Origin of the sequence: Diaphorobacter sp. MNS-0 (assembly GCF_019602835.1) — a bacterium.
GTDB lineage: Bacteria > Pseudomonadota > Gammaproteobacteria > Burkholderiales > Burkholderiaceae_C > Diaphorobacter > Diaphorobacter nitroreducens.
In genome coordinates this window covers 1,004,591-1,059,712 of the sequence record NZ_CP080761.1, presented here as the reverse complement: position 1 = coordinate 1,059,712, position 55,122 = coordinate 1,004,591, and the positions used below count along the sequence as shown (strand labels likewise).

58 protein-coding genes, 2 tRNA genes and 2 pseudogenes (2 of these 62 only partly in view) are annotated in these 55,122 nt (G+C 64.6%); 21 read left to right on the top strand and 41 right to left on the bottom strand.

The window, feature by feature from the left end; translation table 11 throughout:
• Window positions 1-108, bottom strand: partial view of an Hsp33 family molecular chaperone HslO gene (locus K2L43_RS05115; protein ID WP_088887469.1) — the 5' portion only. The gene continues 879 nt to the left of window position 1, outside the view; 108 of the gene's 987 nt are visible here — the first part of the coding sequence; its start codon is at window positions 106-108; its stop codon lies off the left edge, out of view.
• A gap of 32 nt (window positions 109-140) precedes the next feature.
• The gene (locus tag K2L43_RS05110; RefSeq protein WP_011804433.1) at window positions 141-665 is read right to left on the bottom strand and encodes a gamma carbonic anhydrase family protein; all 525 of its coding nucleotides are present in this window, start codon (window positions 663-665) and stop codon (window positions 141-143) included.
• Window positions 666-714: 49 nt separating this feature from the next.
• On the opposite strand from K2L43_RS05110, the gene K2L43_RS05105 reads away from it, so the two are divergent.
• From K2L43_RS05105 to K2L43_RS05095, 3 genes are all read left to right on the top strand, one after another.
• Window positions 715-1,521, top strand: a complete 807-nt coding sequence (locus tag K2L43_RS05105) for a ferritin-like domain-containing protein (protein WP_220638629.1) — start codon at window positions 715-717, stop codon at window positions 1,519-1,521.
• A 147-nt stretch (window positions 1,522-1,668) separates the two neighbouring features.
• On the top strand, window positions 1,669-2,940 hold the full coding sequence (locus K2L43_RS05100; protein WP_103737327.1) for an EAL and HDOD domain-containing protein: 1,272 nt from the start codon (window positions 1,669-1,671) through the stop codon (window positions 2,938-2,940).
• Window positions 2,941-2,990: 50 nt separating this feature from the next.
• Window positions 2,991-4,286 (top strand): EAL and HDOD domain-containing protein, encoded by a 1,296-nt coding sequence (locus K2L43_RS05095; protein WP_088887471.1) that lies wholly within the window; start codon window positions 2,991-2,993, stop codon window positions 4,284-4,286.
• A gap of 51 nt (window positions 4,287-4,337) precedes the next feature.
• On the opposite strand, the gene K2L43_RS05090 is transcribed toward K2L43_RS05095, so the two are convergent.
• From K2L43_RS05090 to K2L43_RS05080, 3 genes are all read right to left on the bottom strand, one after another.
• The gene (locus K2L43_RS05090) at window positions 4,338-5,315 is read right to left on the bottom strand and encodes a tripartite tricarboxylate transporter substrate binding protein (RefSeq protein WP_220638628.1); all 978 of its coding nucleotides are present in this window, start codon (window positions 5,313-5,315) and stop codon (window positions 4,338-4,340) included.
• Between the two features lie 79 nt (window positions 5,316-5,394).
• The gene (gene xerD, locus K2L43_RS05085; RefSeq protein ID WP_220638627.1) at window positions 5,395-6,294 is read right to left on the bottom strand and encodes a site-specific tyrosine recombinase XerD; all 900 of its coding nucleotides are present in this window, start codon (window positions 6,292-6,294) and stop codon (window positions 5,395-5,397) included.
• Window positions 6,295-6,362: 68 nt separating this feature from the next.
• Entirely contained in the window at window positions 6,363-7,325 is a 963-nt protein-coding gene (locus K2L43_RS05080; protein WP_047349579.1) for a tripartite tricarboxylate transporter substrate binding protein BugE, read from the bottom strand.
• Window positions 7,326-7,477: 152 nt separating this feature from the next.
• Here K2L43_RS05080 and K2L43_RS05075 point away from each other — a divergent pair, with 152 nt between their 5' ends.
• Complete coding sequence (locus K2L43_RS05075) at window positions 7,478-8,395, top strand: AEC family transporter (RefSeq protein WP_103737330.1); 918 nt, start codon at window positions 7,478-7,480, stop codon at window positions 8,393-8,395.
• A gap of 58 nt (window positions 8,396-8,453) precedes the next feature.
• On the opposite strand, the gene queG is transcribed toward K2L43_RS05075, so the two are convergent.
• Complete coding sequence (gene queG / locus K2L43_RS05070; RefSeq protein ID WP_220638972.1) at window positions 8,454-9,506, bottom strand: tRNA epoxyqueuosine(34) reductase QueG; 1,053 nt, start codon at window positions 9,504-9,506, stop codon at window positions 8,454-8,456.
• A gap of 12 nt (window positions 9,507-9,518) precedes the next feature.
• On the opposite strand from queG, the gene tsaE reads away from it, so the two are divergent.
• The 4 genes from tsaE (at window position 9,519) to K2L43_RS05050 (ending at window position 12,190) form a co-directional block, all read left to right on the top strand.
• Window positions 9,519-10,028, top strand: a complete 510-nt coding sequence (gene tsaE, locus K2L43_RS05065) for a tRNA (adenosine(37)-N6)-threonylcarbamoyltransferase complex ATPase subunit type 1 TsaE (protein WP_103737363.1) — start codon at window positions 9,519-9,521, stop codon at window positions 10,026-10,028.
• Complete coding sequence (locus K2L43_RS05060; RefSeq protein ID WP_220638626.1) at window positions 10,025-11,473, top strand: N-acetylmuramoyl-L-alanine amidase; 1,449 nt, start codon at window positions 10,025-10,027, stop codon at window positions 11,471-11,473. The genes tsaE and K2L43_RS05060 overlap by 4 nt, the downstream gene beginning before the upstream one ends.
• Window positions 11,474-11,507: 34 nt before the next feature.
• Window positions 11,508-11,840 (top strand): cupin domain-containing protein, encoded by a 333-nt coding sequence (locus K2L43_RS05055; RefSeq protein ID WP_220638625.1) that lies wholly within the window; start codon window positions 11,508-11,510, stop codon window positions 11,838-11,840.
• A 119-nt stretch (window positions 11,841-11,959) separates the two neighbouring features.
• Entirely contained in the window at window positions 11,960-12,190 is a 231-nt protein-coding gene (locus tag K2L43_RS05050; protein WP_015912630.1) for a glycine zipper domain-containing protein, read from the top strand.
• Window positions 12,191-12,298: 108 nt separating this feature from the next.
• On the opposite strand, the gene K2L43_RS05045 is transcribed toward K2L43_RS05050, so the two are convergent.
• The gene (locus K2L43_RS05045) at window positions 12,299-12,961 is read right to left on the bottom strand and encodes a DedA family protein (RefSeq protein WP_172206436.1); all 663 of its coding nucleotides are present in this window, start codon (window positions 12,959-12,961) and stop codon (window positions 12,299-12,301) included.
• Window positions 12,962-13,174: 213 nt separating this feature from the next.
• On the opposite strand from K2L43_RS05045, the gene K2L43_RS05040 reads away from it, so the two are divergent.
• The 3 genes from K2L43_RS05040 to gdhA all read left to right on the top strand — a co-directional run bounded on the left by K2L43_RS05040 (window position 13,175) and on the right by gdhA (window position 17,114).
• Window positions 13,175-13,426, top strand: coding sequence for a glycine zipper 2TM domain-containing protein (locus K2L43_RS05040; protein WP_011804420.1), 252 nt, complete (start codon window positions 13,175-13,177; stop codon window positions 13,424-13,426).
• Window positions 13,427-13,469: 43 nt separating this feature from the next.
• A complete protein-coding gene (gene mutL, locus K2L43_RS05035; protein WP_220638624.1) occupies window positions 13,470-15,440 on the top strand; it encodes a DNA mismatch repair endonuclease MutL in 1,971 nt (656 codons plus the stop codon).
• Between the two features lie 330 nt (window positions 15,441-15,770).
• The gene (gene gdhA, locus K2L43_RS05030; protein WP_103737333.1) at window positions 15,771-17,114 is read left to right on the top strand and encodes an NADP-specific glutamate dehydrogenase; all 1,344 of its coding nucleotides are present in this window, start codon (window positions 15,771-15,773) and stop codon (window positions 17,112-17,114) included.
• Window positions 17,115-17,178: 64 nt separating this feature from the next.
• On the opposite strand, the gene K2L43_RS05025 is transcribed toward gdhA, so the two are convergent.
• Window positions 17,179-17,808 (bottom strand): LysE family translocator, encoded by a 630-nt coding sequence (locus K2L43_RS05025; RefSeq protein ID WP_220638623.1) that lies wholly within the window; start codon window positions 17,806-17,808, stop codon window positions 17,179-17,181.
• A 43-nt stretch (window positions 17,809-17,851) separates the two neighbouring features.
• A complete protein-coding gene (locus K2L43_RS05020; protein WP_220638622.1) occupies window positions 17,852-18,508 on the bottom strand; it encodes an ABC transporter ATP-binding protein in 657 nt (218 codons plus the stop codon).
• A gap of 48 nt (window positions 18,509-18,556) precedes the next feature.
• Between K2L43_RS05020 and K2L43_RS05015 the strand changes: the two genes are divergently transcribed.
• Together K2L43_RS05015 and K2L43_RS05010 are read left to right on the top strand one after the other, a co-directional pair.
• Entirely contained in the window at window positions 18,557-18,925 is a 369-nt protein-coding gene (locus tag K2L43_RS05015) for a hypothetical protein (protein WP_220638621.1), read from the top strand.
• 30 nt (window positions 18,926-18,955) lie between these two features.
• Window positions 18,956-20,758 carry an ABC transporter transmembrane domain-containing protein gene (locus K2L43_RS05010; RefSeq protein WP_220638620.1) on the top strand — a complete coding sequence of 601 codons (1,803 nt, stop codon included), beginning with the start codon at window positions 18,956-18,958 and terminating at the stop codon, window positions 20,756-20,758.
• Between the two features lie 52 nt (window positions 20,759-20,810).
• Here K2L43_RS05010 and K2L43_RS05005 read toward each other — a convergent pair whose 3' ends face one another.
• The 22 genes from K2L43_RS05005 to rpsO form a co-directional block, all read right to left on the bottom strand.
• Window positions 20,811-21,272, bottom strand: a complete 462-nt coding sequence (locus K2L43_RS05005) for a DUF1178 family protein (RefSeq protein WP_220638619.1) — start codon at window positions 21,270-21,272, stop codon at window positions 20,811-20,813.
• 12 nt (window positions 21,273-21,284) lie between these two features.
• Entirely contained in the window at window positions 21,285-21,608 is a 324-nt protein-coding gene (locus K2L43_RS05000; RefSeq protein WP_015912621.1) for a DUF2818 family protein, read from the bottom strand.
• An 18-nt stretch (window positions 21,609-21,626) separates the two neighbouring features.
• A complete protein-coding gene (gene nuoN, locus K2L43_RS04995; protein ID WP_015912620.1) occupies window positions 21,627-23,120 on the bottom strand; it encodes an NADH-quinone oxidoreductase subunit NuoN in 1,494 nt (497 codons plus the stop codon).
• A 24-nt stretch (window positions 23,121-23,144) separates the two neighbouring features.
• Complete coding sequence (locus K2L43_RS04990; protein WP_220638618.1) at window positions 23,145-24,620, bottom strand: NADH-quinone oxidoreductase subunit M; 1,476 nt, start codon at window positions 24,618-24,620, stop codon at window positions 23,145-23,147.
• A 13-nt stretch (window positions 24,621-24,633) separates the two neighbouring features.
• Window positions 24,634-26,649: an NADH-quinone oxidoreductase subunit L gene (gene nuoL / locus K2L43_RS04985; protein ID WP_015912618.1), complete on the bottom strand. Its 2,016-nt coding sequence runs from the start codon at window positions 26,647-26,649 to the stop codon at window positions 24,634-24,636.
• A gap of 33 nt (window positions 26,650-26,682) precedes the next feature.
• Window positions 26,683-26,991, bottom strand: coding sequence for an NADH-quinone oxidoreductase subunit NuoK (gene nuoK, locus K2L43_RS04980; RefSeq protein ID WP_015912617.1), 309 nt, complete (start codon window positions 26,989-26,991; stop codon window positions 26,683-26,685).
• A complete protein-coding gene (locus tag K2L43_RS04975; protein ID WP_015912616.1) occupies window positions 26,988-27,653 on the bottom strand; it encodes an NADH-quinone oxidoreductase subunit J in 666 nt (221 codons plus the stop codon). The genes nuoK and K2L43_RS04975 overlap by 4 nt, the downstream gene beginning before the upstream one ends.
• A gap of 44 nt (window positions 27,654-27,697) precedes the next feature.
• Window positions 27,698-28,210 carry an NADH-quinone oxidoreductase subunit NuoI gene (nuoI, locus tag K2L43_RS04970; protein WP_015912615.1) on the bottom strand — a complete coding sequence of 171 codons (513 nt, stop codon included), beginning with the start codon at window positions 28,208-28,210 and terminating at the stop codon, window positions 27,698-27,700.
• 12 nt (window positions 28,211-28,222) lie between these two features.
• Entirely contained in the window at window positions 28,223-29,299 is a 1,077-nt protein-coding gene (gene nuoH / locus K2L43_RS04965) for an NADH-quinone oxidoreductase subunit NuoH (RefSeq protein WP_220638617.1), read from the bottom strand.
• A complete protein-coding gene (nuoG, locus tag K2L43_RS04960; RefSeq protein WP_220638616.1) occupies window positions 29,296-31,428 on the bottom strand; it encodes an NADH-quinone oxidoreductase subunit NuoG in 2,133 nt (710 codons plus the stop codon). Before nuoG ends, nuoH begins: the two co-directional genes overlap by 4 nt.
• 15 nt (window positions 31,429-31,443) lie before the next feature.
• On the bottom strand, window positions 31,444-32,805 hold the full coding sequence (nuoF, locus tag K2L43_RS04955) for an NADH-quinone oxidoreductase subunit NuoF (RefSeq protein WP_015912612.1): 1,362 nt from the start codon (window positions 32,803-32,805) through the stop codon (window positions 31,444-31,446).
• Window positions 32,802-33,293, bottom strand: a complete 492-nt coding sequence (gene nuoE, locus K2L43_RS04950; RefSeq protein ID WP_011804402.1) for an NADH-quinone oxidoreductase subunit NuoE — start codon at window positions 33,291-33,293, stop codon at window positions 32,802-32,804. The genes nuoF and nuoE overlap by 4 nt, the downstream gene beginning before the upstream one ends.
• Window positions 33,290-34,543: an NADH-quinone oxidoreductase subunit D gene (locus K2L43_RS04945; RefSeq protein ID WP_011804401.1), complete on the bottom strand. Its 1,254-nt coding sequence runs from the start codon at window positions 34,541-34,543 to the stop codon at window positions 33,290-33,292. Before K2L43_RS04945 ends, nuoE begins: the two co-directional genes overlap by 4 nt.
• 26 nt (window positions 34,544-34,569) lie before the next feature.
• Complete coding sequence (locus K2L43_RS04940) at window positions 34,570-35,178, bottom strand: NADH-quinone oxidoreductase subunit C (protein WP_103737349.1); 609 nt, start codon at window positions 35,176-35,178, stop codon at window positions 34,570-34,572.
• Between the two features lie 10 nt (window positions 35,179-35,188).
• Window positions 35,189-35,668, bottom strand: a complete 480-nt coding sequence (locus K2L43_RS04935) for an NADH-quinone oxidoreductase subunit B family protein (protein ID WP_011804399.1) — start codon at window positions 35,666-35,668, stop codon at window positions 35,189-35,191.
• 24 nt (window positions 35,669-35,692) lie between these two features.
• On the bottom strand, window positions 35,693-36,052 hold the full coding sequence (locus tag K2L43_RS04930) for an NADH-quinone oxidoreductase subunit A (RefSeq protein WP_011804398.1): 360 nt from the start codon (window positions 36,050-36,052) through the stop codon (window positions 35,693-35,695).
• A gap of 76 nt (window positions 36,053-36,128) precedes the next feature.
• Window positions 36,129-36,213 (bottom strand) — tRNA-Leu (locus tag K2L43_RS04925).
• A 128-nt stretch (window positions 36,214-36,341) separates the two neighbouring features.
• Window positions 36,342-36,722, bottom strand: coding sequence for a preprotein translocase subunit SecG (secG, locus tag K2L43_RS04920; RefSeq protein ID WP_015912609.1), 381 nt, complete (start codon window positions 36,720-36,722; stop codon window positions 36,342-36,344).
• Between the two features lie 38 nt (window positions 36,723-36,760).
• A complete protein-coding gene (gene tpiA / locus K2L43_RS04915; RefSeq protein WP_370633100.1) occupies window positions 36,761-37,516 on the bottom strand; it encodes a triose-phosphate isomerase in 756 nt (251 codons plus the stop codon).
• A complete protein-coding gene (locus tag K2L43_RS04910; protein WP_255580533.1) occupies window positions 37,513-38,517 on the bottom strand; it encodes an NAD(P)H-quinone oxidoreductase in 1,005 nt (334 codons plus the stop codon). The genes tpiA and K2L43_RS04910 overlap by 4 nt, the downstream gene beginning before the upstream one ends.
• Before the next feature lie 98 nt (window positions 38,518-38,615).
• The gene (pnp, locus tag K2L43_RS04905) at window positions 38,616-40,799 is read right to left on the bottom strand and encodes a polyribonucleotide nucleotidyltransferase (protein ID WP_220638614.1); all 2,184 of its coding nucleotides are present in this window, start codon (window positions 40,797-40,799) and stop codon (window positions 38,616-38,618) included.
• Window positions 40,800-41,014: 215 nt separating this feature from the next.
• Window positions 41,015-41,281, bottom strand: coding sequence for a 30S ribosomal protein S15 (gene rpsO, locus K2L43_RS04900; RefSeq protein WP_011804393.1), 267 nt, complete (start codon window positions 41,279-41,281; stop codon window positions 41,015-41,017).
• 249 nt (window positions 41,282-41,530) lie between these two features.
• On the opposite strand from rpsO, the gene K2L43_RS04895 reads away from it, so the two are divergent.
• The 3 genes from K2L43_RS04895 to greB all read left to right on the top strand — a co-directional run bounded on the left by K2L43_RS04895 (window position 41,531) and on the right by greB (window position 42,665).
• On the top strand, window positions 41,531-41,803 hold the full coding sequence (locus tag K2L43_RS04895; protein ID WP_015912605.1) for a hypothetical protein: 273 nt from the start codon (window positions 41,531-41,533) through the stop codon (window positions 41,801-41,803).
• Window positions 41,804-41,949: 146 nt separating this feature from the next.
• Window positions 41,950-42,026 (top strand) — tRNA-Arg (locus tag K2L43_RS04890).
• 78 nt (window positions 42,027-42,104) lie between these two features.
• Window positions 42,105-42,665, top strand: a complete 561-nt coding sequence (greB, locus tag K2L43_RS04885; RefSeq protein ID WP_088887491.1) for a transcription elongation factor GreB — start codon at window positions 42,105-42,107, stop codon at window positions 42,663-42,665.
• Window positions 42,666-42,678: 13 nt separating this feature from the next.
• On the opposite strand, the gene K2L43_RS04880 is transcribed toward greB, so the two are convergent.
• The 4 genes from K2L43_RS04880 to K2L43_RS04865 form a co-directional block, all read right to left on the bottom strand.
• Window positions 42,679-44,943, bottom strand: coding sequence for a bifunctional (p)ppGpp synthetase/guanosine-3',5'-bis(diphosphate) 3'-pyrophosphohydrolase (locus tag K2L43_RS04880; RefSeq protein WP_220638613.1), 2,265 nt, complete (start codon window positions 44,941-44,943; stop codon window positions 42,679-42,681).
• 101 nt (window positions 44,944-45,044) lie between these two features.
• Window positions 45,045-45,248 carry a DNA-directed RNA polymerase subunit omega gene (gene rpoZ, locus K2L43_RS04875; protein ID WP_011804389.1) on the bottom strand — a complete coding sequence of 68 codons (204 nt, stop codon included), beginning with the start codon at window positions 45,246-45,248 and terminating at the stop codon, window positions 45,045-45,047.
• Between the two features lie 15 nt (window positions 45,249-45,263).
• Window positions 45,264-45,884 carry a guanylate kinase gene (gmk, locus tag K2L43_RS04870; RefSeq protein WP_011804388.1) on the bottom strand — a complete coding sequence of 207 codons (621 nt, stop codon included), beginning with the start codon at window positions 45,882-45,884 and terminating at the stop codon, window positions 45,264-45,266.
• Between the two features lie 36 nt (window positions 45,885-45,920).
• Window positions 45,921-46,814 (bottom strand): YicC/YloC family endoribonuclease, encoded by an 894-nt coding sequence (locus K2L43_RS04865; protein ID WP_041835906.1) that lies wholly within the window; start codon window positions 46,812-46,814, stop codon window positions 45,921-45,923.
• 96 nt (window positions 46,815-46,910) lie between these two features.
• Here K2L43_RS04865 and K2L43_RS04860 point away from each other — a divergent pair, with 96 nt between their 5' ends.
• From K2L43_RS04860 to hemW, 5 genes are all read left to right on the top strand, one after another.
• Complete coding sequence (locus K2L43_RS04860) at window positions 46,911-47,927, top strand: serine/threonine-protein kinase (RefSeq protein WP_015912601.1); 1,017 nt, start codon at window positions 46,911-46,913, stop codon at window positions 47,925-47,927.
• Window positions 47,924-48,826 (top strand): PP2C family serine/threonine-protein phosphatase, encoded by a 903-nt coding sequence (locus K2L43_RS04855; protein ID WP_011804365.1) that lies wholly within the window; start codon window positions 47,924-47,926, stop codon window positions 48,824-48,826. The genes K2L43_RS04860 and K2L43_RS04855 overlap by 4 nt, the downstream gene beginning before the upstream one ends.
• Before the next feature lie 76 nt (window positions 48,827-48,902).
• Window positions 48,903-49,637, top strand: coding sequence for a ribonuclease PH (rph, locus tag K2L43_RS04850; RefSeq protein WP_123675098.1), 735 nt, complete (start codon window positions 48,903-48,905; stop codon window positions 49,635-49,637).
• A 45-nt stretch (window positions 49,638-49,682) separates the two neighbouring features.
• Complete coding sequence (gene rdgB, locus K2L43_RS04845; RefSeq protein WP_220638612.1) at window positions 49,683-50,300, top strand: RdgB/HAM1 family non-canonical purine NTP pyrophosphatase; 618 nt, start codon at window positions 49,683-49,685, stop codon at window positions 50,298-50,300.
• A 92-nt stretch (window positions 50,301-50,392) separates the two neighbouring features.
• Window positions 50,393-51,637, top strand: coding sequence for a radical SAM family heme chaperone HemW (gene hemW / locus K2L43_RS04840; protein WP_220638611.1), 1,245 nt, complete (start codon window positions 50,393-50,395; stop codon window positions 51,635-51,637).
• An 80-nt stretch (window positions 51,638-51,717) separates the two neighbouring features.
• On the opposite strand, the gene K2L43_RS04835 is transcribed toward hemW, so the two are convergent.
• From K2L43_RS04835 to K2L43_RS04810, 6 genes and pseudogenes are all read right to left on the bottom strand, one after another.
• On the bottom strand, window positions 51,718-52,050 hold the full coding sequence (locus K2L43_RS04835; RefSeq protein WP_011804361.1) for an I78 family peptidase inhibitor: 333 nt from the start codon (window positions 52,048-52,050) through the stop codon (window positions 51,718-51,720).
• Window positions 52,051-52,144: 94 nt separating this feature from the next.
• Entirely contained in the window at window positions 52,145-52,612 is a 468-nt protein-coding gene (locus K2L43_RS04830) for a DUF421 domain-containing protein (protein WP_011804360.1), read from the bottom strand.
• Between the two features lie 18 nt (window positions 52,613-52,630).
• Window positions 52,631-53,215: an isochorismatase family cysteine hydrolase gene (locus K2L43_RS04825; RefSeq protein WP_011804359.1), complete on the bottom strand. Its 585-nt coding sequence runs from the start codon at window positions 53,213-53,215 to the stop codon at window positions 52,631-52,633.
• Between the two features lie 9 nt (window positions 53,216-53,224).
• Window positions 53,225-53,833, bottom strand: a complete 609-nt coding sequence (locus K2L43_RS04820) for a hypothetical protein (RefSeq protein ID WP_135148457.1) — start codon at window positions 53,831-53,833, stop codon at window positions 53,225-53,227.
• A 260-nt stretch (window positions 53,834-54,093) separates the two neighbouring features.
• Window positions 54,094-54,716 (bottom strand): annotated as a pseudogene (locus tag K2L43_RS04815) (YdeI family protein).
• Between the two features lie 129 nt (window positions 54,717-54,845).
• Window positions 54,846-55,122: pseudogene (locus K2L43_RS04810) on the bottom strand (LysR substrate-binding domain-containing protein) (its annotated part continues 401 nt past the right edge of the window); the annotation flags it as partial.

Here is a 55,122-nt window from a genome sequence, read left to right as displayed (position 1 = left end):
GGTGTTGGCCGCGCGGCGGCGCAGCAGCTCTGTCCAGGCGTCGGTCAGGCGCACGATCATGCCGCGCACGGGCAGGCCATCAAACAAAAACTTGTGCAGTTCGGACACGCAGTATTTCCAGTCAATCAATGGCCGGGCTATTACCCCAGCTTGCGCAGACCCGCCTTGAAGCGGCGCGCGTTTTCCATGTAATGCCGCGCACTCTGGCGCAGCCCTTCGATCTGCTCCGGCGTGAGCTGGCGCACCACCTTGGCCGGACTGCCCAGGATCATCGATCCGTCGGGAAACTCCTTGCCCTCGGTGACCAGCGAGCCGGCGCCCACCAGGCAGTTGCGGCCGATCTTCGCGCCGTTGAGCACGATGGCGCCAATGCCGATCAGTGATTCATCCCCGACGGTGCAGCCATGCAGCATGACCTGGTGGCCCACGGTGACGCGCTCACCGATCACCAGCGGCTGGCCGATGTCGGCGTGCAGCACGCTCGCGTCCTGCACGTTGGTGCCCGCGCCGATGGTGATGCGCGCCGTGTCGCCACGCACCACGGTGCCGAACCATACGCTGGCGTCCTCGCCCAGCACCACGTCGCCCATCACCTGGCCACTGTCGGCCACCCAGGCCGATGCGGCCACCTGCGGCGCCACGCCGTCGAGTTCATAGATCGCCATCGCTTGTCTGTCTCCGTTGTTTGTGTAGGGGGAACCTAGAATTGTAGGGATGGAGCTTCGCCAACGTGCCCTGGAGGTCTTGCGCCTCTGCGACCCTGAAGAAAAATCGGCCGCAGCGCTGGATATGTATGCGCAAGCAGCTCGCATTTCAATAGCGACGGAAACGCGTCTCACCGCCCCGCCCGCCGACACCCTGCCCGGCCGCCCCGCGCGGCCGCAGTTGCTGCACCACACCGCCGTGGCACGCCGCTCGCCCGCCACGCCCGAGGGGCGCGCGGTGCTGATCCACGCCATCGCCCATATCGAGTTCAACGCCATCAACCTCGCGCTGGACGCCATCTGGCGCTTTGCGGGCATGCCCGAGACGTTCTACCGCGACTGGCTGCGCGTGGCGGCCGAGGAGGCGAAGCACTTTCGCCTGCTGCGTGACCACCTGCGCCGGCAACTGCACCATGACTATGGCGACTTTCCCGCGCACCAGGGCCTGTGGAGCATGTGCGAGAAGACGGCCGACGACATCGTGGCGCGCATGGCCCTGGTGCCGCGCACCCTGGAGGCGCGCGGACTGGACGCCACGCCGCTGATCCAGCACAAGCTGCGCCAGGTCGGTACACCGGACGCGCTGGCCGCCGTGGCGATCCTGGACACCATCCTGCGCGAGGAAGTGGGCCACGTGGCCATCGGCAACCACTGGTACGGCTGGCTGTGCACGCGCGCCGGACTGGACCCCGTGGCGCACTACGCCGCGCTGGTCCAGCGTTACGAAGCCCCCCGCCCGAAGCCGCCGCTGAACGAGGCGGCACGCCGCGCAGCCGGTTTCAGCGAGGCGGAGATGCGCTGGCTGCAGCACGGCTGAATCGCCTCCAGCCGCACTGCCATCCCCCAGCCATCGGGGGTTCTTCCCTACAATGCCAGCAGCGATACGCCACGCCGCTGCCGCCAGCCCTCGCGCCTGCGGCGGGCATCCGCATCGCCCGGTATCCCGCACACGCCCAGGCATTCCATGACGAACCCCACACCTCCCGCTTCTCCCTCGGCGGCCGGCGCCTCCCAGGCTGGCAGCACCGGCTCGATGATCGCCCGCCAGGCCATCATGAACGGCCAACAGGCGGTCGTCGGCTACGAACTCTTCAACCGCTCGCGCTCCACCGTCGGCCACACGGCCGCCAGCGATGTGATCCTGGTCTTCACCGCGCTGTCGCATGCGGGCACCGAAGAGCTGGTGGGCAAGATGCTGATTTTCGTGAACTGCACCCACGAAAGCCTGACGGGCGGGCACCTGGAACTGGTGAACCCCGACAAGGTGGTGCTGGAGATCCCTCCGCTGGGCCACGTGGCCGCGGCCGAGGTGCATGCGCGGCTTCCCATCCTGCAGGCGCTGCGCAGCCGCGGCTTTCACCTCGCCTTCAACCACACGGTGCTGGAGTCCACCTACGCGCCCTGGCTGCCGCTGGCCGACTACATCAAACTCGACATGTCGGTGCTTGCGCGCGACCAGCTCGCGGTGCTGATCAACTACGCGGGGCGCCATTCCCAGGCCGAACTGATCGCGGAAAAGCTCGAAACCGCGCAACAGTACGACATGGTGTCGTCCATGGGCGTGGAAATGTTCCAGGGCTACTGGTTCTCGCGTCCCACGCTGGTGGAGGCCAAACTGCTCACCCCCGGCCAGGCGAGCATCGTGCAGCTGCTCAACCTGGTGCGCAGCCAGGCCAGTACCGACGAGATCGAAGAGGTCCTCAAAAAGGATGCTGGGCTGGCCTTCAACCTGATGCGCCTGATCAACTCCGCGGGGCTGGGCATGACGCGCGAGATCACCTCCTTTCGCCAGGCGGTGCTGCTGCTGGGACTCAAGAAGCTGTTCCGCTGGGCCGCCCTGCTGCTCACGGCGGTGCGCAGCGGCGGTACGCCCCCGGCCGTGGGACAGACGGCCGTGGTGCGCGGCCGCCTCATGGAACTGCTGGCCCAGGAATTTCTGCCCGCCGAAGAAGCCGACCAGGCGTTCGTGATCGGCATCTTCTCCATGCTGGACCAGATGCTCGGCATGCCGCTGGCCTCCGCCGTGGGGCTGCTCAACCTGCCCGAAGAGCTGTCCACTGCCCTGCTACAACGCAGCAACGTGTACGGCCAGCTGCTGACACTGGCCGAAGCCTGCGAGACCAGCGACGACCACACCTTCGACCAGATCGCCCAATCGCTCCACCTGACGAACCAGCAGATCAACTGGGCCCACTTGCAAGCCCTGGCCTGGGCGGACCAGATGGCGCCCGCCTGAGCCACTGCCGCGCCGACCTCCTAGAATCCAACGAACTTCCCACGCCATCCATGTCGAGCCTTCCAGACACCGCCGCACAGCTCCCCGCCGATTCCGCCCAGCCGTCACCCGAGGCCACCGAGGCGCAGAACCAGGTCGTCATCGCACGACAGGCCATCCTGGACGAACAGCGCACCGTCTTTGGCTACGAACTGTTCGACCGGTCCACCGCCGCGGACGCGCACACCGCCGCCAGCGATGCGGCGCTGCTGTTCAACGCGCTGTCGTATGCGGGCTCCGAGGCGCTGGTGGGCAAGAAAACCGTCTTCATCAATTGCACGCACGACAGCCTGGCCGGCGGACACCTGGAGCTGATCCACCCTGAAAAAGTGGTGCTGGAAGTACCCACACTCGGCGCCCAGGCCACGGCCGAGCAGATCGAGCAGTACATCCCCACGCTGCAAGCGGTGCGCACGCGCGGCTTTCGGCTGGCCTTCAGCCAGGACGTGCTGCGGCGCGCCTACAGCAGCTGGGTGCCTCTGGCCTCGTTCATCAAGCTGGACATGCAGGCCTTCAAGCCGGAGCTCGCCGAGCCGCTCGTGAAGTTCGCCCAGGCCCACTCGCAGGCCACCCTGGTGGCCGAGAAGGTAGAAACGGCCGAACAGTACCAGCGCATGGCTTCGCTGGGCGTGAAGCTGTTCCAGGGCTACTGGTTCGCGCAGCCCTCGCTGGTCAAGGCGCAAACCATCCGACCCTCGCAGGCGACCATCATCCAGCTCATCAACCTGGTGCGCCAGCAGGCCAGCACCGGAGAGATCGAGGAGCTGCTCAAGAAGGACCCCACGCTGTCCTTCAACCTGCTGCGTTTCATCAATTCCTCGGGCTTCGGCCTGTCGTGCGAGGTGACCTCGTTCCGTCACGCGGTGATGATCCTGGGCCTGAAGAAGCTGTTCCGCTGGGCGGCACTGTTGATGACCACCTCGCGCGCCAGCGGCTCGCCGCCCGCCGTGGGCCAGACGGCCGTGGTGCGCGGCCGCCTCATGGAACTGCTGGCCGCCGAGCTGCTGCCCCCCGAGGAATGCGACAACGCCTTCGTGGTGGGGGTCTTCTCACTGCTGGATGCGATGCTGGGCGTGCCGCTGGAGCGCGCCCTGGAAACGGTGGCCCTGCCCCAGCCGGTGCTTGACGCACTGCTGCACAACAAGGGCGTGTTCGCCCCCTTCCTGGAGCTCACCAAGGCCTGCGAAAGCGGTGACGACGAGGCTTTCGCGCGCACGGCCGAAGCGCTGCACCTGTCCAACCGCCAGGTCAACTGGGCCCACCTGCAGGCACTGGCCTGGGCCGAGAGCCTGACGGCCGACGAATAAACCCGATGCCCCCTGTGCGCGGGCCGGCCGGCGCGCGCACGGGGGCAGCCGTCAGTTCAGGCGGATGTTGGCGGCGCGGATGATGCGCGCGTTGCGCTGCGACTCCGCCGCGATCTGCCGGCGAAATGCCTCGGCGCTGCCGCCCGTGGGCACGTTGTCCGAAGCCTCCAGGCGCGCCTGGATGTCGGGCAGCGCCAGCGCACGGTTGATCTCGGCATTCAAGCGCTCCAGCACCGCGGCCGGCACGCCCGCTGGCGCGAACATGCCGAACACCGAATTCAGGTTGGCCGCGGGCAGGCCCAGTTCGCCCAGCGTGGGCACGTTCGGCAGGGTGGTCAGCCGCGCGGGCGCACCCACGGCCAGCGGGTGCAGCTTGCCCGCCTTGATCTGCTGCATCACGGCCGGGCCGGCGTTGGTGGACAGCACCTCGAACTGACCCGAAAGCGCATCGTTCAGTTGTTGCCCGCCGCCCTTGTAGGGCACGTGCGTGATCTGCACGCCGCTGCCCTGCATGATGTGTTCCAGCATGATGTGGCCCAGCGACGCCAGCCCCGATGTGGCCCATCGCACCTGGCCCGGCTGCGCCTTGGCGGTCGCCAGCAGGCTGCGGAAGTCACGCTCCTTGGCGGCCTGCGTGCCCAACAACAGCACGGGCGAGTACATCACGCTGGCCACGGGCACGATGTCGCGCGTTGCGTCGTACGGCGGCGTGCCCAGGTGCGGGTTGAGCACCAGCGGGCTGATCGCCGAGAAGCCCAGCGTGTAGCCATCGGGCGCCGCCTTGGCCACCGCGTCCATGCCGATGGTGCCGCCCGCGCCGGCCTTGTTCTCCACCACCACGGCCGTGCCCAGGCGTTCGGACAGTTTGTCGCCCAACGCGCGGGCGACCACGTCGCTGACGCCGCCCGCGGGATAGGCCACGATGATGCGGATGGGCTTGGCGGGCCAAGTCTGGGCCTGCGCGCCCAGGGGCAGCGCGGCAGCCAGCGCGAGGGAGGCCAGCACGCGACGGCGCACGGAATCTGTCATTGCAACTCCAGAGTTTCAAGAAAGAGCGCGATTTTTCACCCGTTTGCCGCTGTCCGCCGGCACTCCGCGCCATGCCCCTTCAACCGCGCGGATGGTGCTGCGCATGCAACGCCTTCAGCCGCTCGCGCGCCACGTGGGTGTAGATGGTGGTGGTGGAAATGTCGGCGTGGCCCAGCAGCAGTTGCACCACGCGCAGGTCCGCACCGTGGTTCAACAGGTGCGTGGCAAAGGCATGGCGCAGCGTGTGGGGCGACAGCGGCGCGGTGATGCCTGCAGCCTGCGCGCATTTCTTGACGATGACCCAGAACATCACGCGCGACATGGCCGCGCCGCGCTGCGTGACGAACAGGTCATCCGTTTGCTGCCCGCCCAGGATGGCGCCACGCCCCTCGGCCAGGTAGCGCTGCAGCCAGCGGTGCGCCTCTTCGCCAAAGGGCACCAGCCGCTCCTTGCCGCCCTTGCCCATGACGCGCAGCACGCCTTCGGCCAGCCCCAGGTGGAAGGTTTTCAGCGTGACCAGCTCGCTCACGCGCAGGCCGCTCGCGTACATCAGCTCCAACATGGTGCGGTCGCGCAGGCCCAGCGGCGTGGCATCGTCCGGCGCATGCAGCAGGGCCTCCACCTGCGCCTGCGTCAGCGTCTTAGGCACGCGCAGCGGCTGGCGCGCGGCCTGCAGGCGCACTGTGGGATCGGCTTCGATGCGCCGCTCGCGCAATGCCCAGTGAAAGTAGCGCCGCAGCACGGTGAGGCGGCGGTTGGCCGACGTGGCGCGCGTTTGCGCGTGGCGGGCAGCGAAGTAGCCCTGCAGGTGGTGCTCGGCCGTGGCATCCAGCGCCAGCGGAGGGTTCTGCTGCGCCAGCCATTGGGCATACAGCGTGAGGTCCCGGCGGTAGGCGGCCAGCGTGTTGCGCGACAGGCCGTCCTCCAGCCACAGGGCGTCGATGAAGGGGTCTATGGCGTTCTGGCTGTCGGGCAACATGGCGAAAACCATAGCATCAAAAAAACGCCCGCGGCAGGCGGGCGTTTTTCAGAGGGCTGGGGGCGCGCTTATTCCAGCGTGAGCTTCTGCTTCTGCACCACCTGCTTGTACACGCCGAACTCGGCCTTGATCTGCTCGGCGAACTGCTCGGGCGTGTTGGCGACGATGATCGAGTCGGTGTCCTCGATGCGCTTGCGCACGGCGGCATCTTCGAGCGCCTTCTTCACGCCGCCGTTGATCTTGTCCACCACCTCCTTGGGCAGGTTCTTGGGACCCAGGATGCCGTAGTAGGCCATGCGGTTCACCGGCTCCAGGCCCACTTCCTTGAAGGTGGGCACATTGGGCAGCGCCGCCACGCGCTGCGGCGCGGACACCACGATGGGCACGAGCTTGCCGCTCTTGATGAAAGGCAACGCCGAGGGCAGGTTGTCGAAGATGATGGGCACCTGACCCGCCACGGTGTCGTTGAGTGCCGGACCCGCGCCGCGGTAGGGAATGTGCGTGACGAAGCTGTTGGTGAGGCTCTTGTACAGCTCCATCAGCAGGTGGCCGATGCCGCCTGTGCCCGAGGACGCGTACGAGTACTTGCCGGGGTTCTTCTGGATCTCCGCCAGGAAGGACTTGTAGTCCTTGGCCGGGAAGCTGGGGTGCACCGCGATGATGTTGGGCGTGGCCGCGATGTTGATGATGGGCGTGAAGTCCGTGATCGGGTTGTACGGGATCTTGGAGTTGATGGCCGGATTGGCCGCCGTGGTGGACACGGTGGCCACGCCCAGGTTGTACCCATCGGGTGCTGCGCGCGCCGTTTCCTGCGCGCCAATCACGCCGCCGCCGCCGCCCCGGTTCTCCACCACCACCGACTGGCCGAGCGCGCGCGACAGTGGGTCGGCGATCACGCGGGCGATGATGTCGGTGGTGCCGCCGGGCGCGAAGGGCACCAGCAGCTTGACGGGCTTGTTGGGGTAGCCCTGGGCGAAGGCGGTGCCCGCGGTGGCCGCCAGCGCCAAAGCCAGCAGGTTGCGACGTTGCATGCGAAATCTCCTCATCAAATTGTGTTTGGTGGAAAAAACAGGGGGTAGGCGGCGATCCTACGGTGCCATGCCGCTTTGATCACCGCGGGCGCCGCGCTGATTTGTTGGGAGTTTCCCCAATGATTCGCGCCGCCGGCCCGCAGCGCCACGGTATGCTGCGCGCCGTGAGTTACGTGCAGCTTCTTCTCCCGGATTTCTCGCTGATCCTGTTCGGCTACCTGCTGTGCCGCTACACGCCCCTCAACCGCTCCGTCTGGCAGCCGGTGGAAAGCCTGGTGTATTACCTGCTGTTCCCGGTGCTGCTGTTCCAGTCCATCGTCAAGAGCCCCATCAACGTGGGCGAGGCCACCGGCCTGGTGGTGGCCGGCGTGGGCACGGGCCTGTGCGGCGTGGTGCTGGCCTACAGCCTGCCGCACCTGCCCTGGCTGGGCAGGCACATCGACCGGCGCGACCACGCGGCGGCGGCGCAGGTGGCCTTCCGTTTCAACTCCTTCATCGTGCTGGCCCTGGCCGAGCGCCTGGCGGGTGCGCAAGGCCTGCTCATGGTGGCGGTGCTGATTGGCGTGTGCGTACCGCTGCTGAACGTGGCCGCCGTGTGGCCCATGGCGCGCGGCGGCCAGCAGGGCTTCGTGCGCGAACTGCTGCGCAACCCGCTGATCATCGCCACGGCGACGGGGCTGGCAGCCAACCTGCTGGGCTTTCGCATTCCGCCGTGGCTGGAGCCCACGGTGGGTCGCATCAGCGCCGCGTCGCTGGCGCTGGGGCTCATGGCGGCAGGCGCGGGCATGCAGTTCGGCCTGCTCACGCGCAGCAAGCTGCTGTCTGCATCGGTGCTGACCATTCGCCACCTGGCACAGCCGCTGATCGCCTGGGGGTTCGCGCATCTGCTGGGGCTGGACGCCACGCAGACCTCGGTGCTGATGGCGTTCTGCGCCGTGTCCACGGCATCCACCTGTTATGTACTCGCCGCGCGCATGGGCTACAACGGCGCGTATGTCGCGGGCTTGGTCACGCTCTCCACGGTGCTGGGGGTGGTGAGCCTGCCCTTCGCTCTGGGCTTGTTGCGTTGACGCTATTTAATTAATAGCTACTCGCGCTTGTTCTGCAAGCGTTGCAGGCCATTTTTATTCAGTTTTCCTGTGCCAGCGCCCAGGCCACATGCTCGCGCACCAGCGGGCTCGGGTCATCAGCGCGTGCGGCCAGCGCCGCGCGAACGACAGGGTCGCGGGTCGCGCGCAACGCGTTGCCCAGCGCCACGGCGATGTTGCGCAGCCAGCGCTCATGGCCGATGCGACGGATCGGGCCGCCCTCGGTCATGCGCAGGAAGGTCTCCTCGTCCCACGTAAACAGATGCACGAGCTGCTGCCCCACCAGCCCCGCGCGCACATCGAAATCGGGCAGGCTGCTGGTCTGCGCGAACTTGTTCCACGGGCAGATGAGCTGGCAGTCGTCGCAGCCATAGATGCGGTTGCCCATGAGCGGGCGCAACTCCAGCGGAATGTGCCCGGCGTGCTCGATGGTGAGGTAGGAGATGCAGCGGCGCGCATCCAGGCGGTACGGCGCGATGATGGCCTGCGTGGGGCAGACATCGATACATGCCTCGCAACTGCCACAGTGGTGCGTGACGGGCTCGGTGGGTTCAAGGGGCATATCCACATAGATCTCGCCCAGAAAGAACATCGAGCCGGCCTCGCGGCTCAGCACCAGTGTGTGCTTGCCGCGCCAGCCCTGGCCGCTGCGGCGCGCAAGCTCGGCCTCCAGCACCGGCGCCGAGTCGGTGAACACGCGGTGGCCAAAGGGCCCTACTGCCTCGGCGACACGGTCGCTGAGCTTTTGCAGCCGCGCGCGCAGCACCTTGTGGTAGTCGCGCCCCCGGGCGTAGACGGAAACCACCGCCTCGGTGGGTCGCGCCAGCCGGCCAAGTTCAATGGCCTGCCAGCCTTCGGAGGCTTCCAGCGCCATCGCGCGCGGCAGGTAGTCCATGCGCGCAGTGATCACGCTCACGGTGCCGGGCACCAGCTCCGCCGGGCGGGCACGCTTCAGGCCATGCGCCGCCATGTAATGCATCTCGCCATGGAACCCTTGGGCCAGCCATTGCATCAATCCGGGCTCGGCGGAGGACAAGTCCACGCCGGCCACCTTGATTTGGGAAAATCCCAGCTCGCGGGCCCAGCCTTGTATTTGAGGAACGAGTTGACTGCTGCACACCATCAACACCCGATTGTAGAAACGCCGCACTGCCTGTCGCTGCAATGGAAGGACGAGGAGGACACGGCACGCTTCGCCGTGCGCCTGGCCGCGCAGCCCGGCCTGCGCAATGCCTTCATCGCCCTGCATGGCGACCTGGGTGCAGGCAAGACCACGCTGGTGCGCCACCTGCTGCGCGCCCTGGGCGTGCAGGGGCGCGTCAAGAGCCCCACCTACGCCGTGGTCGAGCCGCACCAGGCACCAGGACTGAACATCTGGCACTTCGACTTCTACCGCTTCAGCGACCCGCGCGAGTGGGAAGACGCAGGCTTTCGCGACATCTTCGCCAGCCCCGGCCTGAAGCTGGCCGAGTGGCCTGGCCATGCAGGAACCCTCATCCCGCCTGCGGATATTGCTATTCACATTGAAGCGGAGGATGATTCAGCCCGGCACGTGACGCTGCGAGCCCACACGCCCCATGGCAGCGCCATACTGCAAGGACTGGACACCCCATGAGCGATGCCCGCCGCCCTTCCCCCCTTCACAGCCGCCGCACCCTGCTGCGCGCGGGTAGCCTGGTGCTGCTGCTGGGCACGCAGCAGATCGCACGCGGCGCCACCATCGTCGCGGTGCGTGTCTGGCCCGCGCCCGACTATTCACGGGTGACCATCGAATCGGACCGCGCGCTCACGGCCCGCCAGACCTTCGTGGACACGCCGCCGCGCCTGGCCGTGGACATCGAGGGTATCGACCTCAACCCCTCGCTGCGCGAACTGGTCGCCAAGGTGCGCGCAGACGACCCCAACATCGCCGGCATCCGCGTGGGCCAGAACGCGCCCGGCGTGGTGCGCCTGGTGGTGGACCTGAAGCAGGCGGCGCGGCCGCAGGTCTTCACGCTGCAGCCCGTGGCCGCGTACCAGCACCGGCTGGTGTTCGACCTGTATCCCGCGCAGCCGCCCGACCCGCTGGAGGCACTGATCGCCGAGCGGCTGCGCGATGCCACCGCGCCGCTGCCCGGCAGCGCGGGTACGGGGCGCGCCATGGCAGTCACCCCATTGACGGACCCTCTGGGTGACCTGATCGCACGGCATTCCGCACCGCAGGCCATGCCCCCTGCCCTGCCCGTGCCGGGCACGGCGGTGGCAACCGCACCCGTGGCGCCGGCAACCGCCGCCCCGGCACGCCCTGCCGCGCCCGCCACCCCGCCTACGACGGCCCGCGCGGCGTATTCCACCGACCGCCTCATCATCATCGCGCTGGACCCCGGCCACGGCGGCGAAGACCCGGGCGCCATCGGCCCGCGCGGCACGCGCGAAAAGGACGTGGTGCTGAAAGTGGCGCACCTGCTGCGTGACCGCATCAATGCCACGCAGGTGGGCGGCAACCCCATGCGCGCCTTCCTCACGCGCGACGGTGACTTCTTCGTGCCGCTGGCGGCGCGCGTGGACAAGGCGCGGCGCGTGCAGGCGGACCTGTTCGTGTCCATCCACGCCGACGCCTTCACCACCCCGTCGGCACGCGGCGCCAGCGTGTTCGCGCTGAGCCAGGGCGGCGCGTCCAGCTCGGCCGCGCGCTGGCTGGCCAACAAGGAGAACGAGGCCGACCTGATCGGCGGCGTGAACCTGGGCGCTCAGCAGGACCGCCATGTGCAGCGCGCGCTGCTGGACATGAGCACCACGGCGCAGATCAACGACAGCCTGAAGCTCGGCAGCGTGCTGCTGGGCGAGATCGGCGGCATGGCCAAGCTGCACAAGCCGCGCGTGGAGCAGGCGGGCTTTGCCGTGCTCAAGGCGCCCGACATTCCCAGCGTGCTGGTGGAGACGGCCTTCATCAGCAACCCCGAGGAAGAGTCCAAGCTGCGGTCCGCCGCGTATCAAGAGCAATTGGCCGACGCGCTGATGCGCGGCATCGTCCGATACTTCGCGAAAAACCCGCCGCTGGCGCGCAGCCGCACCGTCTGAGCAGCGCGGCCGTGCCGGCGGCCAGGAGACCGCCATGGCACTGCCCCACGCCCAGTCCTGCGAAGTCGTCAGCCTCCGGCCCCTGGGGCCGCGCCTGCACGACACGCCCACCTGCGCCCTCATCAAGGCCGGCCAGCTGGAAGTGATCCGCGTGGTGCTGCCCGCCGGTAAAGAGCAGCACCAGCACGACGCACCGGGCGAAATCACGCTGCTGTGCCTGGAGGGCGAGGTGCTTTTCCAGGCCGGCGCGCAGTCGCATACCCTGCGCGAAGGCGACTTCCTGCACCTGGTGCCGCGCATTCCGCATGTGCTGCGGGCGCTGCAGGACGCCTCGCTGCTGGTGACGATCTGTCTCGCGCCGGGTTAGGCCGAGGGCCGCCGCGTCCTACACGCGCCGGCAAGACGGGCCTACACCGGCACCGGGCCGGCGGGGTGACAGTTGAGTCACGGCCCCACACCGGGGTCTGTTGACCATAAGGAGCCACCATGCAATACCGCCACCTTCTCTCCGCCGCCGCCTGCGCAGCCGCCCTGGGCCTGGTGGGCTGCTCGTCCAATCCCACCAACGCCCAGATCGGCACCGGTGTCGGCGCCGTGGCTGGCGGCGCACTCGGTAGCGCCGTGGGCGGCACGGCCGCCACCATTGGCGGCGCCGCCGCTGGCGCGCTGATCGGCCACGAACTGGGTGAGGACCGGGACCGCGATCGCCGCCGTTGACGGCGCGCCTGAGAGCCTCACCATGCAGAACGCCACCCCTCTCGCGAGGCGGTGGCGTTTTATATGGAATATGGCCTTAACGCGCTTCTAGTAAGCGCCACCAGCTATCTATTCAATAGCAACCGCAGTTCCTTGAGCCTTGCGCCCGGCGCGCCATGCGCCAAAGATGGCAATCAGGCCGGGGATGAAGATCATGGCCCAGATGATCTTGTCCAGATGCCGCTGCACCCAGGCCATGTTTCCAAAGAAGTACCCCGCCGTGCAGATGCCCACGACCCACAGTACCGCACCACCGACGTTGTAGGCCGTGAACTTGCACCGCCCCATGGCCGCCACGCCGCCCACGAAGGGAGCGAACGTGCGGATGAAGGGCATGAAGCGCGCCAGCACGATGGTGATGCCGCCATAGCGCTCATAGAACGCATGGGCCTGGTCGAAGGCCTTCTTGTTGAACCAGCGCGAGCTTTCCCACTGGAATACCTTGGGTCCGAAATAGCGCCCGATGCTGTAGTTGCACTGGTCGCCCAGGATCGCCGCAGCCAGCAGAACCGCACAGGCCAGCGGGAAGTTCATCAACCCTGCACCGCTGAGCGCCCCCACCACGAACAGCAGCGAGTCACCCGGCAGAAAGGGCATGACCACCACGCCCGTCTCCACGAACACGATGATGAACAGCAGCGCGTACACCCAGGGGCCATAGCTGGCCACGAAGGCGGCGAGATGCTTGTCCACATGCAGGATGAAATCGATCAGGAACGCAAAGACTTCCAAAACACAAACCTCCCGTTGGCGAAGTGCGCCGTAATGTACCCGCGCCCCCAATGCCCCTGGTTGCACCACGCCACCATTGGCAATTGCTCACACTTGTTGGCAATTGGCAAACAAACCGCGGGGCACACTTCACACGGCCGCGCCATAGTGCACCCACGGCGTGCGCACCGCGCCGCACCTCATTACAAGACCATTTCCCCGAAAGGAACCGCCATGACCGTCCTCCGCCACAGCCGCCTGATCGCCACTGCCGCACTGCTCACGGGCGCCCTTGCACTGGGCGGCTGCGCCCACCGGCCCAGCAACGCACAGATCGGCACGGGCGTCGGCGCCGTGGCCGGCGGCCTGGTGGGCAGCGCGGTGTTTGGCTCCACGCTGGGTACCGTGGGCGGCGCCGCCGCCGGCGCGCTGATCGGCAACGAGGTCGGCCGCAACAACGACCGCGGCTACCGCCACCGCCACTGACCCTCACAGCACCCGCGGTCGCATCGCCACCTAAAATCCCCGCGTGACCGTACAGCCTTCCGACACCGCCCTCGCCCCCGCGCCCCGGCGCCCCATCCGCGACCTGCCCGACGAACTCATCAGCCAGATCGCGGCGGGCGAAGTGGTGGAGCGCCCCGCCTCTGCCGTGCGCGAGCTGGTGGACAACGCCCTGGATGCGGGCGCCACCCAGATCACCGTGCGCCTGCTGGCCGGCGGCGTGCGCCTGATCGCCGTGGAGGACGACGGCAGCGGCATCCCGCAGGATGAGCTGCCGGTGGCCCTGCGCCGCCACGCCACGAGCAAGATCACCAACCTGCACGACCTGGAATCGGTCGCCACCATGGGTTTTCGCGGCGAGGCACTGGCCGCCATCGCGTCGGTGTCCGAGGTGGCACTGCTGTCGCGCACCGCGCAGCAGGCCAGCGCCTTTCTGCTGGATGCGCGCAGCGGCGAGCTGCGCCCCGCGGCACGCAGCCGTGGCACGACCGTGGAGGTCAAGGAGTTGTTCTTCTCCACGCCCGCGCGGCGCAAGTTCCTCAAGACCGACGCGACCGAGCTCGCCCACTGCATCGAGGCCGTGCGCCGCCATGCGCTGGCGCGGCCCGACGTGGGCTTTGCCATCTGGCACGAAGGCAAGCTGGTGGAGCAATGGCGCGCCACCCTGACCCCCGCTGCCACAGCGGACGAGGGCAAACGCCAGCAGGCCCTGCAGCAGCGCCTGAGCGACGTGCTGGGCGAGGACTTCATCCGCGACTCCGTGCCTGTGCACCTGCGCCTGGGCGCAGTCACGGTGACGGGCCGCGCCGGGCTGCCCGACGCCGCCCGTTCGCGTGCAGACCAGCAGTTCTGCTACGTGAACGGCCGCTTCGTGCGCGACAAGGTGCTCACGCATGCCGCGCGCAGCGCCTACGAGGACGTGCTGCACGGCCACAAGCAGCCGGTATACGCGCTGTACGTACAGATCGACCCACAGCGTGTGGACGTGAACGTGCACCCGACCAAGATCGAGGTGCGCTTTCGCGACAGCCGGGAGGTGCACCAGGCCGTGCGCCACGCGGTGGAGAACGCTCTGGCGGCGCCGCGCGCGCAGGCGCTGGCGGCTGCCGCTTCAACTTCTGTAGCACCTGCCGCTCCATCCGTGGGCGATTCAGATAGAAACCCGGCTCATCCCCCCTATTGGCAAGCGCAAGCAGCTATCAAATTTGAAGAGCGCGCAGGCCACAAGGTCTCTGACCTGCAAGCTCTATGGGGCACATCCACGGCTGCGCCACCGCCCGGTATGCCGGCAACCACCGCCATGGCACCGGTCGCTCCAGGCGCGCCCACGGCGCCGTCCTTCTCGCCCGCCAGCGCGGCTCCATTGGCTGCCGTCGACATGGCGACTGCGCACGTCGAGGATGCACACACCTGGCCGCTGGGCCGCGCCGTGGCGCAAGTCCATGGCGTGTATATCCTGGCCGAAAGCGCGCAGGGCTTGGTGGTGGTGGACATGCATGCGGCGCACGAACGCATCGTGTACGAGCGGCTCAAGGCCCAGGTGGACCAAGGTGCACGCATCGCCAGCCAGCCACTGCTCATCCCCGCCACCTTTGCCGCCACCCCCGAAGAGGTGGCGACCGCCGAGGCGCATGCCGACACGTTGGCCCGGCTGGGACTGGAGGTCGTGCCGTTCTCGCCGCGCACCCTGGCCGTGCGCGCCGTGCCCACCACGCTGGCCCAGGGCAACCCCGTGGAGCTGGCGCGCAGCGTCCTGGCTGAGCTGGCCACCCATGACGCCAGCACCGTGGTGCAGCGCGCGCAGAGCGAGATCCTTGCCACCATGGCCTGCCATGGCGCCGTGCGGGCCAATCGCCGGCTGACGCTGGACGAGATGAACGCCCTGCTGCGCCAGATGGAAGTCACCGATCGCTCCGACCAGTGCAACCACGGCCGCCCCACCTGGCGCCAGCTCAGCATGAAAGAGCTGGACGCGCTGTTCCTGCGCGGGCGCTGAGCGCATCCACACACCCTCTCACGCCGCTACCACCCAGCGGCATTCCCTTCTTCCCCGACTGCCTTGCACTGCCAGCGCTGCTTTGGCGGTGCCCAGGGCGGCGCAGCCGTGCCCCTGTCAAACCGTTGCGCAATCCCGCGCAACAGGGCATTCGCCGCCGATTTCGCACAAAAAGCGCGCAAGAAAACGCACCAGCAACGCGCGACAACCCCGAAAACCTGTCCCATTGCGGGGCATCAAATCCAAAATGGTGCATAACCACATGTCGTTTTGACATAATTCGATGCTGCATTGCCGCATCGCTAAATTTCCCTTGAGCAGAAAGTCCTTATGAAGCACCAATCCGTGGGCCATTTCCTTGAACAGGTTGCACAGCGCAACCCCGGCCAGCCTGAATACCTGCAAGCCGTGACCGAGGTCATGGAAAGCCTGTGGCCGTTCATCGAAAAGAACCCGCGCTATGCCGAGCAAGGCCTGCTGGAGCGCCTGGTGGAGCCCGAGCGGGTGGTGATGTTCCGCGTGTCCTGGTTCGACGATCACGGCAATGTGCATATCAACCGCGGCTATCGCATCCAGCACAGCATGGCGATCGGCCCTTACAAGGGCGGCCTGCGCTTTCACCCCTCGGTAAACCTGTCGGTGCTGAAGTTCCTGGCCTTCGAGCAGACCTTCAAGAACGCGCTGACCACGCTGCCCATGGGCGGCGGCAAGGGTGGCTCGGACTTCGACCCCAAGGGCAAGAGCCCGGCCGAAGTCATGCGCTTTTGCCAGGCCTTCGTGACGGAGCTGTTCCGCCACGTGGGTCCCGACACCGACGTGCCCGCGGGTGATATCGGGGTGGGCGGCCGTGAGGTCGGTTTCATGGCGGGCATGTACAAGAAGCTGGCCAACAACGCCGCCAGCGTGTTCACGGGCAAGGGCCTGGCCTTCGGCGGCTCGCTGATCCGCCCCGAGGCCACCGGCTACGGCACGGTGTACTTCGCCGACGAGATGCTCAAGACCCGCGGCCGCAGCTTCGACGGCCTGCGCGTGTCCGTGTCCGGCTCGGGCAACGTGGCCCAGTACGCCGTGGAAAAGGCCATGCAACTCGGCGCCAAGGTCATCACCGTGTCGGACTCCAGCGGCACCATCATCGACGAAGACGGCTTCACCCCCGAGAAGCTGGCCATCCTGATGGACGTAAAGAACCACCATTACGGCCGCGTGAGCGACTACGCCGCCCGCACCGGTGTGAAGTTCGAAGCCGGCGTGCGTCCCTGGCATGTCAAGGTGGACGTGGCTCTGCCCTGCGCTACGCAAAACGAGCTTCATGAAGACGACGCCCGCACCCTCATCAAGAACGGCGTGCTGTGCGTGGCCGAAGGCGCCAACATGCCCTCGACCAACGAGGCAGCCAAGCTGTTCGAGCAGGCGGGCGTGCTGTACGCACCGGGCAAGGCCAGCAACGCCGGTGGCGTGGCCACCTCGGGCCTGGAAATGAGCCAGAACGCGATGCGTCTGTCGTGGACCCGCGACGAAGTGGATGCGCGCCTGCTCCAGATCATGCAGGGCATCCACGCCGCCTGCCTGCAATACGGCAAGCGCGCCGATGGCAGCGTGAGTTACATCAACGGTGCCAACGTGGCTGGCTTCGTGAAGGTGGCCGACGCCATGCTGGCGCAAGGCGTGGTCTGATACTCCTGCGCAGGCCCCGCGCCTGCGGCACACCGCGCAAGCCGGCCCCTGGGCCGGCTTTTTTTTAGCGGTTGGCCGTCAGCAACAAGCCGCCAGCTCCCATGAAGAAGCCACCTGTGGCACGGTTCAGCCGCACCACGCCGCGCTGCGTGCGAATCACGCGGCGGATCTGCCGCCCGCACGTGGCATACACCGCTGTGGCCACGAATTCCGCCATCAGGTAGATGCTGCCCAGCACCAAGAACTGCCGCGCCGCGGGCTGTGCCGGATCGATGAACTGCGGGAAGATGGCCGCAAAGAGGATGATGGCCTTGGGGTTGGTGATGCCCAGCAGGAACTCCTGTGCCATCAGGGCGCGCACCGAGGCGCGCGCGGGTGCGGGTGCCTCATCTCCCTCGACCAGCGCCGCGCCACCGAACTCCCGGCTGCGCCATGCGCGCCAGCCAATCCAAAACAAATAAACGGCGCCGGCCCATTTGACGGCCGTGAATGCGGCCTCCGAAGCCAGCAGCATGGCCCCCAATCCCACGGCCGAGACACTGAGGAAAATGGCGAATGCGGCCACCCGCCCCACGGTCGCGATCAGCGCGGCTGCGACACCGGCGCGGATGCCGTTGTTGAGCCCGCAGAAATTGTTGGGGCCGGGCGTGAGCGCAATGGCAACGGCGGCGGGGGCAAACAGCAGGGCTTCCACGACAACTCCTTGCGCCAGCGGGCGCGGGAAAAGGTGCGCCAGTTTATTCCGGCAGTACCACCCGGTGGCGCCAGGGCAGATCGCCCAACGCATCGTAATGCGCCACTACTAACACGCGCCCAGCGGTGCGGGGTGCACTTGCCTCCCGCTGCAGCGCCTGCAGCAGGTAGGCAATGGACGCCTTGTCCAGGCCGGCCAGCGGCTCATCCAGCAATGTCAGTGGGGCGCCGCTGGCCAGTGCACCGGCCATCAGCACCTTGCGCTGGCTGCCTGCGGAAAGCTGGTGCATGGCCTTGTGCAAATGCCCGGCAATGCCCCAGCCCACGACGTGGGCGTGCCAGTCCTCCTCGGACCAGCGCGCATGGACCGTGCGCAGCCCGGCGGCCCAGTCCCGCGCCGTCATCGCCTGCGGCCACGGCGCGCGCGGGTCGCGCCAAAAGACCTGTGCCCGGTATTGCGCAGGATTCTGAGTCGCGCTCGTGCCATGCAGCAGCATCCGCCCGGCCTGCGGCGCCCACTCTCCGGCCATCAGGCGCAACAGGCTGGTCTTGCCCGCCCCGTCCCCACCCTGCACCAGCACCAGGCCTGCGGGAAAATCCGCGCTCCAATGCTGGAACAAGGGCCGTTGCGCAAAGCCGAAGCAGATCCCGTCGGCCCGCAACGCGGGCGGGGATGCAATAGGCTCGGGGCACTTCAGCATGATTTCTCCTGAAGAAACAGCGCCCGCATCACAGGGCTGGGTTGTCGCATGACTTTGCATTTTCTGGATTTTGACTACAGCGAGGATGAGGAAGGCACGGCCACCTGGGATGCCGTGGCGAGCGTGCCCACGGATCGCCTGCCCGAGCTGCTAGCGGAGATTACAGCGCTGCTGGACTGGGCGCACACCGAGTTCGGCGCTCTGCGCGGCCCGGTCGAGACGGGAGGACTGTGGGACTACGACCTGCAGTGCGAGCGCGACGGGTTGCCCTTGCTGGCGCTGGGGTTCGACATCCACGAACGGCAAATTCATCCACGACCACAATCCCAGCCCCAGGCGTGGGTGACCTTGACGCTGACCCTCAGTGGTGGCCCGGCCTTTGCAGCGGCGTTCGTGGACCGCTTCGGCGCCGCGTAACCCAGCGACTCTTCCGCCCTACACTGGCGCATGGCAAGGTCCACCAACGCTCAGAAAAAACCCCAGGACATGCGCCACCTGATGAGGGAACTGGCGCCGTTCCTGCGTCCCTATCGGATACACCTCGCTGGCGCGATGGCGTTTCTGCTGCTCGCCGCCTTGGCAACGCTGGCCTTTCCCACGGCCCTGCGTCAATTGATCGATGGCGCGATTAGCGCTGCCACCCCGGGGGGAAAGGGCGTCGGCGCACCGGCCTTGCGCACGCACTTTGCAGTGCTGTTCGCGGTCGCCGTGGCACTTGGATTGGCGTCGGCCGCACGCTACTACCTCATGAGCTGGCTGGGCGAACGCGTCACGGCAGATCTGCGCAACGCCGTCTACGCACACGTGCTGCGGCAGAGCCCGGAGTTCTTTGAAACCACGCAAACGGGGGAAGTGCTGTCGCGCCTCACGGCCGACACGACACTGGTGCAGACCGTCGTGGGCTCATCGCTGTCCATGGGGCTGCGCAATGCCGTGCTGGGCGCCGGGGCGCTGGGCATGCTGATCTGGAGCACACCCTACGTGATGGCGCTCGCCTTCGGGGCCATCGTCGCCATCGTGCTGCCGTCGATGTGGATCGGACGGCGTGTTCGGCGTCTGTCACGCGCAAGCCAGGACCGCGTGGCAGATGCCAGCGCCATCGCCGCAGAGGTGTTGGGCGCCATTCCCGTGGTGCAAAGCTACACCGCAGAAGCGCGCGAGGCCGCCCGCTTCGCGGCGGCTACGGAGAGTGCGCTGCGCGCAGCCCTGCGCCGCAGCGGCGCCCGTGCAGCGCTGATGGCCTTCATCATCATTGCCAGCGCCGCGCTGTTGCTGTGGGGGTTGTATCTCGGGGCCCAGGCGGTCCTTGCAGGGACGCTGTCGGCCGGGCAACTGGGGCAGACCATTCTCTATGCGATGTTTCTCGCGGGTGCCGTAGCCGTGCTGGGCGAGGTCTATGGCGACCTGTTGCGCGCCGCGGGTGCGATGGAGCGGCTGATGGAACTGCTCGCAACACGCCCCACGCTTGCCGCACCATCCCGGCCCGCCATGCCGCGGGCCACAGACCTTTCGATCGAGTTCACGGGCGTAGGCTTCTCCTATCCCTCGCGCCCCGTGCCACCCGCGCTGCGCCACTTCGACCTGCGCCTGCTGCCAGGAGAAACCGTTGCGTTGGTAGGCAGCAGCGGCGCCGGCAAGTCCACCGTCTTTCAATTGCTGCAACGCTTCTACGACGTGAGCGAGGGCCGCATCACGTTGGGTGGCGTGGATTTGCGCGACATGGACCCGCAGGTGCTGCGAAGCCACATTGGCGTGGTTCCGCAAGACGCCGAGATTTTTTCCGCATCGGCCCTGGACAATATCCGCTATGGCGATCCGCAGGCGAGCCGGCACGCCGTGGAAGCAGCGGCACGCGCCGCATTTGCCCATGAATTCATCGACGCGCTGCCGCAGGGGTACGACACCTTTCTCGGCGAGCATGGCGTGCGCCTCTCAGGAGGCCAACGCCAGCGCATTGCCATAGCCCGCGCGCTGCTGAAGAACGCCCCCGTACTGCTCCTGGACGAGGCCACAAGCGCCCTGGACGCGCACAGCGAGCGTGCCGTGCAGCTTGCGCTGGACGCCGCGCTTCGCCAGCATTCCCGCCAACGTATTACCCTGGTCATCGCCCACCGGCTGGCCACCGTCCAGCATGCGGACCGCATCGTGGTCATGGACCATGGAAGCATCGTCGAGCAGGGGCGGCACGAGGACTTGCTGCATCAGGGCGGCGTCTATGCCCGCTTGGCAGCGCTGCAGTTCTCGCGTTGAAGGGTCAGTGGGGGCGGCGCCGACGCGCTAGAGCCAGCCAGAGCCAAAAACCCTAGTGCAGAGGCTCTTTCGCTGCCTGCGGTAACGCCAGCGGCAGCACTGCAATACCCTCATCCAGCAGCTCGGCGGTTTCCTGGGGCGTCGCTTGGCCGCGTATGCCGCGCTCTTCCGCCTCGCCGTAGTGCATGCGGCGTGCCTCGGATGCGAAACGGTCTCCCACGTCCTCGGTCTGCGCCATGACCCGGCGCGCCATGGCAAGCCATGCGGCCTGAAAGGCGGCAGATACCCCTTCTGGCGGAACGGGAGCGGGAGCCGTCGCAGGGGCTTGCCGCGATGTGGAGGCCCCGGTGCTCAGGTTCAACCGGGGAGCGCTCACCCCCTTGCGCACCTGCGAGTCTCCGCACATCGGACACTGCACCAGGCCACGTGTCTGCTGGCTGTGAAAGTCCCCCTCACTCGCAAACCAGCCTTCAAACGTGTGGTCGAGCGAACACAGCAGGTCGAGTACCTTCAAGGCCAACCCTCATCAGTCCTCGGCGGCGCTGCGGTCGCGGCGACGCATCAGGTAGCGGTAGACGAACCCCGGAAATGCCAGCGTCACGAACAACGCCCCGGTGACCGCGTAGAACTCCCAGCCCTGGGGCGCAATCTGCCCCGCCCGTTTTTCGAGCGCCAACGCCAGACCACCGACCAGGAAGTACAGCAACACCAATTCCAGCGCGCGGACGAAGAAGGGTTTGCCTTCCCGGGCGCGCGCGCCGACGACCAGCCACCGGTCATTGATGAAAGGGAGATTGGCCGCCACAAGGGCGGCCAAAATTACCAGCCAGATGGCCCCCGTCTGGGTCATGGCAGCCGCGGCGCCCGGTCAGGTGGCGAGGGCGCGCACGATGGCATCGGCGCACAGGGCCATCAGCCCACCCGGCAGCAATCCCAGGACCAGGACCAGAGCGCCATTGATGGTCAGCACCACACGCACGTCCAACGGTGCGGACACGCTGGTAGCAGTCAATGGTGCGTCGAAGTACATCACCTTCACCACGCGCAGGTAGTAAAACGCGCCGATCAACGACATCATGACGGCGAATACCGCCAAGGCGATGTGCAGTACCTGCCCGGACGCGACCAGCGCTTGCAGCACGGCCAGCTTGGCATAGAAACCGACCAGCGGCGGAATGCCGGCCATCGAGAACAGACACACGGCCATCACGCCTGCGTACAGCGGGCTGCGCTGGTTCAGACCGGCCAGGTCGGAAATTTCTTCGCTTTCAAAACCTTCGCGCGCCAACAGCAGGATCACACCGAAGGCCGCCAACGTGGTGAGCACATAGGTCACCACGTAGAACATGGCGGAGCTGTAGGCGTTCTCCACAGCGGTGGCGTCCACGTTGCCATGCACCACACCCGACATCAGGCCCAGTAGCACGAATGCCATCTGCGAGATCGTCGAGTACGCCAGCATGCGCTTGAGATTGGTCTGCATGATCGCAGCCAGGTTACCCACCAGCAGCGACCCGATGGCCAGTACCGCAAGCATCTGCTGCCAGTCGATGGCCAGCGGCAACAGGCCGTCCACCAGCAGGCGGATGGTCATGGCGAACGCGGCCAGCTTGGGTGCGCTGCCGATGAACAGCGTCACGGCCGTGGGCGCGCCCTGGTAGACGTCTGGCACCCACATATGGAACGGAACCACGCCCATCTTGAAAGCCAGCCCGGCGACCACGAACACCAGGCCGAACACCAGTACTTGGTGACGGATCTGCCCCGCGTTGATGGCCTTGAATACCTGGCCGATGTCCAGCGAACCGGTGGCGCCGTAGAGCATGGACAGGCCATACAGCAGGAAGCCGCTGGCCATGGCGCCCAGTACGAAATACTTCATCGCGGCCTCGGTGGCCGTGGTGTTGTCGCGCCGCAGGGCCACCAGGGCATAGCTGGAGAGCGTGAGCAGTTCCAGGCCCAGATAGATCAGCAGGAAGTTGTTGGCCGAGATCAGCACAAACATCCCCAGCAGAGCGAGCATGGTCAGCGTGAACAACTCACCACCACGCAGCATGTCGCGGTCCGCGGCATAGGGACGGCCATAGACGAGCAAAACCATCACGGCCACGGTCGCGAAGCACTTGAGCCAATTGCCCATGGCATCGCTGACCACCATGTTGCCCCAGGCATAGAAGGTGTTGCCACTGCTCGCGTACATGGCCTGGAGCGCGGCAACCACCGCCAGGGTGAGCATGGTGAGCACGTAGGTTCCCGTGCGGCGCGCGCTGCTGACGCCCAGATCCACCAGGGCAATCACGCAAGCCATGACCAGCAGCACGATCTCGGGATAAATCGCCAGCCAGCTGATGTTGTCAATCATCTCGTATCTCTCGGTTCAGTCTGGTCAGTTGAGCTTGGATTGCGCCACATGCTTGAGCAACTCTGCCACGGACACATCCATCACGTCCGTGAAGGGCTTGGGATAGACGCCCATGTACAGCACGGCAATCGCGAGCAACCCCAGCACAAGGAATTCCCGTCCGCCAATATCCGTCAGGCCGCGCACGTTGTCGTTCGTGACGGGGCCCAGATAGACGCGCTTGTACATCCACAGCGAATAGCTGGCGCCCAGGATCAACGCCAACGCCGCGCCAAGGCCGACCCAAAAGTCGAACTTCACGGCGGCGATGATGACCATCCATTCACCGACGAAGCCCGCCGTAGCCGGCAGCCCGCAATTGGCCATGGTGAACAGCAGCGCAAAGGCCGCGAACTTGGGCATGGTGTTGACCACGCCGCCATAGGAAGCGATCTCGCGCGAATGCACGCGGTCGTACAGCACGCCAATGCACAGGAACATGGCGCCGGACACGAAGCCGTGCGCAATCATCTGGACCAGGCCACCCGAGACACCCATGTCATTGAAGACGAAGAAGCCCAGCGTGACAAAGCCCATGTGCGCAACCGACGAGTAGGCCACGAGTTTCTTCATGTCCTTTTGCACCATGGCCACCAGCCCCACGTAGATCACAGCCACCAGCGACAGGGTGATCATCAGCCACGCCCATTCGCGCGAAGCGTCCGGCGCGATCGGCAGCGAGAAGCGCAGGAAACCATACGCGCCCAGCTTCAGCATGATGGCGGCCAGCACTGCGGAGCCGCCCGTGGGCGCTTCCACGTGCACATCGGGCAGCCAGGTATGCACCGGCCACATTGGCACCTTCACGGCAAATGCCGCGAAGAAGGCGAAGAAGAGCAGGGTCTGCGCGGTCGCCGACAGGGGCAGGTTGTGCCACGTAGCGATGTCAAAGCTGCCGCCGGACTGGTTGTACAGGTAGATGAACGCAATCAGCGTGAGCAGCGAGCCCAGCAGCGTGTACAGGAAAAACTTGAACGCCGCATAAATCTTGTTCGGCCCGCCCCAGATACCGATGATCAGGTACATGGGGATCAGCGTGGCCTCGAAGAACACGTAGAACAGCATGCCGTCCATGGCGCTGAAGACGCCGACCATCAGACCCGAAAGGATCAGGAACGCCCCCATGTACTGATTCACCCGCTCGGTGATCGATTCCCAGGAGGCAATCACGACGATGACGGTGATGAACGCCGTCAGTGGCACGAACCAGAAAGCGATGCCGTCCACACCCAGGTGGTAGTAGACGTTGAAGCGCTCGATCCACATGGACTTTTCGACAAACTGTGCAGCCGCGCTGCCGTTGTCGAAGCCGCCCATGAGCGGGAGCGTGACGGCCAAACCCAGCAGCGCGCCGATGAGCGCCAGCCAGCGGACCATGCGTGCATGCTCGTCGCGCCCCAAGGCCAGCAGGAGGGTGCCGAAAGCAATGGGCACCCAGATGGCAAGACTCAACAAACCCATTTTCTTTTTTCTCCTACTTGTTGAGCCAGACGAAATAAGTCATGAGCGCGAACACACCCAGGATCATCACCAGCGCATAGTGGTAGACATAGCCCGACTGGAGCCAGCGCACCAGGCCTGCGATACGTCCCACGAGCTTCCACGAGCCGTTCACGAGTGCTCCGTCGATCACGCCTTGGTCGCCGCCCTTCCACAGGGCAATGCCCAGGCCACGGGCACCACGTGCGATGATGTTCTCGTTGATCCAGTCGAGGTAGTACTTGTTTTCGAACAAGGTATAGATCGGCTGGAACATACGCTTGATGGCCGCGGGCAGCGCCGGGTTGACCATGTACATGTAGTACGCCATCGCGACGCCAGCCAGTGCCAGCCAGAATGGTGCCGTCTGCAGGCCGTGCAGAGCCATGGCCAACGGACCGTGGAAGATCTCCGCCAGTTCCGCCATCGCAGGGTGCTTGGCGGCGTCCACGAAGATCACGTCCTTGAAGAAATCGCCAAACAGCATCGGCTGGATGGTCATGAAGCCGATGAGCACGGAGGGAATGGCCAACAGAATCAGCGGGACGGTCACCACCCACGGGGACTCATGCGGCTCATGATGGTCATCGTGGCCATGGTGGTCGCCGTGGTGCGCATCGGGATTTTGGTCGTAGCGTTCCTTGCCGTGGAACACAAGAAAATACATACGGAAGGAGTAGAACGCCGTCACGAACACGCCGGCCAGCACGGCGAAATGGGCGAAGCCCGCAGCCGGCAGCGTGCTGGCATGCACCGCTTCGATGATGCTGTCCTTGGAATAGAAGCCTGAGAACAGCGGCGTGCCGATCAGGGCCAGAGATCCCAACAGCGAGGTAATCCAAGTGATGGGCATGTATTTGCGCACGCCTCCCATCCAGCGGATGTCCTGGTTGTGGTGCATGCCCATGATCACCGAGCCGGCGCCCAGGAACAGCAAGGCCTTGAAGAACGCATGCGTCATCAGGTGGAAGACGGCCACCGAATAGGCCGATGCGCCCAGGGCGACGGTCATGTAACCCAGCTGCGACAGCGTGGAATACGCCACCACCCGCTTGATGTCGTTCTGGATGATGCCCAAGAAACCCATGAACAGTGCGGTGATCGCGCCGATCACCAGAATGAAGTTCAGCGCGGTATCCGACAACTCAAACAGCGGCGACATGCGCGACACCATGAAAATGCCGGCCGTCACCATGGTGGCCGCGTGAATCAGCGCCGAGATCGGTGTCGGGCCTTCCATCGAGTCGGGCAGCCACACGTGCAGCGGGAACTGAGCAGACTTGCCCATCGCGCCGATGAACAGGCAGATGCAGATCACGGTGATCAGCATCCAGTCGGTGCCGGGGAAGCCAATCGCGCCCAGTTCGCCCGACTTGGCGAAGATCTCGCTGTAGTTGAAGGTGCCCGCGTAGGCAGCGATCAAGCCAATGCCAAGGATGAAGCCGAAGTCGCCGACGCGGTTGACCAGGAAGGCCTTCATGTTGGCGAAGATCGCCGACTGTTTGTTGAACCAGAAGCCGATCAGCAGGTAGGACACCAAGCCCACCGCTTCCCAGCCAAAGAACAGTTGCAAGAGGTTGTTGCTCATGACAAGCATGAGCATGGAGAACGTGAACAGCGAGATGTAGGCGAAGAAACGGTTATAGCCTTCGTCCTCCTCCATGTAGCCGATGGTGTAGATGTGCACCATCAAGGAGACGAAGGTCACCACGCACATCATCATGGCGGTGAGGCTGTCGATGAGGAAGCCCACCTCCATCTTCAGACCGCCCACCACCATCCACGTATAGATGGTCTCGTTGAAACGGGCGCCATCCACAGCCACGCTCTTGAGCGTCATCGCCGAGAGCACGAAGGCGACCAACACCCCCAGGATGGTGAGCGAATGGGAAGCACGGCGACCGAACCAGTTGCCGCCGAAGGCCGTGCCAAAGATGCCCGCAAGCACGGAGCCGACGAGCGGCGCCAGGGGCACCGCCAGCAGCGTCGAAGCAGAAAGGGTTTGACTCATTCTTGAGAACCTTGCAAGTACCGGGGCGACCCATCAACCCTTGAGGGTGTTGAGATCTTCCGCATCGATGCTGGTCTTGTTACGGAACAGCAGCACCAGGATGGCCAGGCCAATGGCGGACTCAGCAGCCGCCACCGTGAGGATGAAGAACACGAATACCTGACCGTGCATATCGCCCAGGTAATGAGAAAACGCCACGAAGTTGATGTTGACCGCGAGCAGCATCAGCTCGATCGCCATGAGCAGGACGATGAGGTTCTTACGGTTCAGGAAGATGCCAATCACCGCCAGGGCGAACAGCATGGCGCCCAGCGAGAGAAAGTGACCCAGAGTCAATGTCATTGCTTCTTCTCCTCTGCAGACTCGGGGACTGCTGGCGCAGCGGCCTGCTGCGTGACGGGCAACTGGACCATGACAAGGCGATCACGGGCACGCACGCGCACCTGCTCCGAAGGGTCAATGGCCTTGGAGTCCTTGCGCTGGCGCAAGGTCAGGGCGATGGCTGCAATCATGGCCACCAGCAGGATCACCGCAGCCACCTCAACGGGGTACAGGTACTCTGTGTAGAGCAGTTTGCCCAAGGCTTTGGTGTTCGAGTAAGGCACCACCTGCCCCGCAGCATTCACCAGCACTTCGACGGCCTTGGGCTCTTCGATGCCACGAAAACCAGTCATGAGCACAGCGGCCATCTCGAATGCCACCAGGGCACCGATGAATGCCGCCAAAGGAAAGTGCTTCCAGAAACCGCGTCGCACGGTATCGATGCGGATGTCCAGCATCATCACGACAAAGAGGAACAGCACCATCACGGCGCCCAGGTAGACGAGCACCAGCGTGATGGCGAGGAATTCCGCCTTCAGCAGAAACCACACGCCGGCGGCCTGCGAGAAGGCAAGAATCAGATGCAGCACGGCATGCACGGGGTTGCGCGCCGTGATGACCCGGAAGGCCGCGTATAGCAGCACTACCGAGAACAAGTAGAAGAAACCGGTTTTGGCGTCCATGAATCGGGTCTTTTCAAAAAGTCAGGTGCGGTGAGGCAACCCGATCAACGGTACTTGGCGTCCGCCGCCTTGGCGGCTGCGATCTCGGGCTCGTAGCGGTCGCCCACGGCCAGCAGCATGTCCTTGGTGAAGTACAGATCACCGCGCTTCTCGCCGTGGTATTCGAAGATCTGCGTCTCCACGATGGAATCCACCGGGCAGCTCTCTTCGCAAAAGCCACAAAAAATGCACTTGGTCAGGTCGATGTCATAACGGGTGGTACGGCGCGAACCGTCCTCACGCACGTCCGACTCGATGGTGATGGCCAGCGCCGGGCACACCGCTTCGCACAGCTTGCAGGCAATGCAGCGCTCTTCGCCGTTGTCGTAACGGCGCAGCGCGTGCAGGCCGCGAAAGCGCGGCGACAACGGCGTCTTCTCCTCGGGGAACTGCACAGTGACCTTGCGACGGAAGGTATAGCGACCGGTCAGGGCCATGCCCTTCGCCAGTTCCCAGAGCATGAAGCTCTTGAAGAAATCCTTGATTGAAAAGGATGCAGGAGCAGCAACAGCAGCCATGGATGTCCCCGCTTATTTCCAGATGTTCCAGGGCGACAGCAACCAGGCGCCCACGATCAACAGCCATACCAGCGTGACCGGAATAAAGATCTTCCAACCCAGACGCATGATCTGGTCATAGCGGAAGCGCGGGAACGTGGCACGAATCCAAATGAACATGGATACCACCAGGAACGTCTTGATGCCCAGCCAGATCCAGCCCGGAATGAAGCCCAGGGCTTCGATCGGCGGCAGCCAGCCGCCCAGGAACATCACCACCGCCAGGATGGAAACCAGCCACATGCTGGCGTATTCGGCCAGGAAGAAGATGGCGAAACCCATGCCTGAATACTCGACCATGTGACCGGCGACGATTTCCGCCTCACCTTCCACCACGTCAAACGGGTGGCGGTTCACTTCGGCCACGCCCGAGATCAGGTAGACCAAGAAGATGGGCAGCAGGGGCAGCCAATTCCACGACAGGAAGTTCAGGCCCATGGCCGCCATCGTGCCCTGCCCTTGGCCCAGCACGATCTCGGTCAGGTTCATGCTGCCCGACACCATGATGACGACCAGGAAGCAGAAGCCCATGGCAATTTCGTAGCTCACCATCTGTGCAGACGCACGCAGCGCGCCTAGAAAGGCGTACTTGGAGTTGGACGCCCATCCTGCAATGATCACGCCGTAGACCTCGATGGAGGTGATGGCCATGATCAGCAAGAGACCCGCATTGACGTTGGCCAGCGCTACATCGGGCCCGAAGGGAATCGCCACCCAGGCCGCCAGGGCAGGCATGATGGCCATGACCGGGCCGAGGTAGAACAAGCCCTTGGCCGCGGCCGTGGGCTGGATCAACTCCTTCGAGAGCAATTTCAGACCGTCAGCCAGAGGTTGCAGCAAACCGAAGGGACCCACGCGGTTGGGGCCCATGCGCACCTGCATGAAGCCCAGCAGCTTGCGCTCCCACAGCGTCAGGTAGGCCACGGCACCCATCAGGGGGCCCACGATGCAGACGATCTTGACCAGGATCCAGAGTACGGGCCAAGCCACCCCGGTCCACCATCCGGCGGCAACCAGATTGAGGCCGCCGTTGTAGATTGCATCGATCATGCGGCGACTCCTTCACGTGCCGCGCGCGCGTCGGCAGTCAGTTGCAGCGACGGTGCGCGGCGCACCAGGCTGTCGAGCTGATAGATGGCTGCCACGACGGGTTCAGCACACTCGCCGCCCAGCTTCGGCTCGGCCGATGTGGCGTTGCTCAGGCGCTCCGCCGGCAGCAGCGTGCACTCACCTGCGGGCTTGCCGGTCGCACGGACCAGCACATCCTGGGACGTCTCGTAGTCCATGCCTTCCAGCCCGAGCAGATTGCCCAGCACGCGCAATACCTTCCACGCGGGACGCGCCTCGCCGGCCGGTTTGACCACGGCATGGAAGCTCTGCAGGCGCCCTTCGGCGTTGACGAAACTACCCGAGGTCTCGGAGAACGGAGCGATCGGCAGCAGCACGTCGCTGAACTCGAGGTTGGTCTTGAACGGGCTCAGCGTGACGACCATGTCGGTCTGCGCCAAAGCTTGAGCCGCTGCAGCACCCAAGGCGGAGTCGTGCTCAGGCTCCACATTCAGCAGCAGGGCTGCCTTCAGGCGGCCATCCAGCATTTGTGCAGCGTTCAGCCCGCCCTCTTGGGGTTGCGCACCCACGAACTGCGCACCGACCGTATTGGCGGCCTCCGTCAGGTAACCCACCGTCGCTCCGGTCTGGGCACCGATCCACTGCGCCAGCGCCAGCAGGCTTGACGCTTGGGCATGATGGGCAGCACCATTGCCCAGCAGAATGGCTTTGCGCTCCCCCGTCAGCAATGCAGCAGCAATGGCCCGGGCTTCTTCGCTGGTGGCAGCTCCTTGCACGGGGGCAGCCACGCCCTTCTCTGCAGCGATGGCGGCTGCGACTTCCGCCAGCGCCGTGCTCCAGCCGGCCGCTGGGGCCAGCTTGGTGCGGACATTCGGAATGGCCCAATCAATTGCTACTGAATTAATAGCGTTTACCGCACACCCATGGCGCGCTGCCTGCCGAATTCGCTGTGCAAACAAGGGATGGTCCTTGCGCAGATTCGAGCCAACGACCAACACGGACTGCAGCGTGCTCAGGGATGCGATGGACGTCCCCAGCCAGCGCACACCTTCGGCCTTGCCGAACTCCGCATGGCGCAGACGGTGGTCGATGTTGTCGCTACCCAACCCGCGCACCAGCGCGCCGGCCAGGAACAACTCTTCTACTGTGCTGTGCGGGCTTACCAGCGCTCCGATGCTCTGGGCGCCGTGCTCGGTCTTGACGCACCGCAGACCGTTGGCCACATATTCCAGAGCCGTCTGCCAATCGACTTCCTTCCACTCCCCGCCCTGTTTGAGCATCGGACGTGTCAGGCGGTCGGGGGAATTCAATGCCTCATAGGAAAAACGGTCGCGGTCAGCAATCCAGCACTCGTTGACATCCTCGTTCTCGAACGGGACGACGCGCATGACCTTGTGGTTCTTGACCTGCACAATGAGATTGGCACCCGTGGAGTCGTGCGGACTCACGGATTTGCGGCGAGACAGTTCCCACGTGCGGGCGCTGTAGCGGAAGGGCTTGCTGGTCAGTGCGCCCACCGGGCACAGGTCGATCATGTTGCCCGACAGTTCCGAGTCGACCGTATCGCCGATCACGGTCGTGATCTCCGAATGCTCGCCACGGTTCACCATGCCAAGTTCCATCACGCCGGCGATTTCCTGGCCGAAACGAACACAACGCGTGCAATGGATGCAGCGGCTCATCTCTTCCATGGAGATCAGCGGGCCTACGTCCTTGTGCGCCACCACGCGCTTTTCCTCGCCATAGCGCGAGGAATCGCCGCCATAACCTACGGCCAGATCCTGCAACTGGCATTCGCCGCCCTGGTCGCAGATGGGGCAGTCCAGCGGATGATTGATGAGCAGGAACTCCATCACCGACTGCTGGGCCTTGATCGCCTTGTCGCTCTTGGTGCGCACGATCATGCCCTGCGTCACAGGCGTGGCGCATGCAGGCAGGGGTTTGGGGGCCTTCTCCACCTCCACCAGGCACATGCGGCAATTGGCGGCAATGGAAAGCTTCTTGTGGTAGCAGAAATGGGGAATGTAGGTACCCACCTTCTCGGCCGCATGCATCACCATGCAGCCTTCGGTGACTTCTACCTTCTTCCCGTCCAGTTCGATTTCAACCATATGCTGTACTCGCGTTCAGGCGCTGGCGGGGGTGGAACCCGATGGGTGGGCGTTTCGGATCAGCGCTTCAAACTCCGGACGGAAATGCTTGAGCATGGCGCGCACCGGCATGGCTGCCGCATCGCCCAGCGCGCAGATGGTCCGGCCCTGAATGTTGTCCGCGACGGAATTGAGCAGGTCCAGATCGCTCTCCCGCCCGGCTTCGTGCTGGATACGATTGATCACGCGCCACATCCAGCCCGTGCCTTCGCGGCAGGGTGTGCACTGACCGCAGGATTCATGCGCGTAGAAATACGACAGGCGCAGCAGGCTCTCCACCATGTTGCGGGAATCGTCCATCACGATCACGGCGCCCGAGCCCAGCATGGAGCCGGCCTTGGCGATGGAGTCGTAGTCCATCGTGCATTCCATGATGATGGACGCCGGCAACACGGGAGCGGAAGAACCGCCCGGAATCACCGCCTTGAGCTGGCGACCCTTGCGCACGCCACCCGCCAGTTCCAGCAGCTTGGCAAATGGCGTGCCCAGGGGCACTTCATAGTTGCCTGGACGCTCTACGTCGCCGGACACCGAGAAGATCTTGGTGCCACCGTTGTTGGGCTTGCCACACTCGAGGTATGCCTGACCGCCATTGCGGATGATCCACGGCACCGCGGCGAACGTCTCGGTGTTGTTGATCGTGGTGGGTTTACCGTACAGGCCAAAGCTGGCCGGGAATGGGGGCTTGAAACGCGGCTGGCCCTTCTTGCCTTCCAGCGATTCCAGCAACGCCGTTTCCTCGCCGCAGATATACGCCCCAAAGCCATGGTGCGCATGCAGCTGAAAGCTGAAGCTGCTGCCCAGGATGTTGTCACCCAGATAGCCCGCAGCGCGCGCCTCTTCCAACGCCGCTTCAAAGCGCTCGTAGACCTGGAAGATCTCGCCGTGGATGTAGTTGTAGCCCACAGAGATGCCCATCGCGTAGGCCGCGATGATCATGCCCTCGATCACGATGTGCGGGTTGTACATCAGGATGTCGCGATCCTTGCACGTGCCCGGCTCCCCCTCGTCGGAATTGCAGACCAAGTATTTCTGGCCAGGGAACTGACGCGGCATGAAGCTCCACTTCAGGCCAGTCGGGAAGCCCGCACCACCACGGCCGCGCAGACCGGATTCCTTCATGGTGGCGATCACCTGGTCCTGGGTCAGGCCTTCACCACCATCCTTGCCCAGCAGCTTGCGCAGGGCCTGGTAGCCTCCCCGGGCCTCGTAATCCTTGAGGCTCCAGTTGCTGCCGTTCAAGCCCGCATAGATCTGCGGATTGATATGGCGGTCATGGAAGCAGGTCTGTACGCCCGTCGCCTGAAACTGCGACAGCACTTGTGCAGCCGTGGTCATTGTTTGCCCTCCGCAGCGCGCAGGCCATCCACCATCTGGTCGAGCTTGTCGTCGTCCATGAAACTGCACATGTTGCGGTCATTGACCAGCATCACGGGCGCGTCAGCGCAGGCCCCCAGGCATTCGCATTGCTGCAAGGTGAAAAGGCCATCGGCGGTGGTTTCGCCCATGGAAATGCCCAGCTTCTTCTCAAGGTGGTGCAGCGCATCCTGCCCACGGCGCAGCTGGCACGGCAAATTGGTGCAGACGGCCAGCTTGTACTTGCCCACCGGCTGCTGGTTGTACATGTTGTAGAACGTGGTGACCTCATGCACGGCGATCTGGGGCATGCCCAGGTACTCGGCGATCACGGCCTCGCTCTCGGCGCTGACCCAGCCCTGTTCCTGCTGGACGATGGACAGGCACGCCATCACCGCAGACTGTTTCTGGTCTGCGGGGTATTTCGCCACTTCGCGGGCAAAACGTTGCTTGGTCGCTTCGGTAATCATCGGTCAATCTCTCCGAACACGATATCCATGGTGCCGATGATGGCCACGGCATCGGCCAGCATGTGGCCCCGCGCCATTTCGTCGAGTGTGGCCAGATGCGCGAACCCGGGTGCGCGGATCTTCAGGCGGTAGGGCTTGTTCGCACCGTCGCTCACCATGTAGATACCGAACTCCCCCTTGGGATGCTCAACGGCCGCGTAAGCCTCGCCGGCCGGCACGCGGAAGCCTTCCGTGAAGAGCTTGAAATGGTGGATCAGCTCTTCCATGTTGGACTTCATGGCCTCGCGCGAGGGCGGCGCGATCTTGTGGTTGTCCGTGATGACGGGGCCGGGGTTGGCCCTGAGCCAATCGACGCACTGCTTGATGATGCGATTGGACTCGCGCATCTCTTGCACGCGAACGAGATAGCGGTCATAGCTATCGCCCGTCACCCCGACCGGCACATCGAAGTCCACACGGTCATAAGCGTCATACGGCTGCTTCTTGCGCAGGTCCCATGCAATGCCCGAGCCGCGCAGCATCGGGCCGGTCATGCCCAGGTTCAACGCGCGCTCAGCCGGCACCACGCCGATACCCACCGTACGCTGCTTCCAGATCCGGTTGTCTGTCAGCAGGGTCTCATACTCGTCTACGCACTTGGGGAAGCGCTGCGTGAAATCGTCGATGAAATCCAGCAGCGAACCCTGGCGGTTACGGTTGAGCTCCTCGATAGCCTTGGCGTTCTTGATCTTGCTGACCTTGTACTGGGCCATGCTGTCCGGCAGGTCCCGGTACACGCCTCCCGGACGGAAGTAGGCCGCGTGCATGCGAGCGCCAGAAACGGCCTCGTACATGTCGAACAAGTCCTCCCGCTCACGGAAGGTATAGATGAGGATCGTGGAGCTGCCGCAGTCGTTGCCGTGCGAACCCAGCCACATCAGGTGGTTCAGCAGGCGCGTGATTTCGCCGAACATCGTTCGGATGTACTTCGCGCGCAGCGGCACCTCGATGCCCAGCATCTTCTCGATGGCCAAGCAGTAGGCCTGCTCGTTGCACATCATGGACACGTAATCGAGACGGTCCATGTAGGGCAAGGACTGGATGTAGGTCTTGTGCTCTGCCAGCTTTTCGGTGGCACGGTGCAGCAGCCCGATGTGCGGGTCGGCACGTTGTACGACCTCGCCATCCAGTTCCAGCACCAAGCGCAGCACGCCGTGTGCTGCCGGGTGCTGCGGTCCGAAGTTCAGGGAGTAGTTCTTGATTTCAGCCATGGTCGATCACCCAGCGGCATGCCGCCTCAGTGCAGGCCTCCGTACTTGTCTTCGCGGATGACGCGCGGCGTCACTTCGCGCGGCTCGATGGTCACGGGCTCATAGATCACGCGACGCTGGTCGGCGTCATAGCGCATCTCGACATAGCCGGACAAGGGGAAGTCCTTGCGGAACGGGTGGCCGATGAATCCGTAATCGGTCAGGATGCGGCGCAGATCGTTGTGCCCATCAAACACGATGCCGAACAGATCGAATGCCTCGCGCTCAAACCAGTTGGCCGAGTTCCAGATGTCGGTAACCGAGGCGACGATGGGGAAGTCGTCGTCGGAGCAGAACACCTTCACGCGCAACCGCTGGTTGAGGGAAACGGAGAGCAAATGGGAAACCACGGCGTAGCGCGGTCCTTCCGAGCCCGTGGCGCCATAGGCAGAATAGTCGACGCCGCACAGATCAATCAATTGCTCGAACTTGCAATCGGGCGCATCGCGCAGGATTTGCATGGCTTCGAGATAGCGCGCAGCGGACACCACCACGGTCACCTCATCCAGCGCCACCGAGATCTGGCGCACGCGGTCACCCAGAGCGGAGGCAACCACGTCCCGCAGGCTCTCGGGGTGAATGGCAATAGCAGTCATCTTCGTCCCTTCAGGCGCGCGCAATGGTGTGGGTGCGGCGGATCTTCTGCTGCAGCTGGATGATCCCGTAGATCAGCGCCTCGGCCGTCGGAGGACAACCCGGAACGTACACATCCACAGGGACGATGCGATCACAGCCACGCACCACCGAATAGCTGTAGTGGTAGTAGCCCCCGCCGTTGGCACAAGAGCCCATGGAGATGACCCAGCGCGGCTCGGCCATTTGGTCGTACACCTTGCGCAGAGCGGGCGCCATCTTGTTGCACAGCGTGCCGGCCACGATCATCAGGTCCGACTGTCGCGGGCTCGCCCGGAACACTTCCGCGCCAAAACGCCCCAGGTCATAACGTGCGGCGGCAGCATGCATCATCTCGACAGCGCAGCAGGCCAGTCCGAAGGTCATGGGCCAAAGGGATCCGGTCTTGGCCCAGTTCACCACGGAGTCATAACTCGTGGTGATGAAGCCTTCCTTCATCACACCTTCAATCATTGCGTCATTCCTTTGAGCGGCGGCTCATTCCCAGTTGAGGGCGCCTTTTTTCCATTCGTAGGCAAAGCCCACCACGAGGATGGCCAGGAAAACCAGCACAGCGACAAAGCCCGTCACCCCCACCTCTTGCAGAGTCACCGCCCAAGGGAAGAGGAAGGCAATTTCCAGGTCGAACAGAATGAAGAGGATGGCCACCAGATAGTAGCGCACGTCGAACTTCATACGCGCGTCTTCAAATGCCTCGAAGCCGCACTCATAGGGGGAGTTTTTCGCCGGATCCGGGCGATTGGGGCCAAGCACATAGCCCAGAAGAAGCGGCACCACACCGACACCGATGCCGACCAGAATGAACAATAGGACAGGGAGGTATTGATCGAGGTTCATCTGGCAGATGTGCTCACCGCTGAAAAACCGCCTCGCATGCCCCGCAACGCGGATCAGGGAGGCGGCTTCTTGTGATTGGTGCCGTCGGCGAGACTCGAACTCGCACAGCTTTCGCCACTACCCCCTCAAGATAGCGTGTCTACCAATTTCACCACGACGGCTGCTGTATGCATCTGGATGGCATGAGGACCGGAAATAACGGTTTTGGCTTTCCAGACAATTCGGGATTCTACCCCGGAAAAACCCTGTCACAAACGGATGAGGCGTTTTTTTGCGACGCCTCAAACGTTCACTTGGTCGGGATCTGAGCGGCGCCGGAGGCAGGCTCCACCGCCGGCGCTGGAGCTGCCGCAGAGGCATCGACCGCAGGCGCCGTCGAGGCGGGGACAGCTGCTGCGGGCGTCTCCAGAACACTACCAGTGCTCACCGGACGCTGGTTGCCAAAGTATGCCAATGCCAGGGTTGCCACGAAGAACACCGTCGCCAGGACCGCCGTGGTGCGCGAAAGGAAGTTGGCGCTGCCGCTGGCCCCAAACAAGCTGCCGGAACTGCCACTACCGAAGGCTGCCCCCATGTCCGCACCCTTACCGTGCTGGATCAGGATCAACCCAATCATCCCGAGGGCGGTCAGCATCTGCACCGCCAGAATCACGTTCACAACCAGTCCCATAATCCCATCACTCCTAATTTAATAGCTACCAGCGCTTGTCAGCTATGCGCTGCAGCGATAATTTTCAAGAAATCCGCGGCCTTGAGCGACGCACCGCCCACCAGGCCCCCATCGATATCCGGCTGCGCCAGCAGTTCGGCTGCGTTGGCAGCATTCAAGCTGCCGCCATACAGGATGAGCACGCGATCCGCGCTCTCGGTCGCGGCGGCGAGCTGAGCGCGCAGCACCGCATGCACCTGCTGCGCCTGCTCTGGTGTTGCCGTGCGGCCGGTGCCGATGGCCCAGACAGGCTCGTAGGCCACCACGATCTCGCTCACGCAGTGCCCCACGGCATGGATCACAGCCGCCAGTTGGCGCTTGACGACGGTCTCGGTCTGGCCCGCCTCGCGCTCCGCCAGGGTTTCCCCCACGCATACGATCGGCGTGACGCCGCCCGAGAGCGCCCGCTGGGCCTTGGCCGCGACCACGGCATCGGTTTCGCCATGGTATTGGCGACGCTCGGAGTGCCCCACAAGCGCGTAGCGTGCATCAAAGTCGCGCAACATTCCCACGGAGACCTCGCCGGTGAACGCGCCCCTTTCATGCTGCGACACATCCTGGGCGGCCAGAGCGATTTCGCTGCCCGCGACCAAGGCCTGCACCTGCGCCAGGTAGGGCGCCGGCACGGCCACCGCCACGCCGCAACCGGGCGCGGCGCCCAAGCCATCACGCAACGCCTGCAGCAGCGCCGCATTCGCCTGCAGGCTGCCGTTCATCTTCCAGTTGCCGGCAATGAGTTTCTTTTTCTGTGTCATGTCGTCCATGTCAAAACAATCTTGCCCACGTGCTGGTTGGACTCCATCAATGCATGCGCCTGCGCGGCCTGCGCGGCCGGGAAGGTGCTGTGGATGACCGGCTTCACCGCACCCGACGCCAGCAGCGGCCAGACATGCTCACGCAATGCCTGCGCAATGGCGCCCTTGAACGCCACGGGACGCGGCCTCAGCGTGGAGCCCGTGATGGTCAGCCGCCTGCGCAGCACCAGCCCTGCATTGAACTGCGCATCCAGCCCGCCCTGCACCGCGATGATGACCACGCGGCCGTCCTCGGCCAGGCACTCGACCTCGCGCGCCACGTAGGAGCCGGCCACCATGTCCAGCACTACGTCCACGCCGCGCCCATCGGTAAGGCGCCGCGCCTCGGCCACGAAGTCCTGTGTCTTGTAGTTGATCGCGTGGTGCGCACCCAGCGCCAGGCAGGCTGCGCACTTTTCGTCCGAACCCGCCGTGACGATGACCGTGGCGCCGCGTGCACGCGCCAACTGAATAGCCGTAACGCCAATGCCGCTACTGCCGCCCTGCACCAGCAGGACCTCTCCCGCCTGCAGGCGGGCACGGTCGAACACATTGCTCCAGACGGTAAAGAAGGTTTCCGGCAGCGAGGCCGCCTCCACGTCGCTCAAGCCCTGCGGCACCGGCAGGCATTGCGCAACAGGCGCGACGCACCACTGCGCGTAACCGCCGCCCGCAACCAAAGCGCACACCCGGTCGCCCACGCGAAGGCCCGCCTGCGCCATGGCGGCGGCATCGCCGGACTCGACAACGCCCGCCACTTCCAGCCCGGGCAGATCGGAGACGCCCGCGGGCGGCGCGTAGTTGCCCTTGCGCTGCAGCACGTCGGGGCGGTTCACCCCGCTGGCCGCCACGCGGATCAACAACTCGCCGTCTCCCGGCTGCGGCACCGGGCGCTCGGCGAGACGCAGCCCCTCAGGCGGGCCAAACGCCGCAATCTCTACGGCCTGCATCACGTCATTCATGGCAGTTTTGAATCATTTGAGCCGCTAGCGCCCGTCCATCGGGCGTTAGCAGCTCTCATTTCAATAGCAAACAGGTATTCCCAAGGAACACCCCCGGCTTACTGCTGCTGTTGCTCGGAAGCACCGCCATCACGGCGCTCACGACGCTCGCCCCGCTCCGCAGGGGCGGGACGGCCGCTGTCGCCGGCGGGGCGGTCAGCCAGCGCCTTCATGGACAGCTTGACGCGGCCCTTGTCGTCGGTCTCCAGCACCTTGACCTTCACGATCTGACCTTCCTGCAGGTAGTCGCCCACCTTTTCCACACGCTCGTGGGCGATCTGGCTGATGTGCAGCAGGCCGTCCTTGCCGGGCAGCAGGTTGATCAACGCGCCGAAGTCCAGGATCTTGGTGACAGGGCCTTCGTAGATCTTGCCCACTTCAACCTCAGCCGTGATCTCTTCGATGCGGCGCTTGGCTTCATCAGCCTTGGCAGCCTCGGTGGCTGCGATGGTGATGGTGCCGTCTTCCTCGATGTTGATCTGGCAGCCGGTCTCGTCCGTCAGGGCACGGATCGTGGCGCCGCCCTTGCCGATCACGTCGCGGATCTTCTCGGGGTTGATCTTCATCGTGTAGAGCTTGGGCGCGAAGGACGAAATCTCGGTCTTGGCTTCACCCATGGCTTCCTGCATCTTGCCCAGGATGTGCATACGTGCTTCCTTGGCCTGCGCCAGGGCGACCTGCATGATTTCCTTGGTGATGCCCTGGATCTTGATGTCCATCTGCAGGGCGGTGATGCCGTTGGTCGTACCGGCCACCTTGAAGTCCATGTCGCCCAGGTGGTCCTCATCGCCCAGGATGTCGGTCAGCACGGCGAAGCGGTTGTCTTCCTTGATCAGGCCCATGGCGATGCCGGCCACGTGCGCCTTCATGGGCACGCCGGCATCCATCAGCGACAGGCAGCCGCCGCAGACCGATGCCATGGACGAGGAGCCGTTGGATTCGGTGATCTCCGACACCACGCGGATGGTGTAGGGGAACTCGTCCTTGCTCGGCAGGCAGGCCACCAGGGCGCGCTTGGCCAGGCGGCCGTGGCCGATTTCGCGGCGCTTGGTCGAGCCCATGCGGCCCACTTCACCCGTGGCGAAGGGAGGCATGTTGTAGTGGAAGATGAAACGGTCTTCGAACTCGCCGGCCAGTGCGTCGATGCGCTGCGCATCGCGCTCGGTGCCCAGCGTGGACACCACCAGCGCCTGGGTCTCGCCACGCGTGAACAGGGCGGAGCCGTGGGTGCGCGGCAGCACGGAGTTGCGGATCTCGATGGGGCGCACGGTGCGCGTGTCGCGGCCGTCGATGCGGGGCTCGCCGGCCAGGATCTGGCTGCGCACGATCTTGGCTTCGATGTCGAACAGCAGGGCCTCGACCTTCACGGCGTCGAACTCCACGCCCTCGCCCTTCAGCGATTCCAGCACCGAGGCCGATGCCTCGCGCAAGGCCTGGGTGCGGGCCTGCTTGCTGCGGATCTGGTAAGCCGCGCGCAGCTTGTCCTCTGCCAGGGCCGCGACCTTGGCGATGAAAGTCTCATCCTTGGCAGGCGGCTGCCAGTCCCACACGGGCTTGCCAGCGTCGCGCACCAGCTCATGGATGGCGTTGATCGCCACCTTGCCCTGCTCGTGGCCGAACACCACGGCGCCCAGCATGATCTCTTCGGACAGCTGCTGCGCTTCGGACTCCACCATCAGCACAGCGGCCTCGGTGCCCGCCACCACCAGGTCCAGCTGCGAGCTCTTGCGCGCGGTCTGCCCGGGGTTCAGCACGTATTCGCCATTGACGTAGCCCACGCGTGCGGCGCCGATGGGGCCATTGAACGGAATACCGGAAACGGACAGCGCTGCGCTCACGGCGATCATGGCGGCGATGTCAGCGTCCACTTCGGGGTTGAGCGAGATGGTGTGGATGACCACATGCACCTCGTTGTAAAAGCCCTCGGGGAACAGCGGGCGGATCGGGCGATCGATCAGGCGGCTGGTCAGCGTCTCCAACTCGCTGGGCTTGGCCTCGCGCTTGAAGAAGCTGCCGGGGATCTTGCCGGCGGCGTAGGTCTTCTCGATGTAGTCCACCGTCAGCGGGAAGAAGTCCTGGCCAGGCTTGGCCTGCTTGGACCCCACCACGGTAGCGAGCACTACGGTGTCGTCAATGTTCACCAGCACGGCGCCTGAGGCCTGCCGTGCGATCTCACCCGTTTCCATGACAACGGTCTTGTCACCCCACTGGAACGACTTGGTGACCTTGTTAAAAATGCTCATAATGACTCCTTACTCTCAAAATAATAGCTGGCAACGCTGTACCAGCAAGGCTTGGAGCGCAATTCAGAACACGATGCCATTCCAGCGGCCCTGCCCTGCCCATCGGAAGGCAAGGCCCCTGGAATGACACAGCTTCGCTCTGCAGTTGCGTCTCCGAAGTAAAAAACGCCTGAGCTAGACAGAGCTAACCCAGGCGTCTCGGCATGCCGGCGCGCTTACTTGCGCAGGCCCAGCTTGGCGATCAGTGCCGTATAACGGTCGGCGTCCTTGGCCTTGAGGTAGTCCAGCAGCTTGCGACGACGGCTCACCATGCGCAGCAGACCACGGCGGCCATGATGGTCCTTGGCATGCTGCTTGAAGTGAGGAGTCAACTCGTTGATGCGGGCGGTGAGGAGTGCCACCTGGACTTCCGGGCTGCCCGTATCGTTGGCGGAACGGGCATTGGCCTTGACGACTTCGGCCTTGACGGATGATGCGATCATGTTTTTTCCTTGATAGAAGAGCCCAAGCAGGCAGTCGCATTGCTGCACCAACTGCCTATGGCTCTGGTTGTACTTGCGCCGCGACTGGAAGGGTCGACAGCGTGCGTCTTGCACCATGCAAAACCTTGAGATTATACCGCTGCGCTTTTCCCCACTTCTTCGCCGCCGCCCAACCCCTGTGCAGCAGGCTTTCGGGCATGATGCAAACCGTACTGCAAAACGTTGCAACGCCCTTTCTGAAAGACCACTATGCGCTTCATGGATACGTTTGTCCGCCGGTCTCTTTCCCTGCCAGTGGGTGTCGGCGTGGCCGCGCTCTTGTTGTCCTTTGCGTCACTTCACAGCCATGCCGCAGCCACACCCGAGAAGGCAGCCAGCGCTTCGAAGAGGTCCAAAGCCATCCGGATCAAGCACACGCAGAACCATTCCGGCGAAAGCCAGGCAGAACGCGACCGGCGCCTCTACCGGGAGTGCAAGGGCATGCCCAACGCAGGCGCCTGCCTGGGCTACACACGCAAGTGAGCAACATCGAGCGATTTCGCAAAACCGGGCGAAAACTCCGCTACAATCACGCCATCGTCACAATGCGCTGATCAACTGAGTTAGTTAATTAGCCAGTGACGATTTTTGATATAGCTTGAAAATTTCGTGCTATAATTCAAAGCTTAGCGGCTGTAGCTCAGCTGGATAGAGTACTTGGCTACGAACCAAGGGGTCGTGGGTTCGATTCCTGCCAGCCGCACCAAACGGTAAGCCCTGGAACTGCAAGGTTCCAGGGCTTTTTCGTTTTTGGCATTTGCTCCCTTTCAGGCACGATAAGCATATGAGCAAGGCATTCACCAAGGAAACCGATACCGACGACGAACCGTCCCTCCCCCCGCAGGCGCCGGTGGGGCCCGGCAAGAACTACATCACACCCCAGGGATATGCGCGCCTTCGCCGCGAGTTGCTGGACCTTATCGATGACGAGCGCCCCAAGGTGGTGGAAATTGTCCATTGGGCTGCCAGCAACGGAGACCGTTCGGAGAACGGCGACTACCTGTACGGCAAAAAAAGGCTGCGCGAGATCGACAGGCGCATCCGTTTCCTGACGAAACGGCTGGAAATCGCGGATGTCGTGGACCCATCGGTACACGCGGGCAGTGACCAAGTCTTCTTCGGCGCCACGGTCACCTACGCCGAGGAGGACGGCGTGGAGCGCACGGTGACGATTCTGGGCATTGACGAAGCCGACAACAGCCTGCAGCAGATCAGCTGGATTTCTCCCGTGGCACGCGCGCTGCTCAAAGCCCGGGAGGGAGACGAAGTGACCCTGCAGACTCCCGCCGGCTTACGTACCCTGGAAATCCTGCGCGTCGAATACCCCGTCGCGGCGCCTCGGTGACGAACCCAGGCCCTCAAGCGGGCTGGGGAAGCACGCGGAACGCTCGCAATACGGAATGCGTGCGGCGCAGATTGCGCAACACGGCCTCTACATGGTGTTGATCACGCACCGCTGCCACAAAACGCAGATCAGTGGTGTCCATCGCATCGTCCATGTCCACACGGACGATATCTGCCTCTGAGTTGGCAAATTCGGATGCGATGCGAGCCAGTACCCCCTTGCCATTGGTCACGGTCACGGTGATACCGGTCTCGAATTGGCGGGTAGGCTCATCGGACCAGTCGACGGCAATGAAGCGCTCGCCATCTTTGTGCTGCAGTTTCTTGGCTACCCCGCATTGCGCGTGATGGACCACCAGGCCCTCGCCGCGGCCCAGGTATCCCACGATGGGGTCACCCGGCACCGGGCGGCAACACGCTGCATATTGAACAGATGCATTCTCGCTGCCGTCGAGGGTGATACTCCCTTGCGAGACTGTTTCATGGGAGCTGTAGCGCTCGCGGGTCAGCAGCAATGCATCAGGCCGCTGGCCATCTTCCGATAGCAACACGACCAGGCGCTTGGCCACGATGCCGGCAATGCGCTTGCCCAGTCCCACATCGGTCATGAGTTCCGCGCGGCTGCGATTGCCCGTAAAGCGCAGCAGTTTTTCCCAAATGGGCGCTTGGGTCTGCACGTCAGGCAGTTGTTCGATGCCCTCGGCGCGCAGCGCCTGGGTCAGCAGTTTCTCGCCCAGGCCCGCCGACTCGTTCTGCGCCAGCGTCTTGAGATAGTGGCGAATCTTGGAACGCGCGCGCCCTGTGCGCACGAACCCCAGCCAAGCCGGGTTGGGCCGGGCGCCCTGGGTGGTAACGATTTCCACCACATCCCCGTTCTTGAGTTCGGTGCGCAGGGGCACCTGTTCGTTGTTGATGCGCGCCGCCGTGGTGCGGTCGCCCACGTCGCTGTGGATCGCATAGGCAAAGTCCACCGCAGTGGCTCCGCGGGGCAAGGCCATGATCTGGCTCTTGGGCGTGAAGACATAGACGGCATCTGGGAACAGGTCCACCTTGACGTGGTCCCAGAATTCGGCCGCGTCGCGCGTTTCATTCTGGATGTCGAGCAAGGACTGCAGCCATTTGGTGCCCAGGCGTTCTGCCACCGCGCCATCCGCATCTTTCGCCTTGTAGAGCCAGTGCGCCGCCACACCCGCTTCCGCCACGATGTGCATTTCCTCGGTGCGAACCTGAAACTCGATATTCAGGCCAGCAGGTCCCACCAGCGTCGTATGCAGCGACTGATAGCCATTGAGCTTGCCAATGGCGATATGGTCCTTGAACTTGCCGGGCACCGGTTTGTACATCTGGTGCAACACACCCAAGGCGGTATAGCAGTCCGTCACCGAATGCACGATGACACGGAAGCCATAGAGATCCGTCACCTGCGCAAAGCTCAGGTGCTTGGTGATCATCTTCTGGTAGATCGCAAAGAGTGTCTTCTCACGCCCCGCCAGCCGCACGTGCATGCCCAACCGCGCAAATGCGGCATCCACTTCCGTCTGCACCTTCTGCACGATGTCGCGGCGTCGGTTGCGCGACTTCGTGACCGCTTTGGACAGCGTGGCATAGCGCCATGGATGCAGGTGGCGAAAGGCGAGGTCCTGCAGTTCGCGGTAGGTCTGGTTCAGCCCCAACCGATGCGCGATGGGCGCATAGATCTCCAGCGTCTCCGACGAAATGCGGCCCCACTTGCTGCGCGGCATGTCGGAGAGCGTGCGCATATTGTGCGTGCGGTCCGCCAGCTTGATGAGGATGACGCGCACGTCGCGCGCCATGGCCAGCAGCATCTTGCGAAACGACTCGGCCTGGTTCTCCTCACGGGTATTGAACTGCAGCTTATCGAGTTTGGTGAGACCATCCACCAGTTCCGCAACAGGCGCACCAAACCGGTCGATGAGATCGGACTTGGTGATGCCGCAATCTTCCATGGCGTCGTGCAGCAAGGCTGCCATGAGGGCCTGGACATCCAACTTCCAGCTCGCGCACAGCGCCGCCACGGCAATCGGGTGCGTGATGTAGGGCTCGCCACTGCTGCGCAACTGCCCCAAGTGCGCTTCATCGGCGTAACGGTACGCCTGGCGCACCTGCTCGATGCTGGCTTCGTCAAGGTAGTCGAGTTTTTCCAGCAGCGCAGCAAAGCTCGCCGCCGCGGCGTTGGCGGCCGCAGCAGAAGAACTGTCAACCGCCACAGGGACGACCTGCGGATTGTCAACAGCTGCCTTGTTCAACACGACGTTCATGGCTTAAATGTAGCGCGCCCCGCCCGAGCGGCAAGCGCAGGCAAAAAAAAGCACCGCCACGCGGTGCTCTTTTACCGGGATCACCGGAGGCTGACGATCGCTCAGCCCGGAACCTTCTTGAGCATTTCCAGGCCGACCTTGCCAGCGGCGATTTCGCGCAGTGCCGTCACAGCTGGCTTGTTGCGGCTCTCGATCTTGGGGGCGTGGCCCTGGCTGAGCATGCGGGCACGGTAGGTGGCGGCGAGCACCAGTTGAAAACGGTTGGGAATCTGCTCGAGGCAGTCTTCCACGGTAATGCGGGCCATGGTGTTCTCCAGGGATCAGGGAATATTGAGCGACTCGAAGGTTTCGGCCCGGGCGCGGCGCTGGGCGGCGTACTTGAGACGCTGGGCATGAACGATGGTTTTCAGGTCGAAAAGCGCTCGCTCAAAAACCTCATTGATTATAACGAAGTCGAATTTGCTGGCCTGCGCCATTTCCTCTGCCGCGTTCTCCAGGCGCAGGTCGATCACGTCGGGCGCATCTTCGCCCCGGCGTTCCAGCCGGGCGCGCAACTCGTCCCAGCTGGGCGGCAGCACAAAGACCAGCACGGCGTTCGCGAAGGCCTGCTTGATCTGCAGCGCGCCCTGAAAGTCGATTTCCAAGACCACGTCCGCCCCCTGGGCCACGCGCTCCTCGATCACCTTGCGGGAGGTTCCGTAACGGCGTCCATGGACGTTCGCCCACTCGACGAAGCCGTTAGCCGCCACCATCGCGTCGAACTCCTGCTCGGAAGCGAAGAAGTACTCGCGGCCGTGCTTTTCCTGCCCGCGTGGCGCGCGGGTCGTGTGCGACACGGAGGGCTGCACATGCGAGTCCAGCTCCAGCAGGGCCTTGACCAAGCTGGATTTACCCGCCCCGCTGGGGGCAGAGACTACAAACAAATTTCCGGGATAGTCCATATGGAGTGTGCGTGAGCCGCTATCAAAACAGGATTATCACTCGATGTTCTGCACTTGCTCGCGCATCTGCTCGATCAGTACCTTCATGTCCACGCTGATGCGCGTGAGGTCCATGGCGGCCGACTTGGAGCCCAGCGTGTTGGCTTCACGGTGCAGTTCCTGGATCAGAAAGTCCAGCCGCTTGCCGACCTCGCCGCCTTTTTTGAGCAGGCGGGCAATCTCGTCCAGGTGCGACTGCAGCCGCGTGACTTCCTCCGCGACGTCGATGCGGATGGCAAAGGCCGTGGCCTCGGTCAGGGCGCGGTCCTGGGCCGCTTCGGGCACCACCGCGCCTTCGGCCAGCGACATGGCCTCCTTCCAGCGCTCCATGAAGCGCTGGCGCTGCTGCTCCACGAGCTGCGGAACCAGCGGCACCGCCTGGCGGGCCAGCTCGCGCAACTGCGCGATGCGCTCCTGCAGCATGGCGGCCAGGCGTTCGCCCTCGCGTTGGCGCGCGGCCACCAGGTCGTCCAGCGCCTGCTCGGCCGCGCGCGCTGCCGTTTCGCTCCAGTCCAGCGCAGGAGCACCGGCATTGGCGCACAAGCGCAGCGCGTCGGCCACCGACAGCGGCCTGGCGTCGGGCAGCCACGAACGCACTGCATCCTGCACCGCGCCTACCCGTTGCAAGATGCGCGGGGATGGCTCGGCGAGCGCGGCGGAGTCGTCATTGTCCACGAAAGCGCGCACCTCGACCTTGCCGCGCTTGAGGCGCTGCGTGAGCAGGGCGCGCAGCGCCGGCTCCTGGGCGCGCAGTTCATCGGACAGGCGGAAAGACAGGTCCAGAAAGCGGCTGTTGACCGCACGTATTTCCAGGCCCAGGCGCCGTACGGGCCCGTCCTTGTCGTCCCCTGCAGTAGCCACGCCGCGCTGCACGCTGGCGTATCCGGTCATGCTGTAAACTGCCATTGGACTTTTCGGTGGTTGGTTGCTTGCGATCCAGCGATTATCCGGGTTCCCCACCCGCGCCCACGACTGCCTTCGCTTCCTATGTCAAAAATCAAGCCGGCCCCCCTGCCCCCCGACACCGCCATTGGCGGCTACCGCGTGGTGCGACGGCTGTCCTCCGGTGGTTTTGGCGTGGTGTACCTCGCCATTGACGCCGAAGGCCAGCAAGTGGCCATCAAGGAATACCTCCCCGCTTCTCTGGCCACGCGTGCACCGGGCGAACTGCTGCCCAAGGTGCCGCCCGAGAAGCTCTCGCTCTACCGCCTGGGCCTCAAGAGCTTCTTCGAGGAAGGCCGTGCGCTCGCGCAGATCTCGCACGCCTCCGTGGTGAGCGTGCTCAACTTCTTCCGCGAGAACGAGACCGTCTACATGGTGATGAACTACCTGGAGGGCGCGACCCTGCAGGACTTCATCATCACCGCACGCGACCTCAAGACACAGAAGGTGTTCCGCGAGTCCACCATCCGCTCGCTGTTCGATGAGGTGCTGCGCGGCCTGCGCATCGTGCACCAGCACAAGATGCTGCACCTGGACATCAAGCCCGCCAACATCTTCATCACCGACGACAACCGCGCGGTGATGATCGACTTCGGCGCCGCGCGCGAGGTACTCTCCAAAGAGGGCAACTTCATCCGCCCGATGTACACCCCCGGCTTTGCTGCGCCCGAGATGTACCGCCGCGACTCGCAGATGGGCCCCTGGACGGACATCTACGCCGTTGGCGCCTGCATCTATGCGTGCATGCAGGGATTTCCGCCCAACGAGGCGCCGCAGCGCCAGGAGAAGGACCGCCTGTCGCTGGCGCTGAACAAGCTGCGCGGCGTGTATTCGGACAACCTGATCGAGGTGGTCGAATGGTGCATGGCGCTCGATCCGCTGTCGCGCCCGCAATCGGTGTTCGCGCTGCAAAAGGAGCTCAGCCGCGAGGGCGAGCGCCGCTATACCAAGCTGTCGGTGGCCGAGAAGATGCGCATGCAGCTCGACACCCTGGTGTCGGACACCAAGAAAAACGTGCAAAAGGTGGGCGAAGCCACCGGTCTGGGAGCGCGGCCTAAATGAAGTTCTCTGTCTTTCAGATCAGCCGCCGCGGCGGGCGCGAGAAGAACGAAGACCGCATGGGGTACTGCTACACGCGCGAGTCGGTGCTGTTCGTGCTGGCTGACGGCATGGGCGGCCACCCGGAGGGCGAGGTCGCCGCGCAGATCGCCATCCAGACCGTCTCCGCGATGTTCCAGCGCCAAGCCAAGCCCACGCTGAAGGATGTGCAGGAATTCCTCTCCACCGCACTGCTGGGCGCGCACCATCAGATCCTGCGCTATGGCACCACCAAGGACATGCTCGACACGCCGCGCACCACGCTGGTGATCGCCGTGGTGCAAGACGGGCGCGCCAGCTGGATCCACTGCGGCGATTCGCGCCTGTACCTCGTGCGCGGGGGCGAGCTGCTCATGCGCACGCGTGACCACTCCTACCTGGAGTTGCGCAACGCCGCCATCGCCGGGCTGGAGCGCGTGAACCGCAACGTGCTGTTCACCTGCCTGGGCTCTCCCACCAAGCCGCTGTACGACGTGGCCGGCCCCGTGCTGCTGGAGCAGGGTGACCGCATCCTGCTGTGCTCCGACGGCCTGTGGGGCGCGCTGGACGACGAGACCATCGCACGCCAGCTGGGCCGCCAGACCGTCTCCAACGCCGTGCCCGACCTGGTCGAGGACGCCCTGCGCAAGGCCGGGGACGGCAGCGACAACGTGACCGTGGTGGCCATGGAGTGGGAAACCCCCGACACATTCGAGTCCACCCAGGGCATTTCCACCGACAGCATCAGTGACGACGTGTTCGCCTCCACCATTCAGGCTGGCCCGCTGGAGAGCTTTGCGGACGACCTGGACGACGAGACCATCGAACGCTCGATCGCCGAAATCAACGAAGCCATCCGGCGCTCTGCCGCGCGCAAGCTGTAGGCCGCGGCCCGGGCGCACCGCCTCCTCCGCTCTCCGCCAGGAGCGCGGGGAGCCCCTTCTTTGACCTGGACCTGCCATGACCACCACCCCCTTTGCTCGCAGCGGCGGCCGCGCCCTGGACCAGCTGCGCCCCATCCGCATCACGCGCCACTACACCATGCATGCCGAGGGCGCGGTACTCATCGAGTTCGGCAACACGCGCGTCCTGTGCACCGCGTCGGTCGAGGAGAAGGTGCCGCCGCACAAGCGCGGCAGCGGCGAAGGCTGGGTGACGGCCGAGTACGGCATGCTGCCCCGCTCCACCCACACCCGCAGCGACCGCGAGGCCGCGCGCGGCAAGCAAAGCGGACGCACGCAGGAGATCCAGCGCCTCATCGGCCGCAGCCTGCGGGCAGTCTTTGATCTCAAAGCCTTGGGTGAGCGCACGATCCAGATCGACTGCGACGTGATCCAGGCCGACGGCGGCACACGCACCGCCGCGATCACGGGCGCCTGGGTGGCGGCGCAGGACGCGGTCAACACCCTGCTGGCTGCGGGCAAGATCAGCGCATCGCCGCTCACCGGGGCGGTGGCCGCCGTGTCCGTGGGCATCGTGCAGGGCCAACCGCTGCTGGACTTGGAATATGTGGAGGACGTGGCCTGCGACACCGACATGAACGTGGTGATGACCGGCGCCGGCCACTATGTGGAGGTACAAGGCACGGCCGAGGGCGCGGCCTTCTCGCGCCAGGAAATGGACCAACTGCTGGCGCTGGCCGAGAAGGGCATCGCCGAGCTGGTCGCCCTGCAACGGCAGTCGCTACGCAATTGATAGCTGTTTGCGCTTGATTGATATGCGCTAAAGACCTTTTTGACCATGAAACTCGTACTCGCCTCCAACAACCGCGGCAAGCTCGCCGAACTGCAGGCCATGCTGGCCCCGCTGGGCGTGCAGCTCATTCCCCAGGCCGAACTGGGCGTGGGCGAGGCCGAGGAGCCGTTCCACACCTTCGTCGAGAACGCACTGGCCAAGGCCCGCTTTGCCAGCGCCCACACCGGCCTGCCCGCGCTGGCGGACGACGCCGGACTGTGCGTGCAGGCCTTTGGCGGGCAGCCCGGCGTGCAGACGGCCTACTACGCCACGCAGTTCGGCTACGACAAGGGCGACGCCAACAACGTGCGCGCGCTGCTGGAGCAGATGCAGGGCATCGACGACCGCCGCGCCGCGATGGTCAGCACGCTGGTGGCCGTGCGCAGCCCGCAGGACCCCGAGCCACTGATCGCCGTGGGCCGCGTGGCCGGCGAGATTGCACGCGCGCCGCGCGGCACGGGCGGCTTCGGCTTTGACCCGGTGATGGTGCTGCCCGCCTTCGGCAAGACCTTTGCCGAGTTGCCGCCCGATGTGAAGAACGCCCACAGCCACCGCGGCCGCTCGTCGCGCCAGATGCTGGAGCTGATGCGCGAGCACTGGTTTGCCGGAACATCAGAAAGGTGAGCGGTTAGCGCTTGCCAGATAAGGGTTTCAATGTCTTTTGATACTGAAACGGTTGTCAGGCAAGCGCCAGCAGCTATGGTTTTTAGACTCGTATGACCATCCTCATCCTCCCTGCCGCGCAGTCCGGCGCGCCGCTGCGCGACGTGCAGCACTACATGCGCCCCGGCCTGCTGCAGCTGTCCAGCCTGCCGCCGCTGTCGCTGTACGTGCACCTGCCGTGGTGCCTGCGCAAATGCCCGTACTGCGACTTCAACTCGCACGAGGCGCGCGGCGGCGTAGGCGGCGAAGGCGGCGTGCCCGAAGCGCGCTACATCGACGCCCTGCTGGCCGACCTGGAGGCCGCCCTGCCGCTGATCTGGGGCCGCACGGTGCACAGCATCTTCATCGGCGGCGGAACGCCCAGCCTGTTTGCGCCCGAGTCCATCGACCGGCTGCTGGGCGACATCCGCGCGCGCCTGCGGTTGGACGCGGGCTGCGAGATCACGCTGGAGGCCAACCCCGGCACGTTCGAGAAGGAGCGCTTTCGCGCCTACCGCGGCGCGGGGGTCACGCGGCTGTCCATCGGCGTGCAAAGCTTCAACGACCGGCACCTGCAGGCGCTGGGCCGCGTGCACAACCGCGCACAGGCGCTGGCCGCGGTGGAAGAAGCCGCACAGGCCTTCGACACCTTCAACCTCGACATCATGTACGCCCTGCCCGGCCAGACGCCGGCCGAGCTGGACGAGGACATGCGCACCGCGCTCGCGCTGCAGCCGCCGCACATCTCCATCTACCACCTGACCATCGAGCCCAACACCTACTTCGCCAAATACCCCCCACCGCTGCCCGAGGACGATGCAGCCTATGCCATGCTCGACCGCATCACCGAACTGACGGGCGCGGCAGGCCTTGCACGCTACGAGGTATCGGCCTATGCACGCGAGGGCCACCAATGCGTGCACAACCGCAACTATTGGCAGTTTGGCGACTATCTGGGCATTGGCGCGGGCGCGCACAGCAAGCTCAGCTTTGCGCACCGGGTGGTGCGCCAGGTGCGCCTGCGCGATCCGCAGCTCTACATGGCCGGAGCACTCGCAGGGCGCGCCATCGCGCAAGACGACGACGTGCGCCGCGCGGACCTGCCGTTCGAGTTCATGCTCAATGCGCTAAGGCTGCAGGAGGGTTTTGCGCTGCAGGACTTCACCGCCCGTACGGGCCTGGCGATCACGGCCATAGCCGCTGGCCTGCAGCAGGCCGAGGCGCAGGGCCTGATCACGCGCGACATGGAGCGCGTGCGTCCCACGCAGCGGGGCTTTGACTTTCTGAGCGACCTGCAGGCGCTCTTCCTGGCGGACTGAGCGGGCGCCGAAAGCACACCGACGAAGCGTGCCCGGTCACAGCCGCGCACACTTCATCAGCGCCACATTCCTGCGGCTGATCAGCCGCAGCGCACGGCAATGATCTTGCCGCTGGCGTCCACCTCCAGGTTGAGGCGTTGGCCATCGAACTCCTTGGTGATCATCTGGCCCGGGCGCAGCACGCGCGCCAAGCGCGCGCCGGAGCGCACGCGCGCGTCCTCCACCACCTTGGCCGTGGCATTTTTACCCACCGCCGCCTGCGCACCCTGGGCGTTGCATTCACCGCCCACCGGGGCCGTGCTGGCGCCAATGGGCGCGGGCGCCGGGCTGCTGCCCGGTCCGATCGACGAACAACCTGCCATCATCAGTCCTACCACGGCCACGGCGCCGCCTGTCTTTAAGAAATAACGCATGCCTGTTGCCTCCTGCTCCGAAAAATGCAGCACCATACCGCAGCCGCGGTGCACGGGCCGTCACCATCGGTAACCCGGCACGGCAGCGAGGGGGCTAGCCCTCGCGGTGCTTTTGCACGCTCAAGCTGCCATCGGCTTCCAGGAAGAGGTAGCGCATGTCCTTCCTGTCGCAGTCGGCCTCGCGCAACGCCCGCTCGACGTCGTTCTCCGATACGCGATGCCGCTTGCGCACCGTGTCAAAGACATGCCCATTGCGCCCCAGCAGGATCGCCTCGCCCTCCAGCAGTTTCTCGGCCATGCGAAAGCGGGCCGTGAGTACCCCCACCAGGATGTTCAATCCGATCAGCACCAGGCAGACGATGAGACCGCCCCACAGCGACTGGTCCTTGCCCGTCATGGACGGACCCGCGGCCTCGCTGACCAGCATCACCACCAGCAGGTCGAACGGCGTGAATTGCCCGACGGTGCGCTTGCCGCTGACGCGCATGAGCGCCAGCAGCAGGCCGTAGACCATGGCGGCGCGCAGCACCAGCTCCGCGGCGGGTAAGTCCAGGTTGAACATAGCGGTCGCTCCGGTCAGTCAGCGTGCAGCCGCCCGTACCGCAGGCCGTACGGCGCACTTGAACACCTCATGCAATTGCCGCAGGGCCCCCGTCTTGCGGTGTTCCGATTCCGCGGCGGTGCAATCCGACGGCACCCACACCTTGTAGCCCAGCATGCGCGCATCGGTGGCCGTCAGCATCACGCACATGTCGGCGGCCAGGCCCACGATGATCAGCTGCTCGGTCTGCATCTTGTCCAGCAAATGCTGCAAGGGAGTCGAATGGAACGCCGAATGCTGTGGCTTGAGGATCACCAGATCCTGCGGCGCGGGCGCAAGCTGGCAGGCCATCTCGCCGCGCGCCCCCGGCAGCGCGAGGCAGGCCGTAAGAATGTCACGGAAGTCGCTGTGCCACGTGCCGTAGTTGTCGTTGGCATAGATCGCCGTGACCCCGCGCCGCGCCAGGCGTGCCTTCAGCCGCGCAATGGCGTTCGCGGCGCGTACCGCTCCCGGCAGCAGGTCTGCCGCTGTAGGGAAATTCAGCGGATTGATCACATCCACCAACAGCAGCACGTGTTTGCTGCGCGGCAGCGGCGTGCGGCGCAATGCGGCAGGGCGCGCCACGCAGCCTCCTCAAAGCATCGCGTCGCGTTGCTGCTCCGCGCGCGACGCGCCAATGGCGGTCTCCACCTGTTTGACCTCTTCCGGCGGAGGCAGCACCGCCGGCATGCCCAGGCTTGCAATCCACAGCTCGCGGCACCAGCCCTTGGTGTGGTACAGGTGGTGATCCTCGTCTTTCTCCACGCGCTCGTGGGCATCTTTCAGGGCGCGACCGACATCCCCGGTCGCCACCTCTGCCACCTTGCCCAGCAGTTCCCAGTTGGCGTGGTCCTTGGTCTCGGCATGCACCACGCATTCACAGGCGACCAACTGGGCCTGCGCAGGATTGCCGGCCTGCCGGGCCAACTCGATCGCCTTGACCAGCGAATCGCCGATGTGCTTGACCACCAGGCGCGAAGGCACCACCTCTTCGGGGTCAATTCCCAGGTTTTCGCAGGTCGTGCGTACAACGTTCTGGTGCGACAGCGTCTCGTCGAGGTAGCCCTCCCATTCCTTCTTGAGGTCTTCATTGGTCGCGCAGTCGATCGCTGCGCGGTACACCTGCTCACCACCCAGCTCGGTTTCCATCATCTGCAACAGCAGATCCTTGAGCTGGGCTTCGTCATAACGTGGCTTGGGCATGGGTCTTCTCCAGGTTGTGGGGTTGGAATGCAAGAGAAGCCCATGGTGTGAGGCGGACCGGTCCCGCGCCGTAGGCAACGGCCTATTTGCGCGTAGTGCGATTTCCGAACAACGCAGCCGCGCAGCCGACTGCCGTTGCGTTGATCGGCAGTGAAAAAACAAACCCCGCTATCAACGCGATAGCGGGGTGTGCTATTGGGGACTGGTAGTGCTTAAAGGACTGGAGCCGACAGCAAGCCGGTGCACCATGCGCGTGGCATTCACTCTCGGGCGCGGGCGCGGGCTTTGAAAAGGTGGATAGTTTCGCCGCGTGCGAGCATATCAACCAACTGGGCGATACGTCTGGCGCGCGTTTCTGCTTTCACGGCTTTCTGGATACGCCACAGTACCGCGTAACGATTGGCCGCATTGATCGTTGCAAAGAAGGCTTTGGCCTTTGCGTCAATTCCAACGCGGCCAACGGATCCTCGGGTACGGTAGACGTACGAGCGCTGTCATAAGCCCGTGCCCAGCGCCCATCGGCCTTGGCCGCTTCGATCTGGGCGTAGCCAGGCGCCTGCATGCGGCCCGCCACTATGAGTGCCTCGACCTTGTCGATGTTGACTTTCGACCAAATGCTGCGCGCGCGCCGCGGCGTGAAACGCTGGAGGTAGTGCTGATCGTCGAGAGCTTTTTTCTGACCGTCGATCCAGCCCCAACAGAGTGCGATTTCCAACGCCTGGGGGTAAGTAACGCTGGGTTCTTGAGCGCCCTTTTTCGCGATCTTGAGCCAGAGGCCGCCCGAAGCGGCATGGTTCTTCCTCAACCATGCATCGAAAGCCTTGGCGCTCTTGAACGAGGCCGGGGCAGATTCAAGTTGAATGCTGGAGCTGGCGACAGTCATCAATCAGAGTGTGCCCCAAGAGCGCCGCTTGTCGTTATGGCCAGAGAAGCTGTGAGCTGCAGGTCGTGCCGCCGCACCCGTTAGCTGCCAGGTGGCGCAATCCTCTGGCGCAGTCCAACGCCTCTCCTCTCAGCGCCGATGCGGAACCGCCCCGGACAGCGGAGCATGCGTCTTCATCAGTTCAACCATCCAATCCATGAACACCCGCAGCCGAGCGCCCATATGACGGTTGGGAGGAAACGCGATATACAGCGGCATCGGCGCAATGGACCAGTCCTCAAACAGCGGCGCCAGTTCACCCCGCGCCAGATGCGGCGCTGCCATGTACTGAGGCAACCAGAGCGCCCCCAGACCAGCAACGCCTGCCGCCAGGTAGGCATTGCCATCATCGGTGGCAATCGCGTAA

Excerpts from the sequence above, each read along its gene's own strand:
- K2L43_RS05110 (WP_011804433.1), bottom strand. The coding sequence starts at position 665 with ATGGCGATCTATGAACTCGACGGCGTGGCGCCGCAGGTGGCCGCATCG.
- K2L43_RS05105 (WP_220638629.1), top strand. The coding sequence starts at position 715 with ATGGAGCTTCGCCAACGTGCCCTGGAGGTCTTGCGCCTCTGCGACCCT.
- K2L43_RS05100 (WP_103737327.1), top strand. The coding sequence starts at position 1,669 with ATGACGAACCCCACACCTCCCGCTTCTCCCTCGGCGGCCGGCGCCTCC.
- K2L43_RS05095 (WP_088887471.1), top strand. The coding sequence starts at position 2,991 with ATGTCGAGCCTTCCAGACACCGCCGCACAGCTCCCCGCCGATTCCGCC.
- K2L43_RS05090 (WP_220638628.1), bottom strand. The coding sequence starts at position 5,315 with ATGACAGATTCCGTGCGCCGTCGCGTGCTGGCCTCCCTCGCGCTGGCT.
- xerD (WP_220638627.1), bottom strand. The coding sequence starts at position 6,294 with ATGTTGCCCGACAGCCAGAACGCCATAGACCCCTTCATCGACGCCCTG.
- K2L43_RS05080 (WP_047349579.1), bottom strand. The coding sequence starts at position 7,325 with ATGCAACGTCGCAACCTGCTGGCTTTGGCGCTGGCGGCCACCGCGGGC.
- K2L43_RS05075 (WP_103737330.1), top strand. The coding sequence starts at position 7,478 with ATGCTGCGCGCCGTGAGTTACGTGCAGCTTCTTCTCCCGGATTTCTCG.
- K2L43_RS05060 (WP_220638626.1), top strand. The coding sequence starts at position 10,025 with ATGAGCGATGCCCGCCGCCCTTCCCCCCTTCACAGCCGCCGCACCCTG.
- K2L43_RS05055 (WP_220638625.1), top strand. The coding sequence starts at position 11,508 with ATGGCACTGCCCCACGCCCAGTCCTGCGAAGTCGTCAGCCTCCGGCCC.
- K2L43_RS05050 (WP_015912630.1), top strand. The coding sequence starts at position 11,960 with ATGCAATACCGCCACCTTCTCTCCGCCGCCGCCTGCGCAGCCGCCCTG.
- K2L43_RS05040 (WP_011804420.1), top strand. The coding sequence starts at position 13,175 with ATGACCGTCCTCCGCCACAGCCGCCTGATCGCCACTGCCGCACTGCTC.
- gdhA (WP_103737333.1), top strand. The coding sequence starts at position 15,771 with ATGAAGCACCAATCCGTGGGCCATTTCCTTGAACAGGTTGCACAGCGC.
- K2L43_RS05020 (WP_220638622.1), bottom strand. The coding sequence starts at position 18,508 with ATGCTGAAGTGCCCCGAGCCTATTGCATCCCCGCCCGCGTTGCGGGCC.
- K2L43_RS05015 (WP_220638621.1), top strand. The coding sequence starts at position 18,557 with ATGACTTTGCATTTTCTGGATTTTGACTACAGCGAGGATGAGGAAGGC.
- K2L43_RS05010 (WP_220638620.1), top strand. The coding sequence starts at position 18,956 with ATGGCAAGGTCCACCAACGCTCAGAAAAAACCCCAGGACATGCGCCAC.
- K2L43_RS05000 (WP_015912621.1), bottom strand. The coding sequence starts at position 21,608 with ATGACCCAGACGGGGGCCATCTGGCTGGTAATTTTGGCCGCCCTTGTG.
- nuoN (WP_015912620.1), bottom strand. The coding sequence starts at position 23,120 with ATGATTGACAACATCAGCTGGCTGGCGATTTATCCCGAGATCGTGCTG.
- K2L43_RS04990 (WP_220638618.1), bottom strand. The coding sequence starts at position 24,620 with ATGGGTTTGTTGAGTCTTGCCATCTGGGTGCCCATTGCTTTCGGCACC.
- nuoL (WP_015912618.1), bottom strand. The coding sequence starts at position 26,649 with ATGAGTCAAACCCTTTCTGCTTCGACGCTGCTGGCGGTGCCCCTGGCG.
- nuoK (WP_015912617.1), bottom strand. The coding sequence starts at position 26,991 with ATGACATTGACTCTGGGTCACTTTCTCTCGCTGGGCGCCATGCTGTTC.
- K2L43_RS04975 (WP_015912616.1), bottom strand. The coding sequence starts at position 27,653 with ATGGACGCCAAAACCGGTTTCTTCTACTTGTTCTCGGTAGTGCTGCTA.
- nuoI (WP_015912615.1), bottom strand. The coding sequence starts at position 28,210 with ATGGCTGCTGTTGCTGCTCCTGCATCCTTTTCAATCAAGGATTTCTTC.
- nuoH (WP_220638617.1), bottom strand. The coding sequence starts at position 29,299 with ATGATCGATGCAATCTACAACGGCGGCCTCAATCTGGTTGCCGCCGGA.
- nuoG (WP_220638616.1), bottom strand. The coding sequence starts at position 31,428 with ATGGTTGAAATCGAACTGGACGGGAAGAAGGTAGAAGTCACCGAAGGC.
- nuoF (WP_015912612.1), bottom strand. The coding sequence starts at position 32,805 with ATGACCACGGCTGCACAAGTGCTGTCGCAGTTTCAGGCGACGGGCGTA.
- nuoE (WP_011804402.1), bottom strand. The coding sequence starts at position 33,293 with ATGATTACCGAAGCGACCAAGCAACGTTTTGCCCGCGAAGTGGCGAAA.
- K2L43_RS04945 (WP_011804401.1), bottom strand. The coding sequence starts at position 34,543 with ATGGCTGAAATCAAGAACTACTCCCTGAACTTCGGACCGCAGCACCCG.
- K2L43_RS04940 (WP_103737349.1), bottom strand. The coding sequence starts at position 35,178 with ATGACTGCTATTGCCATTCACCCCGAGAGCCTGCGGGACGTGGTTGCC.
- K2L43_RS04935 (WP_011804399.1), bottom strand. The coding sequence starts at position 35,668 with ATGATTGAAGGTGTGATGAAGGAAGGCTTCATCACCACGAGTTATGAC.
- K2L43_RS04930 (WP_011804398.1), bottom strand. The coding sequence starts at position 36,052 with ATGAACCTCGATCAATACCTCCCTGTCCTATTGTTCATTCTGGTCGGC.
- secG (WP_015912609.1), bottom strand. The coding sequence starts at position 36,722 with ATGGGACTGGTTGTGAACGTGATTCTGGCGGTGCAGATGCTGACCGCC.
- tpiA (WP_370633100.1), bottom strand. The coding sequence starts at position 37,516 with ATGACACAGAAAAAGAAACTCATTGCCGGCAACTGGAAGATGAACGGC.
- K2L43_RS04910 (WP_255580533.1), bottom strand. The coding sequence starts at position 38,517 with ATGAATGACGTGATGCAGGCCGTAGAGATTGCGGCGTTTGGCCCGCCT.
- pnp (WP_220638614.1), bottom strand. The coding sequence starts at position 40,799 with ATGAGCATTTTTAACAAGGTCACCAAGTCGTTCCAGTGGGGTGACAAG.
- rpsO (WP_011804393.1), bottom strand. The coding sequence starts at position 41,281 with ATGATCGCATCATCCGTCAAGGCCGAAGTCGTCAAGGCCAATGCCCGT.
- K2L43_RS04895 (WP_015912605.1), top strand. The coding sequence starts at position 41,531 with ATGCGCTTCATGGATACGTTTGTCCGCCGGTCTCTTTCCCTGCCAGTG.
- greB (WP_088887491.1), top strand. The coding sequence starts at position 42,105 with ATGAGCAAGGCATTCACCAAGGAAACCGATACCGACGACGAACCGTCC.
- K2L43_RS04880 (WP_220638613.1), bottom strand. The coding sequence starts at position 44,943 with ATGAACGTCGTGTTGAACAAGGCAGCTGTTGACAATCCGCAGGTCGTC.
- rpoZ (WP_011804389.1), bottom strand. The coding sequence starts at position 45,248 with ATGGCCCGCATTACCGTGGAAGACTGCCTCGAGCAGATTCCCAACCGT.
- gmk (WP_011804388.1), bottom strand. The coding sequence starts at position 45,884 with ATGGACTATCCCGGAAATTTGTTTGTAGTCTCTGCCCCCAGCGGGGCG.
- K2L43_RS04865 (WP_041835906.1), bottom strand. The coding sequence starts at position 46,814 with ATGACCGGATACGCCAGCGTGCAGCGCGGCGTGGCTACTGCAGGGGAC.
- K2L43_RS04860 (WP_015912601.1), top strand. The coding sequence starts at position 46,911 with ATGTCAAAAATCAAGCCGGCCCCCCTGCCCCCCGACACCGCCATTGGC.
- K2L43_RS04855 (WP_011804365.1), top strand. The coding sequence starts at position 47,924 with ATGAAGTTCTCTGTCTTTCAGATCAGCCGCCGCGGCGGGCGCGAGAAG.
- rph (WP_123675098.1), top strand. The coding sequence starts at position 48,903 with ATGACCACCACCCCCTTTGCTCGCAGCGGCGGCCGCGCCCTGGACCAG.
- rdgB (WP_220638612.1), top strand. The coding sequence starts at position 49,683 with ATGAAACTCGTACTCGCCTCCAACAACCGCGGCAAGCTCGCCGAACTG.
- hemW (WP_220638611.1), top strand. The coding sequence starts at position 50,393 with ATGACCATCCTCATCCTCCCTGCCGCGCAGTCCGGCGCGCCGCTGCGC.
- K2L43_RS04835 (WP_011804361.1), bottom strand. The coding sequence starts at position 52,050 with ATGCGTTATTTCTTAAAGACAGGCGGCGCCGTGGCCGTGGTAGGACTG.
- K2L43_RS04830 (WP_011804360.1), bottom strand. The coding sequence starts at position 52,612 with ATGTTCAACCTGGACTTACCCGCCGCGGAGCTGGTGCTGCGCGCCGCC.
- K2L43_RS04820 (WP_135148457.1), bottom strand. The coding sequence starts at position 53,833 with ATGCCCAAGCCACGTTATGACGAAGCCCAGCTCAAGGATCTGCTGTTG.